Origin of the sequence: Janthinobacterium sp. MP5059B, from assembly GCF_001758645.1 — a bacterium.
GTDB classification, from domain to species: Bacteria; Pseudomonadota; Gammaproteobacteria; order Burkholderiales; family Burkholderiaceae_D; genus Janthinobacterium; species Janthinobacterium lividum.
In genome coordinates this window covers 169941-225329 of sequence record NZ_LRHX01000005.1, presented here as the reverse complement: position 1 = coordinate 225329, position 55389 = coordinate 169941, and the positions used below count along the sequence as shown (strand labels likewise).

General features: G+C 63.2%; 59 protein-coding genes (2 of these 59 running past the window's edge). 9 read left to right on the top strand and 50 right to left on the bottom strand.

The features are described from left to right. The 7 genes from JAB1_RS04710 to JAB1_RS04680 all read right to left on the bottom strand — a co-directional run. Positions 1-157, bottom strand: the 5' portion of a protein-coding gene (locus tag JAB1_RS04710; RefSeq protein WP_034784363.1) for a family 2A encapsulin nanocompartment shell protein. It extends 773 nt beyond the left edge of the window; 157 of the gene's 930 nt are visible here — the first part of the coding sequence; its start codon is at positions 155-157; its stop codon lies beyond the left edge, outside the window. Between the two features lie 117 nt (positions 158-274). Beyond that, complete coding sequence (locus JAB1_RS04705) at positions 275-499, bottom strand: helix-turn-helix transcriptional regulator (RefSeq protein ID WP_034784364.1); 225 nt, start codon at positions 497-499, stop codon at positions 275-277. A 7-nt stretch (positions 500-506) separates the two neighbouring features. Next, on the bottom strand, positions 507-1502 hold the full coding sequence (gene epsC, locus JAB1_RS04700; protein WP_052140296.1) for a serine O-acetyltransferase EpsC: 996 nt from the start codon (positions 1500-1502) through the stop codon (positions 507-509). Positions 1503-1521: 19 nt separating this feature from the next. Beyond that, positions 1522-2019, bottom strand: coding sequence for a rhodanese-like domain-containing protein (locus JAB1_RS04695; protein WP_081345721.1), 498 nt, complete (start codon positions 2017-2019; stop codon positions 1522-1524). 213 nt (positions 2020-2232) lie between these two features. Beyond that, positions 2233-3864: an FAD-dependent 5-carboxymethylaminomethyl-2-thiouridine(34) oxidoreductase MnmC gene (mnmC, locus tag JAB1_RS04690; RefSeq protein WP_070279000.1), complete on the bottom strand. Its 1632-nt coding sequence runs from the start codon at positions 3862-3864 to the stop codon at positions 2233-2235. Then, a complete protein-coding gene (locus tag JAB1_RS04685) occupies positions 3864-4427 on the bottom strand; it encodes a DNA-3-methyladenine glycosylase I (RefSeq protein WP_070279018.1) in 564 nt (187 codons plus the stop codon). The genes mnmC and JAB1_RS04685 overlap by 1 nt, the downstream gene beginning before the upstream one ends. A 38-nt stretch (positions 4428-4465) precedes the next feature. Next, positions 4466-5950 (bottom strand): PLP-dependent aminotransferase family protein, encoded by a 1485-nt coding sequence (locus tag JAB1_RS04680; protein WP_070278999.1) that lies wholly within the window; start codon positions 5948-5950, stop codon positions 4466-4468. A gap of 106 nt (positions 5951-6056) precedes the next feature. Here JAB1_RS04680 and JAB1_RS04675 point away from each other — a divergent pair, with 106 nt between their 5' ends. Next, positions 6057-6518, top strand: a complete 462-nt coding sequence (locus JAB1_RS04675; RefSeq protein WP_070278998.1) for an OsmC family protein — start codon at positions 6057-6059, stop codon at positions 6516-6518. After that, positions 6519-7172 carry an FMN-binding negative transcriptional regulator gene (locus JAB1_RS04670; protein WP_070278997.1) on the top strand — a complete coding sequence of 218 codons (654 nt, stop codon included), beginning with the start codon at positions 6519-6521 and terminating at the stop codon, positions 7170-7172. Here the strand turns inward: JAB1_RS04670 and JAB1_RS30495 are convergent. The 5 genes from JAB1_RS30495 to JAB1_RS04655 all read right to left on the bottom strand — a co-directional run bounded on the left by JAB1_RS30495 (position 7156) and on the right by JAB1_RS04655 (position 9668). Then, entirely contained in the window at positions 7156-7287 is a 132-nt protein-coding gene (locus JAB1_RS30495) for a hypothetical protein (protein WP_275527762.1), read from the bottom strand. The two genes, JAB1_RS04670 and JAB1_RS30495, sit on opposite strands and share 17 nt — an antisense overlap. 11 nt (positions 7288-7298) lie before the next feature. Continuing rightward, positions 7299-7439 carry a hypothetical protein gene (locus JAB1_RS29815; RefSeq protein WP_175445017.1) on the bottom strand — a complete coding sequence of 47 codons (141 nt, stop codon included), beginning with the start codon at positions 7437-7439 and terminating at the stop codon, positions 7299-7301. 2 nt (positions 7440-7441) lie between these two features. After that, entirely contained in the window at positions 7442-8395 is a 954-nt protein-coding gene (locus JAB1_RS04665; protein ID WP_070278996.1) for an AEC family transporter, read from the bottom strand. 99 nt (positions 8396-8494) lie between these two features. Then, a complete protein-coding gene (locus JAB1_RS04660) occupies positions 8495-8944 on the bottom strand; it encodes a CHRD domain-containing protein (RefSeq protein ID WP_070278995.1) in 450 nt (149 codons plus the stop codon). Between the two features lie 166 nt (positions 8945-9110). Continuing rightward, positions 9111-9668, bottom strand: coding sequence for a helix-turn-helix domain-containing protein (locus tag JAB1_RS04655; RefSeq protein WP_034753667.1), 558 nt, complete (start codon positions 9666-9668; stop codon positions 9111-9113). 254 nt (positions 9669-9922) lie between these two features. Between JAB1_RS04655 and JAB1_RS04650 the strand changes: the two genes are divergently transcribed. Next, positions 9923-10159 carry a hypothetical protein gene (locus tag JAB1_RS04650; RefSeq protein WP_070278994.1) on the top strand — a complete coding sequence of 79 codons (237 nt, stop codon included), beginning with the start codon at positions 9923-9925 and terminating at the stop codon, positions 10157-10159. On the opposite strand, the gene JAB1_RS04645 is transcribed toward JAB1_RS04650, so the two are convergent. From JAB1_RS04645 to JAB1_RS04630, 4 genes are read right to left on the bottom strand one after another with little or no spacing between them, the layout of a single operon-like run. Next, positions 10156-11163 (bottom strand): spore coat U domain-containing protein, encoded by a 1008-nt coding sequence (locus tag JAB1_RS04645; protein WP_070278993.1) that lies wholly within the window; start codon positions 11161-11163, stop codon positions 10156-10158. The two genes, JAB1_RS04650 and JAB1_RS04645, sit on opposite strands and share 4 nt — an antisense overlap. Continuing rightward, the gene (locus JAB1_RS04640; RefSeq protein ID WP_070279017.1) at positions 11163-13514 is read right to left on the bottom strand and encodes a fimbria/pilus outer membrane usher protein; all 2352 of its coding nucleotides are present in this window, start codon (positions 13512-13514) and stop codon (positions 11163-11165) included. Before JAB1_RS04640 ends, JAB1_RS04645 begins: the two co-directional genes overlap by 1 nt. A gap of 57 nt (positions 13515-13571) precedes the next feature. Further along, entirely contained in the window at positions 13572-14300 is a 729-nt protein-coding gene (locus JAB1_RS04635) for a fimbria/pilus periplasmic chaperone (RefSeq protein WP_225317167.1), read from the bottom strand. A 12-nt stretch (positions 14301-14312) separates the two neighbouring features. Then, entirely contained in the window at positions 14313-14843 is a 531-nt protein-coding gene (locus tag JAB1_RS04630; RefSeq protein ID WP_034778485.1) for a spore coat U domain-containing protein, read from the bottom strand. Positions 14844-15192: 349 nt separating this feature from the next. Here JAB1_RS04630 and JAB1_RS04625 point away from each other — a divergent pair, with 349 nt between their 5' ends. After that, positions 15193-15996: a response regulator gene (locus JAB1_RS04625; RefSeq protein WP_070278992.1), complete on the top strand. Its 804-nt coding sequence runs from the start codon at positions 15193-15195 to the stop codon at positions 15994-15996. On the opposite strand, the gene JAB1_RS04620 is transcribed toward JAB1_RS04625, so the two are convergent. After that, the gene (locus tag JAB1_RS04620) at positions 15993-18551 is read right to left on the bottom strand and encodes a TonB-dependent receptor (protein ID WP_070278991.1); all 2559 of its coding nucleotides are present in this window, start codon (positions 18549-18551) and stop codon (positions 15993-15995) included. The genes JAB1_RS04625 and JAB1_RS04620 overlap by 4 nt on opposite strands. 331 nt (positions 18552-18882) lie before the next feature. Further along, complete coding sequence (pnuC, locus tag JAB1_RS04615) at positions 18883-19473, bottom strand: nicotinamide riboside transporter PnuC (protein ID WP_070278990.1); 591 nt, start codon at positions 19471-19473, stop codon at positions 18883-18885. Positions 19474-19702: 229 nt separating this feature from the next. Between pnuC and JAB1_RS04610 the strand changes: the two genes are divergently transcribed. After that, positions 19703-20458: a transporter substrate-binding domain-containing protein gene (locus JAB1_RS04610; RefSeq protein ID WP_244965369.1), complete on the top strand. Its 756-nt coding sequence runs from the start codon at positions 19703-19705 to the stop codon at positions 20456-20458. 6 nt (positions 20459-20464) lie between these two features. Here the strand turns inward: JAB1_RS04610 and JAB1_RS04605 are convergent, their stop codons facing one another. Beyond that, a complete protein-coding gene (locus JAB1_RS04605; protein ID WP_217494263.1) occupies positions 20465-21166 on the bottom strand; it encodes an isochorismatase family protein in 702 nt (233 codons plus the stop codon). A 65-nt stretch (positions 21167-21231) separates the two neighbouring features. Then, positions 21232-22098, bottom strand: a complete 867-nt coding sequence (locus JAB1_RS04600) for a pirin family protein (protein WP_070278987.1) — start codon at positions 22096-22098, stop codon at positions 21232-21234. Positions 22099-22217: 119 nt separating this feature from the next. Between JAB1_RS04600 and JAB1_RS04595 the strand changes: the two genes are divergently transcribed. Both JAB1_RS04595 and JAB1_RS04590 read left to right on the top strand, forming a co-directional pair. After that, positions 22218-23123: a LysR family transcriptional regulator gene (locus JAB1_RS04595; RefSeq protein WP_034778462.1), complete on the top strand. Its 906-nt coding sequence runs from the start codon at positions 22218-22220 to the stop codon at positions 23121-23123. Positions 23124-23169: 46 nt separating this feature from the next. After that, positions 23170-23973 carry a metallophosphoesterase family protein gene (locus JAB1_RS04590; protein WP_070278986.1) on the top strand — a complete coding sequence of 268 codons (804 nt, stop codon included), beginning with the start codon at positions 23170-23172 and terminating at the stop codon, positions 23971-23973. Here JAB1_RS04590 and JAB1_RS29810 read toward each other — a convergent pair. Beyond that, positions 23970-24143, bottom strand: a complete 174-nt coding sequence (locus JAB1_RS29810) for a hypothetical protein (protein WP_162835747.1) — start codon at positions 24141-24143, stop codon at positions 23970-23972. The two genes, JAB1_RS04590 and JAB1_RS29810, sit on opposite strands and share 4 nt — an antisense overlap. A gap of 301 nt (positions 24144-24444) precedes the next feature. Further along, the gene (gene bla / locus JAB1_RS04585) at positions 24445-25401 is read right to left on the bottom strand and encodes a subclass B3 metallo-beta-lactamase (protein ID WP_070278985.1); all 957 of its coding nucleotides are present in this window, start codon (positions 25399-25401) and stop codon (positions 24445-24447) included. Positions 25402-25486: 85 nt separating this feature from the next. Here bla and JAB1_RS04580 point away from each other — a divergent pair, with 85 nt between their 5' ends. Then, positions 25487-26344, top strand: coding sequence for a metallophosphoesterase family protein (locus JAB1_RS04580; RefSeq protein ID WP_254671969.1), 858 nt, complete (start codon positions 25487-25489; stop codon positions 26342-26344). Here JAB1_RS04580 and JAB1_RS04575 read toward each other — a convergent pair. Beyond that, positions 26341-26868 carry a dihydrofolate reductase family protein gene (locus tag JAB1_RS04575; protein WP_070278983.1) on the bottom strand — a complete coding sequence of 176 codons (528 nt, stop codon included), beginning with the start codon at positions 26866-26868 and terminating at the stop codon, positions 26341-26343. The genes JAB1_RS04580 and JAB1_RS04575 overlap by 4 nt on opposite strands. A 41-nt stretch (positions 26869-26909) precedes the next feature. Here JAB1_RS04575 and JAB1_RS04570 point away from each other — a divergent pair, with 41 nt between their 5' ends. Then, positions 26910-27497 carry a TetR/AcrR family transcriptional regulator gene (locus tag JAB1_RS04570; protein ID WP_175445016.1) on the top strand — a complete coding sequence of 196 codons (588 nt, stop codon included), beginning with the start codon at positions 26910-26912 and terminating at the stop codon, positions 27495-27497. A 7-nt stretch (positions 27498-27504) separates the two neighbouring features. Here JAB1_RS04570 and JAB1_RS04565 read toward each other — a convergent pair whose 3' ends face one another. From JAB1_RS04565 to JAB1_RS04435, 27 genes are all read right to left on the bottom strand, one after another. Continuing rightward, entirely contained in the window at positions 27505-28182 is a 678-nt protein-coding gene (locus tag JAB1_RS04565) for a type 1 glutamine amidotransferase domain-containing protein (RefSeq protein ID WP_070278981.1), read from the bottom strand. A gap of 22 nt (positions 28183-28204) precedes the next feature. Then, complete coding sequence (locus tag JAB1_RS04560) at positions 28205-29362, bottom strand: iron-containing alcohol dehydrogenase (RefSeq protein ID WP_070279016.1); 1158 nt, start codon at positions 29360-29362, stop codon at positions 28205-28207. 89 nt (positions 29363-29451) lie between these two features. Then, a complete protein-coding gene (locus JAB1_RS04555; RefSeq protein ID WP_034778440.1) occupies positions 29452-30051 on the bottom strand; it encodes a TetR/AcrR family transcriptional regulator in 600 nt (199 codons plus the stop codon). A 150-nt stretch (positions 30052-30201) separates the two neighbouring features. Continuing rightward, a complete protein-coding gene (locus JAB1_RS04550) occupies positions 30202-30981 on the bottom strand; it encodes an enoyl-CoA hydratase (RefSeq protein ID WP_034778437.1) in 780 nt (259 codons plus the stop codon). Positions 30982-31053: 72 nt separating this feature from the next. Further along, positions 31054-32250: an acetyl-CoA C-acyltransferase gene (locus JAB1_RS04545; protein WP_046682137.1), complete on the bottom strand. Its 1197-nt coding sequence runs from the start codon at positions 32248-32250 to the stop codon at positions 31054-31056. Positions 32251-32310: 60 nt separating this feature from the next. Further along, the gene (locus tag JAB1_RS04540; protein WP_070279015.1) at positions 32311-32757 is read right to left on the bottom strand and encodes a YiiD C-terminal domain-containing protein; all 447 of its coding nucleotides are present in this window, start codon (positions 32755-32757) and stop codon (positions 32311-32313) included. 62 nt (positions 32758-32819) lie between these two features. Beyond that, positions 32820-35219: a 3-hydroxyacyl-CoA dehydrogenase/enoyl-CoA hydratase family protein gene (locus tag JAB1_RS04535; RefSeq protein WP_070257699.1), complete on the bottom strand. Its 2400-nt coding sequence runs from the start codon at positions 35217-35219 to the stop codon at positions 32820-32822. A gap of 14 nt (positions 35220-35233) precedes the next feature. Then, complete coding sequence (locus JAB1_RS04530; RefSeq protein WP_034753387.1) at positions 35234-37024, bottom strand: acyl-CoA dehydrogenase C-terminal domain-containing protein; 1791 nt, start codon at positions 37022-37024, stop codon at positions 35234-35236. 77 nt (positions 37025-37101) lie between these two features. Further along, positions 37102-37704 (bottom strand): TetR/AcrR family transcriptional regulator, encoded by a 603-nt coding sequence (locus JAB1_RS04525; protein WP_070278980.1) that lies wholly within the window; start codon positions 37702-37704, stop codon positions 37102-37104. Between the two features lie 258 nt (positions 37705-37962). Continuing rightward, a complete protein-coding gene (locus JAB1_RS04520; protein WP_034778428.1) occupies positions 37963-38352 on the bottom strand; it encodes an RNA-binding S4 domain-containing protein in 390 nt (129 codons plus the stop codon). Further along, entirely contained in the window at positions 38349-39512 is a 1164-nt protein-coding gene (clsB, locus tag JAB1_RS04515; protein ID WP_034778426.1) for a cardiolipin synthase ClsB, read from the bottom strand. The genes JAB1_RS04520 and clsB overlap by 4 nt, the downstream gene beginning before the upstream one ends. Before the next feature lie 9 nt (positions 39513-39521). Beyond that, complete coding sequence (locus tag JAB1_RS04510) at positions 39522-40343, bottom strand: endonuclease/exonuclease/phosphatase family protein (protein WP_034778424.1); 822 nt, start codon at positions 40341-40343, stop codon at positions 39522-39524. A 72-nt stretch (positions 40344-40415) separates the two neighbouring features. Continuing rightward, positions 40416-40709, bottom strand: coding sequence for a hypothetical protein (locus JAB1_RS04505; RefSeq protein ID WP_070257698.1), 294 nt, complete (start codon positions 40707-40709; stop codon positions 40416-40418). A 19-nt stretch (positions 40710-40728) separates the two neighbouring features. Continuing rightward, complete coding sequence (nudB, locus tag JAB1_RS04500) at positions 40729-41193, bottom strand: dihydroneopterin triphosphate diphosphatase (RefSeq protein ID WP_070257697.1); 465 nt, start codon at positions 41191-41193, stop codon at positions 40729-40731. 87 nt (positions 41194-41280) lie between these two features. Continuing rightward, a complete protein-coding gene (gene aspS / locus JAB1_RS04495) occupies positions 41281-43083 on the bottom strand; it encodes an aspartate--tRNA ligase (protein WP_071653294.1) in 1803 nt (600 codons plus the stop codon). Positions 43084-43146: 63 nt separating this feature from the next. Continuing rightward, positions 43147-43788: a DUF502 domain-containing protein gene (locus tag JAB1_RS04490; RefSeq protein WP_034778417.1), complete on the bottom strand. Its 642-nt coding sequence runs from the start codon at positions 43786-43788 to the stop codon at positions 43147-43149. A 40-nt stretch (positions 43789-43828) separates the two neighbouring features. Then, the gene (locus tag JAB1_RS04485) at positions 43829-44137 is read right to left on the bottom strand and encodes an FmdB family zinc ribbon protein (RefSeq protein ID WP_070278979.1); all 309 of its coding nucleotides are present in this window, start codon (positions 44135-44137) and stop codon (positions 43829-43831) included. 79 nt (positions 44138-44216) lie between these two features. After that, positions 44217-44819, bottom strand: coding sequence for a methyltransferase (locus tag JAB1_RS04480; RefSeq protein WP_070278978.1), 603 nt, complete (start codon positions 44817-44819; stop codon positions 44217-44219). A 19-nt stretch (positions 44820-44838) separates the two neighbouring features. Then, positions 44839-46410: a ubiquinone biosynthesis regulatory protein kinase UbiB gene (ubiB, locus tag JAB1_RS04475; protein ID WP_034778413.1), complete on the bottom strand. Its 1572-nt coding sequence runs from the start codon at positions 46408-46410 to the stop codon at positions 44839-44841. Further along, on the bottom strand, positions 46407-47045 hold the full coding sequence (locus tag JAB1_RS04470) for an SCP2 sterol-binding domain-containing protein (RefSeq protein ID WP_070278977.1): 639 nt from the start codon (positions 47043-47045) through the stop codon (positions 46407-46409). The genes ubiB and JAB1_RS04470 overlap by 4 nt, the downstream gene beginning before the upstream one ends. A gap of 152 nt (positions 47046-47197) precedes the next feature. Next, positions 47198-48145, bottom strand: a complete 948-nt coding sequence (locus tag JAB1_RS04465; protein WP_070278976.1) for a Tim44-like domain-containing protein — start codon at positions 48143-48145, stop codon at positions 47198-47200. A 42-nt stretch (positions 48146-48187) separates the two neighbouring features. Next, complete coding sequence (gene ubiE / locus JAB1_RS04460) at positions 48188-48922, bottom strand: bifunctional demethylmenaquinone methyltransferase/2-methoxy-6-polyprenyl-1,4-benzoquinol methylase UbiE (RefSeq protein WP_034778407.1); 735 nt, start codon at positions 48920-48922, stop codon at positions 48188-48190. Positions 48923-48951: 29 nt separating this feature from the next. Next, the gene (locus JAB1_RS04455) at positions 48952-50193 is read right to left on the bottom strand and encodes a sigma-70 family RNA polymerase sigma factor (protein ID WP_070278975.1); all 1242 of its coding nucleotides are present in this window, start codon (positions 50191-50193) and stop codon (positions 48952-48954) included. A 2-nt stretch (positions 50194-50195) separates the two neighbouring features. Continuing rightward, on the bottom strand, positions 50196-50540 hold the full coding sequence (locus tag JAB1_RS04450) for a YciI family protein (RefSeq protein WP_070278974.1): 345 nt from the start codon (positions 50538-50540) through the stop codon (positions 50196-50198). Positions 50541-50638: 98 nt separating this feature from the next. Next, entirely contained in the window at positions 50639-51091 is a 453-nt protein-coding gene (locus JAB1_RS04445) for a DUF971 domain-containing protein (RefSeq protein ID WP_070278973.1), read from the bottom strand. Positions 51092-51100: 9 nt separating this feature from the next. Beyond that, complete coding sequence (locus tag JAB1_RS04440) at positions 51101-51544, bottom strand: HIT family protein (RefSeq protein WP_070278972.1); 444 nt, start codon at positions 51542-51544, stop codon at positions 51101-51103. Beyond that, positions 51541-55389 carry the 3' portion of a DUF3683 domain-containing protein gene (locus JAB1_RS04435; protein ID WP_070278971.1) on the bottom strand. 192 nt of this gene lie beyond the right edge of the window, so 3849 of the gene's 4041 nt are visible here — the last part of the coding sequence; the start codon falls outside the window, past its right edge — the gene reads right to left on this strand; it ends in the stop codon at positions 51541-51543. The genes JAB1_RS04440 and JAB1_RS04435 overlap by 4 nt, the downstream gene beginning before the upstream one ends.

The window sequence follows — 55389 nt, the reverse complement described above, 5'->3', positions numbered from 1 at the left end:
GGCGGTAGATACCCGCTTCCACGGGCAGCCATTGCAGCAGGTGCACGAGCCAGCGCGGCGTGATCGTGGATAACTGGGGGACGCTCTTGCTTGCATTGGCCAGCTGGCGCGCGGCGTTATCGCCCAGCGCGAACTGGTTCTCTGTTGCTTCTGCCATGACTACTCCTGATGAGAAAAGTGAATATGCTTATCTGAAAAACGAATAAAGTATCGGACGTCTCCCCTCTTCTCTCAACATGCTATCGCCATCAACGCGGCGTTTAATCGACCCGCATCAATCCACCAATTCCGGCTCGCAGCGCGCCATCAATCCCGCCAGGCCGATGCCCAGCGCGCCGGCCAGCTTTTCCACCGTCAGCAGCGACGGCGTGGCGGCGCCCCGTTCGATCTCGCCGATGAACGAGCGGTTCAAGTCGGCCGCTTCGGCCAGGCGCTCCTGCGACCAGCCATGCCCTTCGCGCAACTGGCGCACGGCCAGTCCAAACTGTTTGATCAACATGCTGTCCTCATGGGTGGTGGGCAAAAGCGGGGTGGGATGGCGCCGGTAACTCCGGCAACTCCTGCGCCTCCTGCTGGTTATGCGCTTGCGTGACATGGCTGCCGGGCGCCACGCTGCGGGTCAGCCAGACATTGCCGCCGATGACGGAGCCCTGGCCGATGGTCACCCGTCCCAGGATCGTCGCGCCCGCATAAATGACCACGTCGTCCTGCACGATGGGATGGCGCGCCAGTCCTTTTTTCAGCACGCCGTCGGCGCCGGCGGGAAAGCGCTTGGCGCCCAGGGTCACGGCTTGATAAATGCGCACCCGTTCGCCGATGATGGCCGTCTCGCCGATCACCACGCCGGTGCCATGGTCGATGAAAAAACTGCTGCCGATGATGGCGCCCGGGTGGATGTCGATGCCCGTCTGCGAATGGGCCACTTCGGCGATGATGCGCGCCACCAGCGGCGCGCCCAGCGCATACAGGGTGTGCGCCAGGCGGTAGTGGATGATGGCCAGGATGCCCGGATAGCACAGCAGCACTTCATCGACGCTGTGCGCGGCCGGGTCGCCATGGAAGGCGGCCGCCACGTCCGTGTCGAGCTGGGCGCGGATGCGCGGCAGCGCGCGGGCGAAGCGCTGCACGATGGCCAGCGCCTGCTGTTCGATGGAGACCGTCTGCTGCAAGCCATGCTGGCGCGCGTGGTAACTGAGTTCGCGCCGCACCTGTTCGTGCAGCCCCGTCAAGGTCGTGTCGAGCGTATGGCCGACAAAGAAATCCTCGCTCTCCTGCTGCAGGTCGAGGGGGCCCAGGCGCATGGGAAACAGGGCTGCGCACAGGGCTTTGATGATGTCGTGCAAATGCTGGCGCGACGGGAATTCGCGCGCGCCGCACTCCTGATTGCTGGCCAGTCCTTCGCGCCACTGCTCGCGCACGGCGCGCAATTCATCGACGATCTGGCGCAGTTCCCATTGCGGCTGCGCGGCAAGGGAGACAGGGGGAATGGCTCGCTGGTTCATGGTGGTCCCGGGAAGAGAGTTAATCTTGCAGCCAAGGCAGCGCATGCCAGCGCCAGCCACCGCTGTGGCCACGCTGCTGCTGCTCGTCGAGGTCGCCCTCGAAGCCTTGCGCGATATTGAAGACATGCGTGAAACCTGCCTTGGCGGCCGCTTCGGCGGCTGCGGCCGAGCGCTTGCCGCTGCGGCACAGCAGCACCACGACGGCATTCTTGCCGCCCACCTTCGCTTCCAGTTCGCGCGTAAAGCGGGGATTGCGGTTCATGGACGTGCCGGTCGCCCACGCCACGTGCAGCGAGGCCGGCACGTAGCCGACGAAGGTGCGTTCCTCGTTGGTGCGCACGTCGACCAGCACGGCTTTGCCGGCCTGCACCAGCTGCCACGCATCCTGCGCGCTGACGATACCCGCATACGGCAAGCCCTGTGCCTGCGCCTGGGCGCGCGCGAGATTGAGTACTTCGTCAAAGGCCGCCTCGCCGTGCCCGGCGCGGGGATCGAAAATCAGTTCTGCAGCAGCCATCTTTCCACCTCTTTATTCCATCGTCAAAAACCAGCACGAGTCCACTGTAGCGAACTTATGTTGTTCGGAAAACAAATTAAAAAGAGTTTGGAAAGCTGAAAAACGTATATGGGGTCGGTGTATGGGGTCAGACCCTCACACGCGTTGGCGCCAGGCTTGGCGTCAGCGGTGTTGGGGGTCTGACCCCAGCCCTCGCCTGCTCTGCGCCTACGCTCAAGCAGCGCGGCGGCGTTCGCGAAGTAAAAAACGGGCAGGATCGAGCGCCTCTGCCAACTGACGTTCCAGCGGCAGCGGCTCGCCCTCCAGCTGGCATGCCAGCAGCTCGGCCGCCAGCGGCGCCCAGATCAGGCCGCGCGAGGCGTAACCGAGCAAACCAAACAGGCCAGGCCAGCGCGGTACGTCGCGCAGGCGCTCGCAGCGGCCTGGGATGCCGGGGTCGGGCAAGGCGCCCGCCAGCGGCAGGCGGTCCGGCGCCATGCAGCGAAAGCCCGTGCGGCCCGCCAGCGGCGCATCGAACGGGGCGACGCCCAGGATGTCGGCGATCTTCCCGATATTGTCTTCCTGGCTCGATGGGCGCAAGTCGGTGTCCGCATCGGCATCGTAGCTGGCGCCCACGCAGACGACACCCTGGTGCGCCGGCGTCATGTAGGCTTCGCGGCAGACGACGAACGGCAACGAGGGCAAGCTGCCTTCGGCCAGGTGCGTGACCTGGCCGCGCACGGCGTCCAGCGGCAGGCCCGCCGCCTGCTCGAAATCGACTGCCCCCGTGCCGGCCGCCAGGATGACGGTGGGCGCGGCCGCGATCAAGGTGCCTTGCGCATCGCGCACCAGCCATTCCTCATCGCCACGCTCCAGGCGCAAGGCGCTGCTGGAAAAGCGCCGCGTGAGCAAGGCGCCGCAGGCGTCCAGCATGGCCGCGCAGACGGAAGACGGGCGCGCCCAGCCGCCCTGTTCGAACCACCAGGCGCCATCGGGCGCCGGTGCGCCCAGCATGGCGCTCGCCTCGGGCGCTTCCAGCCAGCGGGCGAATTCACGCGGATACAGGCCACTGGCGGCGATCTGCCGCTGCACCTGCGCATGCGCGCCGTCGCGCGCCAGGTGCAGCACCCCGCTTTGCACACCCACGATGGCGGCGCCGATGCCGCCCAGGTCTTTCCAGCGGCTCAGCGAGTACAGGTAGGCGGTGCGCACCAGGCGCGTGGCGATATTGTCGTCCTTCGACATCAGCGGCATGAAGATGCCGGCCAGGTTGCCCGACGCCTCGCTGGCCGGCTGCGCGTGGCGTTCGATCAAGGTCACCTTCCAGCCGCGCGCGGCCAGCCGTTCGCAGGCGGCCGCGCCGGCCACGCCCGCGCCGATGACGATGGCGCGCCGCTCGGGCACGGTGACGGCCGCGTACTCTTCGCGCCGCGCATAAAACACGGCGCGCAGGCGGCTCTCGTCGAAGACAAACCCATTCTTTTGCAGGGCGGCGCGCTGCGCCTCGTCCAGGTGCACGGCCTGCAGGCGGGCGCCGTCCATCATCAGGCGCGCCAGCACCGGCGTGGCTGCGGGCACCCAGGCCAGGTGTACTTCGTCGACGCGCGCCGACAATTGCGCCAGGCAGGCATCGGGCTCGCCGATCAGCACATCGAGCGTGACAAGGCCATCGTGCGACACCATGCGGTGCAGGCCCGGCACGCAGGGCGGCCACTGTGCACGCCACTGCTCGGGCAAGTGGCGCGCATCGACGGGACGCGGCGCCAGCGCGATGTAATGGAGGCGGCGGCCGCCATGCGCCGCACAGGCGGCGCGCAAGCGGGCGCCGTCAAAATCCGTGTCGAGCAGGACGAGAGCGCGGCGCATCAACGCCCCGCCCGGCAAAAGCAGGTGGGCGCATGGTCATTGACCATGCCGATGCCCTGCATGTAGGCGTAGATGATGGTCGAGCCGACGAACTTGAAACCCCGCTTGAGCAAGTCTTTCGAGAGTTTGTCGGACAAGGTCGTCTTGGCGGGAAACTCGCCCGGCTGCCAGCTGTTGACGATAGGCTGGCCATCGACATACGCCCACAGGAAGCTGTCCAGGGTCTGCCCTTCCGCGCGCAGGCGCAGGTAGGCTTGCGCATTCGTGATGGCGGCCGCCACCTTCAGGCGGTTGCGCACGATGCCGGGATCGAGCAGCAGCTGCGCCACCTTGTCCGGGCCATACGCGGCGATTTTTTCAGCATCCCAGCCGTCGAAGGCGGCGCGGTAGGTGTCACGCTTGTTGAGGATGGTTTCCCAGCTCAGGCCCGCCTGCGCGCCTTCCAGGTTCAGCATCTCGAACAGCCGGCGCTCGTCGTGGCAGGGCACGCCCCACTCTGTATCGTGGTAGTCGAGATAACGGGGACTGGCCGGGTTGGCCCAGGAGCAGCGGGTAATATTCATGGTCGTGTTCTTCATGTGCAGGCAAGTCCCAGTATAGTTTATCGGCCGCGCAGGATGCGGCCCAGTTCCTGCAAGCCGTGCGCCATCTCGGCCGGGGGAATCGCCGCAAAGCCCAGCAGCAGCCCGCGTGGCGTGGCACACTCCGGGCCTGCCGCCGGATCCGCATAGTGGCCCAGCGGACGCAATTCGATGCCATGCTCCAGCCCTGCGCGCGCGACGGTTTCCTCATCGTGGCCGGCGCGAAAATACGCGCACAGTTCCAGGCCGCTGTCGGCCGGGCCGCACGCGAGCTGGTCGCCCAGTTCGCGCGCGATACCGCGCACCAGCAGGTCGCGCCGTTCGGCATTGCTGTCGCGCGTGCGGCGGATATGCCGGCCAAAGTGTCCTTCGGCGATGAAGTCGGCCAGCGCCATCTGCGGCACGATGGCCGTGTGCCGGTCCATCACGGCCTTGGCTTGCACCAGCGCGTCGGCCAGCGCGGGCGGCGCCACCATATAGCCCAGGCGCAGCCCCGGGAACAGCACCTTCGACAAAGTACCCACGTACACCACGCAGCCGGCACGGTCCAGGCTTTGCAGCGAGGCCAGCGGCGCGCCCGTGTAGCGGTATTCGCTGTCGTAATCGTCTTCCACCAGCCAGGCTTTATTGTGCGCGGCCCAGGCCAGCAGGGCCAGGCGGCGGGGCAAGCTCATGCTCACGCCCAGCGGCATCTGGTGCGATGGCGTCACGTACGCCAGCTTCGCCTGCGGACAGTGCGCCACGCCATACGCCACGTCCAGCCCCTGCGCATCGACGGGAACCGGGAAGACGCGCGCGCCGGCCGCGCGCAGCGGGCCGCTGGCGCCCCGGTAGCCGGGCGACTCCATCCAGGCCGCGTCGCCCGGCGCCAGCAGGATGGTCGACAGCAGGAACAGCGCCTGCTGCGAACCGGAAGTGATGACGATCTGCTGCGGCGTGCAGTGCACGCCGCGCGAGGCTTTCAAGTACACGCACAGCAGTTCGCGCAGCGGCAGGTAGCCGGCCGGGTCGCTGTAGCCGAAATGGTGGTCGGGCCGGCGCCAGCGCCGCGCTTCCAGGCGGTTCCACACGTCGAACGGGAAGTGGTCGATGCGCGGCATGCCGACACGGAAAGCGCGCAGCGGCCCCCGGTGGAACGCCACCTGGCGCATGGCCGCCACCACGCCCTGCCCGCGCGCCGACAGAGGCCGCAGCAGGCCGGGAGCGTCCGCCCTGACGGGCGGCGCAGCCAGGGGGACGTCGATGCTGACAAAGGTGCCGCGCCCCACGGCGCCGTCGAGATAGCCTTCGGCCGTCAGAAGCGCATATGCATTGAGCACCGTCTGGCGCGACACGGCCAGCAGGCGGCAAAACTCGCGCGTGGGCGGCAACTGCATGCCGGGACTCATGCGGCCATCGAGGATGGCCGCCTTGATGGCCGCATACAGCTGGCGAAACAGCGGCTCGCTGGCGCCGCGCTGCAGCGGCAAGGCGGCGATGATCTGGTGCAGGTGGGAAGCTGGCATGGCGGCGCTCTTGAATTGGTAGCTTAAAGATAGCACTTATTGGCTGTTTTAAATAGCCAAGACTGGCGCTAAGATGGCGCATCCCCTCTACTCTTGCGGAGCACCCATGCATCAGTTTTTCGCCACCGTCGCCTGGCAGCGCGACGGCCAGGATTTCGCCAGCCAGCGCTACAGCCGTGGCCATGCATGGCAGTTCGACGGCGGCCTGACGGTACCCGCCTCGTCGTCGCCCCTGTCCGTGCCGCTACCCATGTCGGTGGCGGCAAATATCGATCCGGAAGAAGCGCTGGTGGCCGCCACGTCGAGCTGCCACATGCTGTTCTTCCTGTCGCTGGCGGCGCAGCGCGGCTACGTCATCGACGACTACCGCGACGATGCCGTCGGCGAACTGGGCAAGAATGCACAAGGCCGCCTGGCCATGACGCGCATCGTGCTGCGTCCGTGCATCGCCTTCGCGGGAACGCCACCCTCGCCCGACGCGCTGGCGGCCCTGCACCACGACGCGCACGAGCGCTGCTACATCGCCAATTCGCTGACGGCCGACGTGGTCGTGGAAGGAGCGCACTAGATGTACACGCCCGCCAGCTTTCGCGAAGAGCGCCTCGACGTGCTGCATGGCCTGATAGCCGCGCATCCGCTGGGCGCGCTGGTGCGCCATGACGACTATGGCTTGTGCGCCGACCATCTGCCGTTCGAGATCGCCGCACCCACGCCAGAGGCCCCGTTCGGCATCCTGCGCGCCCACGTGGCGCGCGCCAACCCGCTGTGGCGCGGCGCCGGCGGGAACGATGAATGCATGGTGATTTTCCAGGGGCCGCATGCCTACATCACGCCCGCCTGGTACGCGGAAAAGCAGCGCAGCGGCAAGGAAGTCCCTACCTTCAATTACGCCGTGGTGCATGCCCACGGCCCCTTGCGCGCCATCGACGATGCGGCATGGCTGCTGGGATTGGTGGAGCGGCTAACGGCACGCCATGAAGCGGGGCTAGCCACGCCGTGGCAGGTGGCCGATGCACCGGCCGGCTATATCGAGAAACTCTTGAAAGCCATCATCGGCATCGAAATCCCCCTCACGCGCATCACGGGAAAATGGAAGCTGGGGCAGAACCGCAGCATGCAGGACCAGGCCAGCATGGCGCATGGCCTGGCGCTGGACAACCAGCCCGGTGCGGCGCAGGCCCTGGGCGCGCTGATCGCCGCCAACGTCACGCCAGCCAGCTGACGGCCGCCGAAAACGTCAGAAACGACAGCGCCGTCGAGACCAGAATGATGCGGGCGATGCGCGCTGTCGCTGTGCTCACGACGATGCGCAAGGCGCGCGGCGTGGCCCGGGCCAACGAGTCCCCCCTCACGCCAGCCAGCTGACGGCCGCTGAAAACGTCAGAAACGACAGTGCCGTCGAGACCAGAATGATGCGGGCGATGCGCGCTGTCGCAGTGCTCACGATGATGCGCAAGGCGCGCGGCGTGGCCCGGGCCAACGAGTCCACCCTCACGCCAGCCAGCTGACGGCCGCTGAAAACGTCAGAAACGACAGCGCCGTCGAGACCAGAATGATGCGGGCGATGCGCGCCGTATTCGCGCCGAAGCGCTCCGACAGCAGCGAGACGTTGCTGGCGCTGGGCAGGCAAGCCACCAGCACCATGCAGGTCAGCGCGAACGGATCGAGCGGCGCGCCCAGCGCGATGGCCGCGTGGCCGATGCCCCACACCAGCAGCGGATGCAGCAGCAGTTTTTTCAGCGCCACGGGCACATATTCTCCCAGCGGCGCGGGGTCGCTCGTGCTCATTTGCGAACGGGCCAGCACGGCGCCGATGGTAAACAAGGCGACAGGCGAGGCGGCGTCGGCCAGCAGGCCCACCGTCTGCATCAACGGCTTGGGCAAGGCCAGTTCCAGCCACGACGACAAGGCACCGAGCACGATCGCCCACGGCATCGGATTGCCGGCCATGCCTTTCATGGCATTGACGACGGCGGCGCGGCTGCCGTGCGCGCCGCCGCTGCCGATGCGCGACAGGGCGATGCACAGCGAGCTGGTAATCAACATGTCGACGACGATGGTGACGATGACGGGACCAGACGAACGGGGGCCGAGCAAGGTCAATAGCAGGGGCACGCCCATGAAGCCCGTATTCGGGAAGGCCGCCACCAGCGCACCGAAGGCGGCGTTGTTCCAGTCGATGCGGTGGCTCAGGGTCATGGCCATGGTGACGCCCACCATGATCAGCGCGCACAGCAGGTAGACGCCGAACACGCTGGCGTCGAGCAGCTGCGCGATGGGCGTGGCGGCGCCGAAGCGGTACAGCATGCAGGGTAGCGCGAAGTACAGGACAAAACTGTTCAAACCGCCGATGGCGGCCAGCGGCAGCAGCTTGCGCAGCACGGCCAGGTAGCCGCACAGCACCAGGGCGAAGAAGGGAAAGGTGATGGCGAGGATGGTCAGCATGGAGCGCCATTGTAGCGCGCACCGTGCACCGGCCGCCTGGCGCAAAAAAAGGCCGCTCGCGCGGCCCAAGGAGGTTTCGGGGATAACGCCGCTGGCCGGCTAGGGCTTGAGCTGGGCGCGGATCTCGCCTGCCGGATAGGCGGCGCTGTGCACGTTCACGTACAGGTTGCCGGCCTGGTAGCTCGCATACTGGGGCGGCGTGAGCATGGCGCCGGCCGGCACGGCGAACATGCCTTCGGCGGTTTTCACCAGCGGCACGATGACGGGACCATTGGCGCCGGCGGGCGCTTCATGGATATGCGCGACGGTCGCCAGCATGCCCGTGTAGCGCACGCCGCCGCTGACGCTGCGGTCGCGGGCGACACGAAGATTGCTGCTGCCGCTGGCCGTGCTGGTATTGGCCGGCACTTCCTGCGCCCCCGTCAAGGTGACGTCATGGCCGCCCGGCTGATGCGGGCCATGGGAACAGGCGCCCAGCAGGGCGGCCAGCAGGGCGGCCAGCGCCAGCACGCTGGCGGCGCGGCAAGCGTGTTGTTGCAGTGTGCTCATCGCAGTACTCCTTTCACGGACATCGGCTCACGGCTGGCGCCCTGCCCCGCCCACACAGCCGGGCCGGGCTTGCGCCGCACTTGAGTTGCATAGTGCGACAGTAACGCCATGCCGCCGTGTCCGCTTTGCTGTACGCCAAACTTGCTGCTCGCCTGCCAGCGCGTCCTCAGGCCAGGTGGCCTTCCGCCACCCAGCCGCGGTTGGCGGCCGGCGCCTTCGGCTTGGGTGCGATGCCGCTGCTTTTTTCCGCGTCGAGGATGATGCTGCGCATGCTGTCGCTGGCGGCAGGTCCGGGCGCGAATGCGTAGTACTCGTCATTGATGGGCAAGCCCGTCGTGGCGTCGACCAGTACCGGATCGGCTGCCAGGCCCGTGTCGCGGCTGGCGATGACGAGGCTGGCGCCTTCCGGCGCGAAGTTTTCATTACCCCAAGCAATAAACGCCAGCAAGACGGGCTTGAAGGCGCGCCCGGACTTGGTCAGCACATAGTCGTAGCGGGGCGGCTTGGCGCAATACAGGCGGCGCGTCATCAGGCCCCCTTCCACCAGGTCGGCCAGGCGGCGCGTCAGGATGGTGGGCGCGATCTTGAGGCTTTTTTCAAATTCGTCGAAGCGCGTCTTGCCATAAAACGCTTCGCGCAGGATGAGGATGCTCCACCATTCACCCACCTTGCCCAGGCTGCGAGCAATCGGGCAAGGCAAATTATTAAAGTTGGTATGTTTCATGGCCATCTCCTCACGTTGATTCAACACAACAATCGAAAAAGTATTTCAGTTGCAATACGGAAACTTAGTTACTATCATCTTGAAAGCTACGCTCACCCCATGATGGCGGCCTGAAAATACGCACAAACTCACACTTTTCTTGTTCCAGTACAATCATGGCTCGTTCTGTCCCCCTCAACCCGGTACGAAAAACGGTGTCAGCCTTGCCATGCGGCGTCGCTGACCACGCCCGTTTTTCGCCAGATGCATCCAAGATGACTCCTTTGAAGCTTGCCGTACTGCCAGCCCTGTTTGCCCTTGCCGTTTGCCAGACCACCACCGCCGGTACCGTCTCTTCCGCATCGTTCCAGGCCACCTTCGTCGTCCACGATGCGTGCACCATCGTCTCGCAGCGCGGCGGCGCCCAGGTACGCTGCCAGCACAACACGCCCTATCTGCTGCTCCAGCAGGCAACGCCATCGGGCGCCGACCTCGTCACCGTCACGTTCTAAAAATAAATCGTTGCCGTCACCGTGTCCTTGTAATCGCCGGGGCGCGGCGACACCTGCGCCGGCACGCGGCCGTAGATCGTCAGCGGCACGCTGGCGCCCGTGCCCGTGCCTGTCACCATGCTGGTGCCAGCCGTGCCATCGCCCCATGGCGCACCATCGAGGGTGGCTGACAGCAGGTAACTGACCTTGTCCGTGGTGACGGTGTTCTTCATTTGCCGGTTGGCCACATTGAGCGCCACGCTGCCGCCGTTGAGGGCAATCTGGTAGGCATTGTTGTTCACACAACGCACGGACAAGGTGCTGGTGCTGCGCAGGTTGCCCGTCAGGATGGAAGCATTCGCAAACGCCATCGGCGTGGCCGTGATGGTGCAATCGTTGATGGCCGTGGCATTCACCGTGAAACCGAAGCTGCCGCTGCTGGCCGTGCACCCCTGCAGGTTGATGAGGCCATACGTGGTGTAGGTATAGGTGCCCACGCCGGCAAAGCTCGACGTATAGGCGGTATTGGCATTGGCGACCGTGGGCACGGCGGCCAGGGCCGTGCCGGCAGGAATCTTTGCGTACACGGTAAAGGTGGTGGAATACGTGCCGGGCGGCGCCAGCAAGCCGGCCGACAGGATCATGCCGAAGGTCGACGGCGCGCCCGTCACGCCGGCGCCGCCCCAGATCTTCGCCGTCGCATACGAATTGTCCACGTACACGTTGTACTCCATGCGATTGCTGCCATTGCCCAGCTTGCGCGGCAGGGCCGAGGTGGAATTCGTGCCCAGCCCCAGCGAGATGCACACTTGCGCATTGGGCGTGAGCAACTGCCCCAGGTTCAGCGACGAAAACAGGCAGCTGAAGGTGCCCGTTGCCTGCGCCACGTAGTCGGTGCCGGAAATCGGGCTGACGGAGCCGAAATCGATATTCGTCATGCTGACCGTGCAGGTGTCTGCCGCCTGCGCCACGCTGCCCCAGGCGCAGCCCAGCAGCAGAGTCAGCGATAACAGCAGGCGGCGCATCAGCGGCCTGCCCCGGCGCCGGCAGCAGCGCTAACGCAGTGCAGCGGCCCGATCACGGGCAAGCCGCCCGCCGCCGGACGCGCATAGGCAAAACGCACCGTGCAGGCGCTGTCGCCCTCGCCAACTTGCAGCTGATTCTGCTCAAGCAGATCATCGACGAAAACGATGCCGTCAAATCCCACCACCGTCTGCTTGCCGCTTTGCACGTGCAACACGGGCAAGCCCGTGGCCAGCGGCCTGCCCTGCGCATCCTGGACGATGACGGTGGCCGCGCTGTAACGCTCGATGGGAAAGGCCGCCAGCACGCCCGCCAGATGTTGCGGCACGACATTGATATTGCTCACGGGTACCCGCGCGTCAACATCGAGTTCATCCGTGGCGATGCTGATCTGGTTATTGCCATAAGGATTCAAATTCGGCACCAGCAGATAGCCGCTCCTGCCCGTCACGCCGATCTGGCGGTTTTCATGCAGCACCGGAATATTGCCCACGCCGCCCGTGGAAACCAGCGCAAAACCGTTGCCCACCTGGCGCGCCGTCTCGATATGGCCATCCATCAGCACCAGCGCTCCTGCCGCGCCCAGCGAAGAGGCATTGCCCATGCTGCTGCTTTGCGTGCGCGCGCTCACGCGGCCGTCATTGCCCAGGTATTCCACCTGCGCCTGGCGATAGGCATTGCTGCCCGCCGTACCGGCCTGCAAGTTCCAACCGAAGCCGCCGCCAAAGTCCGCCGCGCGCTGTGCGCTGATGCTGCGGCCGCTCTCGCCGTTCTGCCGGCTGCTGTTCACGCTGATGGCCAGATTGTTGTCGAAGGCCATGCTCAGGCCAAAGTAGAAGCCCCGTTTCTCGCGTTGCCGCAAGTCCTGGAACAGGCTGGCGTTGAAGAACAGGCCGTGAAACAGGGTGGCCGAATAGCCAAAGGTGGCCAGCTTCGATGGCGGCGCGCCAGGCGTGCGGTAGCTGATGTAGCTGCTGCTGATGCTGCTTCCTGCAGGTAATGGCAGGCTGACGGTGAGGCGGTCCGCCGCGCGCACCACGGGGCTGCCGTCGCGCGAAGCCAGGTCGCCAAACCCGGCGCTGGCGCGCACGCTTTGCGCATCCACGCTGAAGCGCGGCCCCATGTACTGGTAGCCGGCGCCCAGCTGCACGCCACGGCTGCGGCCGGCGCTGGCCGACAGCGAACCGTTGAGCACGCCCGCCTGGCCCAGCCGCACCAGTGCGCCCGCCCCCGCCTGATACAGGCCGGCGGCCAATTCCGCATGGCCTTCAATCGTCAAATTGTCGCTGACGCCGTAGCGGCCGGAAGCGCTGGCGACCAGTTGCCGTTCATAGCCAAACAGGCGGCGGCCATAGTCGCGCCGCACGGCGCCCGCCTCGACCGAGTAATCGCTCAAGCCGCCGGCCAGCATGCGCGTATCGACATACAGGGGCAGCACGGTCGTCACGCTGCGCCCCAGCGCATCGCGCGTGATGATGGTGGCTTGCCCGGCGCCATTGATGCCGGCCACCTGGTTCAGTACAAATGGACCGCTGGGTACGCTGGCAGCATATTGCTGCACGCCGTTGACATACAGGCTCAGCGACGAAGGCACGAGCGCCGTGCCATCGACGGAGGCGACAGGAAAGGTCAGCAGGTCAGGGCGCAGCTGGAAATTCTTGCGCCACTGCACGCCGCCGACGCGCACGGCGCGGCTCCAGCTGAGCGACGAGGAAATCAGGTCACCCACCTGCCACGTTTGCAAGGTCTCGGGGTCCGCGTGGCTCCAGAAGGTGTCAAAGCGCATGTATTTGCGCTGGTCCGACCCCAGGTTCAAGGTGCCGGTATTGCTGAAGACGCCGCTGCCATTGAAATAACGCAAATCGTTGAAGATGGCGGCGCGCCGCGTCTGGCCCAGCTCCGCATACGCTTCGTAATTGAGCACGGCGCCGGGCGTGACGCGCGATGGTGGCGTCTGCGCCGCCGTGCGCGCGCTGATGCGGTAAGGCGAGCGCAAGTCGTCCGCCACCTGCAGCGACACGCTCTGGCGCGCCGCATCATAGTCATAGCGAAGTCCGGGAATCGCATCGAGCGCGACCTCGGCCTGACCGGATGCGCCCAGGCGCGCCGGGTCCAGCCCCAGCTGCTGCAGGTTCGCCACACTGCTGCGCAAGCCTTTGCCCACCTGGGTAAAGCGCAAGATCAGCCCGGTTGATTCAGCATTCACAGTGACCTCCAGATACAGTTCATTCGGCGCCGCCGGATCGCTGGGCAAGCTGGCGGGACCCGGATCGGCGCCCGTCACGGCCGCCGCATCGGCCCTGGCCAGCGGTACCATGGCCAGCAGCAGCAAGGATGCCAGGACGCATTTCATGGTTTCGCCGCTTTCGCCCAAGGCGCGCAGCAAGCCGGCCCGTCATGGCAGCCATGTTCAAGGTGTCGAATTCTTGGCAATGAGTGCCTTGGCATTCACATTTACCGCAATACTCAACGGCCCATCCAGTTCAGCCTCCCTGGCAACGGGCAGGCGCCATACGCGCATGCGTGCCGCCAGGACATAACCAAACAGCCCCTTGCTGATGACAAACTCCTTGCCCGCCTGATTCGTCAATGTCATCGCACCGATCTGCGCATGGAAATTGCCGCTGTTCTTGACACGCAACATCCACTCGCCCTGTTCGCGGAACACTTGCCAGTCGAGCACTTCCTTGCCCGGCGCACCGGCCGGCAGCACGAACACGGGCACCGAGTAGCGCAGGCGGATATCGACGCCGCTGCGGCCCGCCTCATCTTCGCGGCTGACTTCATCGATGAGCACGCGATACGTCTTTTCCTGCGCGACAGGGCCAGCCTGGGCACGCACCAGGCGGATCGTCTGCCGGCTGTTGGCGGCGATTTCGACGATCGGCGGACTGGCCACCAGTTCCTGCGTCGGCGCCAGCGTTTCCTCGCCATCGCGCTGATCCCAGACGAACACGCGCACCTGCCCGTAGATGGGCTGGTCGCCGAGGTTTTGCAGGCTGATGCCGGCCGCACTCTGTGCGGCGCGCAAATTGAGCGTCACCGGCGAAATCTGCAGGCTGGCGCCGTGCGCGCCCGCAGCGCAGCAAGCCAGCAATGCCAGCACGCCTTTCATCAGGGAAGCAGCACAGGCCTTCACGCAGCGCCTGGCTTAAAAGTAAACGGTAGCCGTGATCGTCGACTTGTAGGTATCGGGGGCCGGTGTCGCTTGCGGCGGAATATTGCCGTACACCGTGATCGGCTGCGATGAGCCGTTGCCGGTGCCGCCGACGGTATTCGTGCCCTGGGTATCGCCCCACAAGGTGCTGCCGGCCGTCTGGTACAGATTGAATTGCACCGTCCCCAGGTTGCCGCCCGTGCCGCTCATATAGCGCGTCGTGCCGGTCGAGCCGGTACCCGAGCCGGCCGTCAAGCCCACGTTATACAGCGTGGTATTGGTGCAGGTGACATTCACGGTCGTATTGACGTTCACGGCAGTAGCCAGTACGCCCTGACTTTGGCCAAAGTCGAGATTGGCCGCCGCGATGGTGCAATTGGCGATGATTTTCAGGGTGACGTCAAAGGTGGTGCTGGCGCTGCCATTCAGATACACGGCTGCGTCGGCGCCACGAGGCAGGAGCGCCGTGGCGGCAATGGCCACGCTGGCAGCAACGATAAGGCGGGGAAAAATAACTCGCAACATGATACCTCCTGATGATGAAACATCATTAATGAGCCCGCCAATATGGAGGGCGTCGAGGATAGTCACGGTATTGCCGGCGTTTTCTTGGGCACGCAAACCAGGACGACAAAATACTTGCGCCGGGAGTCAGGAATCAAGGGACTCCGGCATTGTTTGCAGCATTGGCAAAACAGATTTTTTGGCAATCGACATTGCTTAAAATCAATGCATGAATGAATTATTGGCGATCTGGGAAATCCGCGCTTCTTCTCGCGGAGAAACATCTTTTGAAATACGAGAAAAGCAGAAAAAAAAGAAAAAGCGAGGCATAATAAGCCACAACTTGCTTTTTGGTTAAGTCATCCATGCCATGCCATTGACCAGCGAAACCATCAAAAAAAACATCTTGATCGTGGATGATTCCGCGTTCGAGCAGCGCATGCTGATGGAGCTGCTCAGCGAGCAGCCCTACCGTTTCAGCATTGCCTTCAACGGCTACCAGGGCTACCAGCTGGCATTGGCCACGCATCCCGACCTGATCCTGCTCGATGTGCGCATGCCCGAGATGGATGGCTACACGGCATGCCGTTTGCTCAAGGCCAATCCCGAAACGGAAGAGATTCCCGTGATCTTTCTCAGCGGCGCCGATGCCGCCAAGGAACGCATCATGGGCTTGCAGGTGGGGGGCGTCGACTACATTTCGAAGCCGTTCACGCCGGAGGAACTGGCCGCGCGCATCCATATCCACCTGGGTTTGATGCGTAAAAGCAACAGTACCTTGCCAGCAACGGTGCCGATCAGCGACAAGCTGCAGCATCCCGACCTGGTGTTCGTCAATGCGGTCAAACAGCTGATCCTCGACAACCTGGGCAGCCTGCCGAACCTGTCCGAAATCGCCCGCAGCGTGGGCACCTACCGCGAAAAGCTGACGCTGATGTTCCGCGAGCAAACGGGCATGACGGTCTTCGCCTTCATCCGCGAAGCGCGCATTGCCCGCGGCGTGGAATTGCTGCAGCAGACGGACATCGACGTGCAGGATATCGCCCTGCTGATCGGCTTTCACAACGCGGGCAACTTCGCCACCGCCTTTCGCGAACGCATGGGCGTTCCCCCCAGCGCCTACCGCCAGCGCCTGCAGGAGCAGACGGGGCAGCGGCAGGCGGCGAGTGGTTAGAACTTGTAGTTCAGCTTGAGCGCCGCAACGCGTCCACGCGGATCGGCCTGGGTAAAGTCAAAGCCGGTGGAAGCATAGTCCCAGGGCGCACGCTTGTTGGCCAGGTTTTGCACGATGAAGGTGACGTTTGCCGCCGGCGTGACTTGCCAGCTGCTGGTCACGTCGAACGTGCTGAAGGCAGCCACCGATTCATCGAGGTGCTGCTGCTGCGCATAGCTGCCCACGTAGTTCCATGTGAGCGTGGACGACCACTTGCCCTGCTCCCAGGTGGCCGAGCTGACGCCGCGCCATTTCGGGATGGAGCCGAAGTAGTTGGTGCCGGCGCCATCGGTCAGCGGTGCGCCATCGGACAGCGGTTCGGCAAAGCGCAGCACGCGGCTCAGCTGGCCGGTCAGGGTCAGCTTGCCCCAGTCCTTGTCGACGAAGCGCTGACGCAGGTCCAGGTCTATGCCCGACACTTCGCGCTGGCCCTGGTTGCGGAACTGGCGGTACAGGGTCGTGATGCGTCCATCGGCACCGCGCGTGATCTGTTGCGGCGCCGTGCTTTCATTCTCGAGGATGGTGGTGGCGCTGGCCGTGCCGATCACGCCATCCTGCTTGATACGGTAGTAATCGAGGCCGATGCTCGAACTGCTGGTGGGCGACACCACCACGCCCAGGTTCAGGTTTTTCGACCGCTCGGGGCGCAGGTTCGGATTGGCGATGGTCATGACCGTCACGCCGCGCGACTGCGTCGGCGTCAGGGGATCGCGGGCATCGATCACGCCGGTATAGCTGACGGCCGTGCTGTCGGTGATTTCCGGCAGCGATGGCGCGCGGAAGGCGCGTGAAACGGTGCCACGCAGCAACAACCATGGCGCCGCCTGGTAGCGCGCGCTGGCCTTGGGCGAAAACGCATTGCCGAAGTCGCTGTAATGGTCGGCGCGTCCCGCCACGTTGACGGACAGGTCTTTTACGACGGGCACATTGAATTCGGCAAACAGGGCCGACACATTGCGCGAGCCGTTGATGATATTGAGTGCGGGGCGCAGTTCCGTGCCCGACAGCACGGCCGTCGAGGTTTGCGAATCCATCTTTTCGCGGCGCCACTGGGCGCCGGCGGCAAATCCCAGCGGGCCCGCTGGCAAGTCCCAGATATCCTTGGCCGCCGAGAAGTCGAGCGTGTCGAGCGTCGATTCGGCCGGGCGCAGGGTCGACAGGCGCAGGCGGTTGCGCACGGCTTCGCTGTTTTGCGACTGGTCAAAGAAATTGTAGCTGCCGTCGGCCAGCACTTTCTGGAATTCGTAGCGGTTGACGAAGTTCTGCACCGTTTCCTCCAGCTTGCTGCTGGAATGGGCCACGGCCGTATCCCAGTCCCAACCCGCCCAGGTACCCTTGGCGCCGGCCAGCGCGCGGTAGAAGGTGACGCGGTCCTGCTTCAGGCGCGGTCCCAGGTCGAACAGCGTGGCAGTAAATGGCAAGGGCGTCGTGCCCGGATTGTTCGGATGGCCCACGGGCAGCACCACGGGGATGGTATCGAGCAGCTTGGTGCTGTTGTTCCACACGCGCGTGGCGTTGTTCACCGTCAGCGGCGCGCTGAAGGTCTGGTCGGCGCGCGAATAACTGTGCAGCAAGTCGACATAGGCTTCCGTGTCCGCGTTCAGCTTGAGGGTGCCGCGCAGCGACGAGTGGATGCGCTGGATGCCCGGGATCAGCGTTTTATACGGCGCCGGATTGTAGGCCAGCACCTGGCCGCTGCCAGTGGGATTGATGTCCTTGTACGGCACCAGCTGCAGCGGGCCGCGCACGCCGCCGAGGGTCTTCGTGGGGTCGTTGCCGGCGTAATTCGTGGCGGTCCAGCCGAGGCTGCCGCGCTGTTGCTGGCGGTAGTCGGCATCGCGCAGCCATGCCACGTCGCTTTGCTGCAGCTTGTCGCGCTGCTGGGCATCGACCGAGAAGACCACGCTGTAGCCATCTTCCTCGAGCTTGCCGAAACCCGTTTGCAGCGCCGCGCTCTTTTCGTGCTGGCCCGTGCCTTGCGTCGAGCCGCCCCATTGCGCCGTGATGTCCGTGCCCGTGAATTCCTTGTACAGGATGATGTTGACCACGCCGGCCACGGCGTCGGAGCCATACACGGATGAGGCGCCATCCTTGAGCACCTCGATGCGCTGCACGGCCGCCATCGGCAGGCTGTTCAGGTCAACGAAGGTCTGCTGCAAATCCTGCGCCGTGGCATAGCTGGCCACGCGGCGGCCATTCACGAGGATCAGGGTATTTTGCTGGCCGATGCCGCGCAGCGACAGGCCCGAGGTGCCGGCCGAGAAACTGCCCGTATATTGTTCGTTGTAGCTGTTGCCGCTATTGGCGGAGATGGCGCGCAGCACGTCCGACACGCTGGTCTTGCCGCCGGCTTTCAATTCCTTGGCCGTGATGACCTGCACGGCGCTGGCGCCCTCCTTTTCGCTGACGCGGATATTCGATCCGGTGACGTTAACACGCAGCATGTCGTCCTCGGCATGGGCGAAGGCAGGAAAGGCGGCGGCGATGGCAAGACTGATGGCGAGTGGTTTGAACATGGTTTCCTCTTATTGGGATTGCAGCCTTTTTCCGATAAAAAAGGCCGAGCAGGGGCACGCGGACCGGGTGGGCCAGCGGGCAAACGACAACGAAATGGATGGAATGACTTAGGGGATGCGTGGACGGGCACGCACCGGCATCCACTGCGCCATGCATTGCATGGTCAGCTGGTGCGGGGCGGCGGAAAAACAGGCAAAAATGGCAAAACGCAACATAAAAAACACCGGTAAGCGGGGAAAGGCCACTATATCCCGGTGTCTTTAGCGCGTGAACGAATTAAAAATTGATTGTATATATGATTTGAATCTAAGGACTTGGTATATGGCAATATCAAGCGTCGGCAATCACCGCAGGCGCCTGCGCCGCGCGGCGTGCCTGCACGCCCCACCAGTACCAGGAAATCACGGCATTGATCCAGTAGGCCGCATACAGCACGGCCGTCAGGTGCAGGCCGCGGCTGTAGTAGAGCGGCACGGCCACGGTATTGACCAGCAGCCAGAAAGCCCAGGTTTCGATGCGTCGGCTCATCAGCAGGAATTGCGCGATGATGCTAAATACCAACACTGCCGAATCGATGAAGGGCGCGTAGGCATTCGTAAAGCGGTGCAGCAGCATGCCGTAGATCGCCACGGAGGCGATGCCGGCCGGTACCACCCAGGCCAGGCTGCGCCAGCCCGTACGCGTGATTGGCAAGGGCTTGCCGTTGGCGCCGCGCCGCCATTGCAGCCAGCCGATGACGCAGGTGACGATGAAAAACAGCTGCAGCATCACGTCGGCGTACAGGTTGACCTGGAAAAACAGCACGGCAAACAGCACGCAGCCAACCATGCCGATCCACCAGGAATGAATATTATTGCGTCCAGCCAGGATGATGGAGGCAGTCATCAGCACATTGGCGGCGATCTCGAGCGGGGCAGTCAAGCAGTCTTCCTTTGCGGGGCAGTGGTGGCACCGCGCCACTATAGCCGATTACACTGCACGGTGTTCGCCGCGCCGGAGGCGGCACCCATGGGGAAAAGCGGCAAAAAACGCGCAAACATCGAGGAAATGCGAACCAGGCCGGCCTTCAGCGGCCGCAGCCCTTGACTTCCCTGGCCATTCTGGCAAATTGACTATCAAGTTGAAACTCCAGGGAAGCTCCCATATGCGCATGCGCCATCTCCTGTTTGCGGCAGTGCTCGGCGTATCTGCCCTGCCCGCCGTGGCTTGCCGCATGACGATGGCGCTGGAGCAGTGGCCGCCCTATGTCTACCGCGATGCCCAGGACCGCTATACGGGCCTGGACCTGGATTTGCTGAAAGCCATTTTCAAGCAAGCCCGCTGCACCCTGGTCACCTTGCCGGAACTGCCCACGGCGCGGCGCCAGCTGCTGTTCCAGAAAGGGGGACTGGACCTGATGCTGGCCGCGTCGGAGACGCCGGAACGCCAGTCCTATGCGCGCTTTTCCATCCCGTATCGCGACGAAGCCGTGGGACTCTTCAGCAAATCCGGCGCGCCCGGCAGCCAGCGCCAGATCGCCAGCTTCGCGCAGCTCGCGCGCGGCAACTCGACCTTGCTGGCGCCCAAAGTGGGCTGGTATGGCGCGCAGTACGCGGCGGCCCGGCCGGTGCTGGAAAAGGCTGGTCGCCTGAATGCGTTCGGCAGCTTCCAGCAAGGCGTGCGCATGCTCGATGCGGGCCGCGCCGACCTGCTGCTGGGCGACGTGCTGGCCGTGCGCCACGAAGCGCGCCTGCAGGGCGTCGCCTTGAACGCCCTGCCCTTCCTGGCCCTGCGCGCTCCCGTGCACCTGATGCTCAATGCGCGCACGACCAGCGCCGCCGACCTGGCGCGCCTGAACGCCGCCATCACGCACCTGGAGCAGCGCGGCGTGCTGGCGGCGATACGCAACAGCTACGAAGCACCGTAGCGGAGGTCAGCTCTTCGACGCCGCCTCGAGGATTTCCAGCTTCGTTTCACGGCCATTCTTTTGCACGCCCTGCGCCTTGTCGTAGCTTTCGATCAGCGCGCGGTACGGCGGCACGATATGGTCGGTCATGATGGCGGCGAATTCCATCGCGTCGGCGCGGTTCCAGGTGCTCATCACTTCCGCCAGCACGGCATACGTGTCGATCGGCACGGCGCCCGCCTGCGTCACGCGCGCCATGGTGATATCGGTGGCCATCTTCGACCAGTTGCCCGAGGCGTCGATGATGGCAAACACCTTGTAGCCGGCCGCCAGCGCGCTGATGGTGGGAAAAGCCATGCACACGCTGGTGAGCGTGCCGGCGATCAGCAGGGTCTTGCGGCCCGTCTTTTCGATGGCGTCGACCCAGGCAGGATTGTCCCAGGCGTTGATCTGGCCCGTGCGCGGGATGTAGACGGCGTCCGGGTTGAAATGGTGGATTTCCGGGATCAATGGGCCGTTCGGGCCGTCCGGCACGGAAGCGGTGGTAAACGTCGGCATGTTGGCCAGGCGCGACAGCTTGGCCAGCGCCGTGACGTGGCCGCGCAGCACGTGCTGCTCGATGTCGCGCACCAGCTGGAACAAGCCGCTCTGGTGGTCGATCAGCAGCATGACGGCGTCGTCGGGATCGATCATCGGTGGCAAACCTTGGAAGTTGGCGGGGGTGCTCATGGTGGTCTCCTCAAAAACCATGCCGCGGGATGCGGCATGGGTACTGCACAAATTAATGACGCACATTACGGCGCGATATGGGCGAAGCGGCCGCTGTTGAAATCCTCGAATGCCTGCACGATTTCCGCCTCGCTGTTCATGACGAACGGACCGTGGCCGACGATGGGTTCGTCGATCGGCTCGCCGCTCAGCAGCAGAACCACGGCGTCGTTGTTCGCTTCGATGGTGATGCTGTCGCCATCGCGCTCGAACAGCGCCATCTGCGCTTCGCGCACCACGCTCTCGCCATTGACCAGCACCGTGCCGTGCAGGACGATCAGCGCCGTGCTCCAACCTCTCGTCACGGGCAGCTCCGTCAGCTTGCCCTGAGCCAGGCGCATGTCCCACACCTGCATCGGCGAAAACGTGCGGGCCGGGCCATGCTGGCCGTCGAAGTCGCCGGCGATCACGCGCAACGAACCGGCATCGTCCGGCAGCGCCACCGTGGGAATCGTGTCGCTGCTGATGGCCTGGTAGCCGGGCGCCGTCATCTTGTTTTGGGCCGGCAGGTTCACCCACAGCTGCACCATTTCCAGGGTGCCGCCCGACTGCGTGAAGGCAGGCGAGTGAAACTCTTCATGCAGGATGCCGGCGCCGGCCGTCATCCATTGCACGTCGCCGGGGCCGATCACGCCGCCCTGGCCCGTCGAATCGCGGTGCGCCACTTCGCCCTTGTAGACGATGGTCACCGTTTCAAAGCCGCGGTGCGGGTGCGAACCGACGCCGGGCGGACGGGTGCCGGGCGCAAATTCGGCAGGGCCGGCATAGTCGAGCAGCAGGAATGGGCTCAGCTGCTTGCCATGGCCGTTATACGAAAACATCGAGCGCACGGGAAAACCGTCGCCGACCCAGTGCTGGCGGGGTGCGCTGTAGATACCTGTGACTGTGTTCATCTCGATCTCCTGTTGGGGTTTGCATTACGATGAAGACAGAATATGCTTGCAACGATGAAGCCGGTAGACGGTAAAATCTGCCATCAGCGTTCCAAAAATAGAACGATCAAGGAGATGGCATGCAGGACTTGAATGACTTGTATTACTTTGTGCAGGTGGTCGACCATGGCGGTTTCGCGCCGGCAGGGCGCGCGCTGGGCATGCCGAAATCAAAACTGAGCCGGCGCATCGCCCTGCTGGAAGAGCGCCTCGGCGCGCGCCTGCTGCAACGCACGACGCGGCACTTTTCCGTCACCGACGTGGGCCAGACGTTTTACGAGCATTGCAAGGCCATGCTGGTGGAAGCGGAGGCGGCGCAGGAAGCGATCGAACTGACGCGGGCCGCGCCACGGGGCACGGTGCGCCTGTCCTGTCCCATCGCCCTGCTGCACTCCCTGGTCGCGCCCATGCTGGCCGGCTTCATGCGCGAGCATCCGCAAGTGACCTTGCTGCTGGAAGCGAGCAACCGCCGCGTCGACCTGGTAGCCGAAGGCATCGACGTGGCCATCCGCGTGCGCCCGCCGCCGCTGCCCGACAGCGACCTGGTGCTGCGCGTGCTGGCCGAACGCAGCCAGTGCATGGTGGGCAGCCCGCTGCTGTTCGCCGGCGCGCCCGTGCCGAAGGCGCCGGCCGACCTGGCCGACTGGCCCAGCCTGGCCCTGGGCACGCCGCAACAGCACTACCAGTGGGATTTGTACGGCCCCGATGGCGCGCGCGCCCAGTTGCGCCACGTGCCGCGCTTCGTCACGGGCGACATGCTGACCCTGCGCGACGCGGCCGTGGCCGGCGTGGGCGTGGTGCAGCTGCCGACCATGATGATCACCGAACAGGTGGCCGATGGCAGCCTGCTGCCGCTGATGGAGCAGTGGCGGCCACAGCGCGAAATCATCCACGCCGTTTTCCCGTCGCGGCGCGGCCTGCTGCCGGCCGTGCGTACGCTGATCGACTACCTGGCGCACAGCTTCGCCGCGCTGGAGGAAGAGTGAGGGTTTTCAGGTACGATGGCATACCCTCCAATCGCCTGGATACCGCATGCGTTTATTGATTTTGTCGGACCTGCACCACGAATTATGGCGCGACGAAGCGCCGCAGGGCGACCTCGCGCTCAGCTGCCCCGACGCCGTGATCCTGGCCGGCGACATCGACACGGGCGCCCGCGCCGTCGCCTGGGCCGCCAGCACATTCGCGGGCCTGCCCGTGCTGTACGTGCATGGCAACCACGAAGGCTATGGCCACCACCTCGACAAGGTGCGCCAGGAGCTGCGCGCGCTCTGTGCGGCCACGGACAACGTGCATTTTCTCGACGCCGATACCCACGTCATCACCGACAAGGCTGGCAACGCCGTGCGCTTCCTGGGCGCCACCCTGTGGACGGATTTCCGCCTGCTGGGCGACGATACGCGCCAGTCGGCCATGCGCGATGCGGAAGCCGTCATGAACGACTACAAGCGCATCCGCCTGGCCAGCATGGGCTTTCGCAAGCTGCGCGCGGCCGACACGGCCATGTTCCACGCGCAGCAAAAAGCCTGGCTGGCGCGCGAACTGGCGCAGCCATTCCATGGCGCTACCGTCGTCATCAGCCACATGGCGCCGTCGCTGCTTTCGGTCGATGATGCCTACGGCAGCGAAGGGTGTTCGCCCGCCTATGCCTCTCGTCTGGACGAGCTGGCCGCGCAGGCGGACCTGTGGGTGCATGGCCACATCCACGCCTCGCGCGACTACCGCATCGGCCAGTGCCGCGTCGTATCCAATCCCTGCGGCTACAAGACGCGCAGCGGCACGCCGCAAAATCCCCAGTTCAACCCGAACTTCATCGTCGAACTGGGCACGCCCTAGTCGTCGGCCTTCAGGCGCCCCGCCAGCAATTGCTGCAGGCGGTGCTTGCCGGCCCGGCGTGCCGCGCGCGGCGACGCTACCGACTGGTGCGCGCCGGCGCCGCCGCGCAGCCTGGCGGCTGCCACCAGCGGATTGCGCGGCTTGGGCGTGGCTTTCACTTTGATCTTCATGGTGCTTCCTTTCAATCCTTGATGCATGGGCATCACGGTATTTCCTGTCCTTATATGGGGTCGTGCAAAACAAAAAACCCCGGCGAGTTTCCTCACCGGGGTTTGAAGGACACCGGCTCGGGATCGGCAATGTGCCGATGGCCCCGAGCGTCATGCACGGGGCTAGTGGTAGTACTTGCTGCCAGCCTGCTCGAACATGGGTTTCCTTTCTTTTATCTGGTTAATCTGAACTGCGGACGACGATTCTGCACCTTATGCTGCAGTGCGTCAACCGCTTTTCATGGCGAAGACGCCAACGTTGTTATTTTGTCGCAGTCTCGCCAGCCATAGCTTTTTCTTTCGCGATGCGGGCATCGAGCTTGGCTTCATTTTTGGCAGCGTAATTGCTGCATGCCTGCGCATCGATGAAGGGATTCGGCGTGACGCCTTCCAGCAATTGCGTCAGCTTGCGGTCGCCGCCGGAGTGGTCGGGGTGGGCCGAGATCAGGATATCGCACGGCAGCCTGGCAAAGTCCTGCATGACGCGGCGGAAGGCCGGCGTCAGGTCCGCATGGCGTTCATCGCCCAGGTAGTGAAAATCGTCGGCCGCCACCGGCGTGAGGCTCGCGCCGAACACCACGCTCAGGCATTCCTTGCGCTCCGCATCCTCGCACGACACCCAGGTCCAGCTGGTGCTGCCCGGCGTATGGCCGGGCGTGTAGCGCGCCGTGATGGTCACGTCGCCCAGCTGCAGGGTTTCGCCATCGGCGATCTCGCGCACATTCTCAACGGCCGGCATGGGATCGATTTCGCCCGCTTGCGGGTCCATGGCGAGCACCGATCCCGCGCGCAGCGCCTGCGCGCCGAGCGGGCTGGCGATCACTTGCGCGCCGCTGTCGCGGGCCAGGGCGGCGATGCCGCCCGAATGGTCGAAATGCGCTTCCGTATTCAGGATGAACTTGATGTCTTCCAGGCGAAAGCCCAGCTCGAGGATATGTTCCTTGATGGCGGCCACCGATTGCGGCAACGCGCCATCGATCAGGATCAAGCCTTCGCGCGTGTCGATCAGCACCACGCTCAAGCCGCCCACGCCCACGTAATACGTGTCGCCATGGATGCGCGCCGGTTGCTGCGGACGGTTCCACTGCGCCGCATACGGCGAGGCGATCGGCTGCGTCAAGGGATCGACGGCGGGCGTGGCGGCATGCGCGGAAAACGGCAGCGCCATGGCGGCCAGCGCGATACTGAGCAAGGTCTTGGGAAAGAAGAAAGGCGGCATGCGGCTCCAGTAATGAGTGTGCGGTATTCGATGCCACAGGGTAACGTCGCTACCCTCGCGCGGTCAAGCAGACGGACGCAGCGACATGCGCTACGATAGAGGTCCATTGACTGCCGTGCGCCTCGCCGCGCCTCCTGCCATGCGTTTGCTGATCCTGTCCGACCTGCACCTGGAAGTCTGGGGCGAAGACACGCCCGCCATCGATCTTGCCGCCTGCCGACCCGACGTGGTGATCCTGGCCGGCGATATCGATACGGGCAGCAATGCCATCGCCTGGGCCGCACGCACCTTCGGCTCCCTGCCCGTGCTGTACGTGCACGGCAATCACGAGGGCTATGGGCATCAGCTGGAACACATGCAGGATGCCGTGCGCGACGCCAGCGCCAGCGCCAATGCGCAGGGCGCCAGCATCCGCCTGCTCGACGGCGATGCGGTGGTACTCAACGGCGTGCGCTTCCTCGGCGTCACGCTGTGGACGGATTTTCTGCTGTTCGGCGCGGAGCGCCGGGACGAAGCCTTGAACGCGGCGCAAAGCTACATGCCCGACTACAAGCGCATCAGCACGGGCGGCGACACGCCGCGTCTCTTGTGCGCGGCCGACACGGCGCAGCTGCACGCGCAGCACCGCGCCTGGCTGGAGCAGCAACTGGCGCAACCCTTCGATGGCAAGACCGTCGTCATCACGCACATGGCGCCCTCGATGCTGTCGGTGGAAGAGCAGTACGCGACGAACCTGGGCTCGCCCGCCTTCGCCTCGCAGCTGGACGCGCTGGTGGCGCAGGCGGATCTGTGGGTGCATGGCCACATGCACGCTTCGCTCGACTACCGCGTCCAGGACTGCCGCGTGGTCTGCAACCCCTGCGGCTACAAGCGGCCCGATGGCACGCCAGAGAATGAACGCTACGATTCCGGCTTCATCATCGACCTCTCCAGCGCGGTTTAATTTTTCCGATAACGCAACTGCACCACGCCGCTGGGCAGCTGGCGCGTGAAGTCCAGGCGCCAGTCGCTGCGCGGCAAACCATCCTCGAACAGGCGCACGCCCTTGCCCAGCACCACGGGCAGCACGGACAAGGTCAGGCTGTCGATGGCGCCTTCGCGCAAGCCGGCACGGATGACGGCGCCGCCATCGAGATACACGTGGCGGCAGCCCTCCTCTGCCAGCCCCTCCAGCACTGCCCGCACGCTGCCTTCGCGGCGCTGCTCGCCATGGCGCGGCGCGAAGTCGCGGTGGCTGAGTACCACCACGCGCTTGCCCGCATATGGCCACGGTTCGAAGCCCAGCACAGCGTCATACGTGGTGCGGCCGATCAGCAGGGTATCGACTTGATCCATCAATGCCGTGTAGCCGGTGGCGTCGGGCGAGTCGGGGGCCAGTTCGGCCAGCCAGGACAAGTCTCCATTTTCTCCGGCGATGCAGCCGTCGATGCTGATGCCGAGAAAAACGCTGACAGAAGTTTTTTTCATGGGTGTGCTTTCATTTAATTCTACGGTGTAGAATTATGCCCATGAAAACCCCAAAACTTCAAGTCATCGAATCTGCCGTGCGCCGCGCCGGGCGGCCGCGCCGCGCCCTCCCCGCACTGGACAACGCCAGCATCCTGCAAGCGGCCCTGGCCCTGCTGGAAGAAAAGGGCGAAGCGTTTTCCATGCGCGCGCTGGCGCAAAGCCTGGGCGTCGACGCCATGGCCCTGTATCACTACTACGCGGGAAAAGAGGAATTATTGCAAGCGTTGATGGCGCAGCGTTTTGCCGCGCTCGATCCGTGCCAGCCGCCGTTTACGCGGCGCCAGGCGGCGCCACGGCGTGTGCTCGCGCTGTGCGCGCTATACCTGGAGCTGGTCAGCGCCACGCCGTATTTCGTGCGCCTGATGGCGCGCGGACTAGTGGCGCAAACCGACGTGGCCGAGCGGTTTGCGGCACTGTTCGAGCTGGCTGTGGAGAGCCTCGGCCTGGACAAGAAAACCCGTCTGCACGGGCGCGATGCGCTTGTCGATTTCCTGCACGGCTATGCGCTGGCGGGCAGGCCCGCCAGCGACACAGCCTGGCATGCTTCGGTCGGCCTGATCCTGGCGGGCATGGCCGCCCGGAACTAGCCGGGCATCAGGCCAGCAGCTTGAGCAGCGCCTGCGCGGCCGCTTCCGACGACGCGGGATTCTGGCCCGTGACCAGCAAGCCATCGGTGACGGCATACGGCTGCCAGTCGCCCAGCTTCGAGTAGACGCCGCCGTTTTCCTTCAGCATGTCCTCGACCAGGAAAGGCACGATCGCGCTCAAGCCGACGGCGTCTTCCTCGGTATTCGTAAAGCCCGTTACCTGCTTGCCGCGCACCAGCGGCGTACCGTCGGTTGCCTTCACGTGACGCAGCACGCCGGGCGCGTGGCAGACGGCGGCGACCGGCTTGCCGGCGGCGATCATCTGTTCGATCAGCGCGATCGAGTGCGGATCTTCGGCCAGGTCCCACAGCGGGCCATGGCCGCCCGGATAGAACACGGCGTCAAAGTCAGCTGCCTTCACGTCGGCCAGCTTGCCCGTGTTGGCCAGCACGGCTTGCGCATCGGCGTCCTGCTTGAAGCGGCGCGTGGCATCCGTTTGCGAATCCGGCTCGTCGCTTTTCGGGTCCAGCGGCGGCTGGCCGCCCAGCGGCGAAACGACCGTCAGCTTCGCGCCCGCTTCCTGCAGCGCATAGTAGGGCGCGGCGAATTCTTCCAGCCAGAAACCGGTTTTCTTGCCGGTGTTACCGAGTTTGTCGTGCGAGGTGAGTACCATCAGGATATTCATGTTGCTTCCTTTTATGTCAGGGTTACAGTGCTGCTTCGAGGATACGGCGGCTGCGCGCGAGGTCGATATCGCGGTGTTCGCCGAGGGAGGTCATGCCATGTGCTTCCAATTGTCTCAGTACCGCTTCCACCGCTTCCTGGCCCAACTGATAGGCCGACAAACGGGTCGGGATGCCCAGCCCTTCAAAGAAGGCGCGGGTGCGGGCGATGGCCGCGGCTATGCGCTCGTCGTCGCTGCCCTGCGTGATGTTCCAGACACGCTCGCCATACTGTAGCAATTTGCCGCGTTTCTGCTCGCGCTGCACGTCCAGCAGCGCGGGCAGCACCAGGGCCAGGGTGCGCGCATGGTCGATGTCGTACAGGGCCGTCAGTTCGTGGCCAATCATGTGGGTGGCCCAGTCCTGCGGCACGCCGGCGCCGATCAGGCCATTCAGCGCCAGGGTGGCGGTCCACATCAGGTTGGCGCGAGTGGCGTAATCGTCGGGCGATGCGACGGCCTGCGGCGCGATCTCGACCAGGGTCTGCAGCAAGCCTTCGGCAAAGCGGTCCTGCACCTTCGCCTGCACCGGATAGGTCAGATACTGCTCCGTGGTGTGCACGAAGGCGTCGACCAGGCCGTTGGCCACCTGCGTGGCCGGCAAGGTAAACGTTTTGCTGGGGTCGAGTACGGAAAATTGCGGATACAGCAGCGGGTTGCGAAAACTCAGCTTGTCATGCGTGGCTTTTTTCGTCACCACGCCGCCGCTGTTCATTTCCGACCCCGTGGCCGGCAAGGTCAGTACCGTGCCAAACGGCAGGGCGCGCTGCACATTGGCGCCGCCGCGCTCGGCGATTTCCCACGGCTCGCCGTCGTACAGGGCGGCGGCGGCGACGAACTTGGTGCCATCGATCACCGAGCCGCCACCGACGGCCAGCAGGAAGTCCAGCTTTTCGTTGCGCACCTGGGCCACGGCGCGCATCAGGGTTTCATAGCTGGGATTGGGTTCGATGCCGCCAAACTCCTGCACGCTGCGCTGGCCCAGCGCGGCGCGTACCTCGGCCAGAGTGCCGGTCTTTTCCGCGCTGGCGCCGCCGTACAAAATCAGCACGCGCGCATCGTGCGGCACCAGGGTGGACAATTTGGCGACGGTATCAAGACCGAAGACGATACGGGTCGGGTTATGGAATTCAAAATTTTTCATCATGTCGCTCCTTATTATTAGACTGGTCGTCTAGAATGCAGCTCAAAAAAATGCGGACGAATCTCATCCGCGTACCTGGCGCCCGCTCATTAGTCTGGCGGCAGCTGCAACATCGCCAGGGTCGCCCGCCAGGCAGTTTGCAGGGCGCTGGCGTCGCGCCGCAGCTTGGTCAGCATCGCCGCGCCCAGCCACAGCTGGTACAAGGTGGCAGCCATCTGCGCCGGATCAGCCACCGATGGCAGCGAGTCGTCCACCCTGCCCCGCGCGATGGCCAGCGCCAGCCTGGCGATGATGCGGTGGGTGCCATCGAGCAGCGCCACGCGCATCGGTTCCGACATGTCCGCCACTTCGCTGCTGAGCTTGACCACCAGGCAGCGGCAGTCGCAACCGCTGCCATCGAGGCTTTCGCTCGTCCAGCTGGCCCAATACGCCATCAGCGACTGCGCCGCGTTCTGGCCGGGCTGGCCCAGCACGAGCTCCATTTCATCCAGGTAGCCGGTGACGTAATCTTCCAGCATCGCTTCGCCAAACAATTCCTTCGACTTGAAGTAATGGTAGAACGAGCCCTTGGGCACGTCGGCGGCCGACAAGATCTCGTTCAGCCCCACGCCGGCAAAGCCCTTGCGCGTGATGATGGCCTTGCCCTGGTCGATAATGTGCTGGCGCACGTCGGTGTATTCAGCTTTCATGCGAGGCATTGTAGCACAATTAGACCAGTCGTCTAGAATAAATTAAACCCAGAAAAAATTCTGGGGTCAGACCCTCAAGACCGCTAACGCAGAGGCTTGCGCCAGAGGGCGCGGGGGTCTGACCCCGGCAGCCGCAGTCGGCCAGCCAGCTTAGGCAAACTTCTTGAAATCCGGCTTCCTCTTTTCAAAGAAGGCCGTAAACGCTTCCTTCGCTTCGGCGCCGCCCAGCATGGCGCTGAACAGTTTGTTTTCGTCGGCGATGGCCGCCTTCATCGGCTCCATGCGGCTTTGCTTCATCAGGCGCTTGGTGGCGCGGATCGAGGCGGCCGGCAGGGCCACCAGCTTGGCCGCCTGGCCTTGCGCGAAGGTCATCAAGTCATACAGGGGCACGACCTTCGACACCAGGCCCATTTCCAGCGCTTCGCTGGCCGGGAACGCTTCGCCCAGCATCAGCTTTTCCGCCGCGCGCGGGTAGCCGGCCAATTGGGTGAGCAGCAGGCTGGAGCCGAATTCCGGGCACAGGCCCAGCTGCGTGAACGGCATCGAGAAGCTGGCATTGTCTGCCGCGTAGACCAGGTCGCAGTGCATCAGCAAGGTGGTGCCGATGCCGATGGCCGGGCCGGACACGGCCGCCACCACGGGCTTGCTGCTGCCGTACAGGGCGCGCATGAACTGGAACACGGGACGGTCGTGGTCGAGCGAACCATCCTTCGGGCGCGCCGTCTTCATGAAGTCATCAAGGTCGTTACCGGCCGTGAAAATCTCGCGCTTGCCGCAGATCAGGATGGCGCGTACTTCATCATCCGTCTCGGCCGCCACCAGCGCATCGGCCAGGGTCTGGTACATGGCGCCCGTGATCGCATTCTTGCGTTCCAGGCGGTTGAATTCCAGGGTCAGGATGCCCTCGCTCTTGCTGCACAAAATATCCATGTCGTCTCCAAAAGATAAAGGGCGCCGGAGTCATCCCACAGCGCCCTGTTTTATTGCTTTAGCCCGTCGAACTTAGACGCGCTCGAAGATGCCTGCTGCACCCATGCCGGCGCCCACGCACATCGTGACCATGCCGTACTTCTGCTTGGTGCGCTGCAGCGCGTGGATCACGGTGGCGGCGCGGATGGCGCCGGTGGCGCCCAGCGGGTGACCCAGGGCGATCGCGCCGCCCATCGGGTTCACTTTTGCCGGGTCCAGGCCCAGGTCGCCGATGACGGCCAGTGCCTGTGCCGCAAACGCCTCGTTCAGTTCGATCCAGTCCAGCTGGTCTTGCGTGATGCCGGCAGCGGCGCACGCTGCTGGAATGGCAAATTTTGGACCGATGCCCATGATTTCAGGCGGCACGCCGCGCACGGCGAACGAGGAAAATTTCGCCAGCGGAGTCAGGTTATGCTCGCGCAGGATTTTTTCGCTGACGATCAGCAGCGCGCCGGCGCCGTCGGACATCTGCGAGCTGTTGGCGGCGGTAACGCTGCCCTTGGCGGCGAAGACGGGCTTCAGCTTGGCCAGCGACTCCATCGACGAATCGGCGCGCGCGCCTTCGTCCGTGTCGACGGTGCGGCGCGTGACATCGACCTGGCCGGTAGCCAGGTTCGGCGTGCGCGTGATGATTTCCACGGGCGTCGTTTCCGCCTTGAAGAAACCGGCTTGCTGCGCGGCGATGGCGCGGCGGTGCGATTCAACGGAGAACGCGTCCTGCTGTTCGCGCGACACTTTCCATTGCTGCGCCACTTTCTCGGCCGTCAGGCCCATGCCGTAGGCCATGCCGATGTTTTCGTCGCTGAACATGTCCAGGTTCATCGATGGGTGGTGGCCCATCATCGGCACCATCGACATCGATTCGATGCCGCCGGCGATCATCACGTCGGCTTCGCCCACGCGGATGCGGTCGGCCGCCATGGCAATGGCCGTAATGCCCGATGCGCAGTAACGGTTGACGGTGACGCCGCCGACGGTTTTCGGCAAGCCGGCCAGCAGCACCGAGTTACGCGCGATATTGAAGCCCTGCTCCGCTTCCGGGAACGAGCAGCCGATGATGGCGTCGGTGATCAGCGCAGGGTCGAGGCCAGGCGCTTGCGCCAGGGCCGATTGCAGCACGCGCACCAGCAGGTCGTCCGGGCGGGTGTTCTTGAACATGCCGCGCGGCGCCTTGCCGATCGGGGTGCGGGTTGCAGAGACGATGTAGGCGTCTTGAAGTTGTTTGCTCATTTTATGCTTTCAAAGATGTTGAACGAGGTTCGTGTTCTGTCGAATGTCCGGGGTAGAGGCTTATCGCTTCTGCGATAAATACCAGTCCACCGTCACCTGTGCAGCCAGCGTGCCCTCAAAGTCGAAGATATCGACTTCCACGGGAAACGCCACCTTGCCGTCCTGCGCCAGCTGCGCCTTCAAGGCAACCAGGTCGCCCGGTACCCGGCCTTCGGCGCGCGTCGCGCCCCGGGCCACCTTCTGGTACTGGATGCGCGACTCCTTGGCCACCGGGCGCAAGCCCAGTATCAGCTCGGCGAAGCCGCCAGCCATGGCCGCGCCGGAAGCCGTTTCGGCCAGGGTAAACAAGGCACCCGCATGCTGCGTGCCCAGGTGATTATTCAGTTTTGGATCTTCCGGCATCGACACCTTAGAGGTGCCGGCGCCGATGTCGTCGATGCTGATCCCCAGCAGCCGCACGAAGGGCAAGGTGTCCATCATCTGTTGTTTGATACGGTCATACACCATGCTTGGCCTCACGCGCAGTAATACTTTAAATACCAACGGCAGGATCTTCATCGACGCCAGGCTTAGTTGCGTACCGGCTTACCGGTCTGCATCATGCCCATGATCCGTTCCTGGGTTTTCGGATGGTTCAACAGCTCCAGGAATGCCTTGCGTTCCATATCCAGCAGCCACTGTTCGCTGACGAAACTGCCCTGGTCCACGTCGCCGCCCGATACGATCTCGGCGATCATCTCGCCCAGCTTGAAATCGTGCGCCGAAATGAAGCCGCCGTCGCGCATGTTGACCAGCTGCGCCTTGATGGTGCCCCAGCCGTAACGGCCCGTCACCTGGATCAGCGATGGCAACGCTGGACGGAAGCCGGCGTCGAACATGGCGCGCGCTTCGACCTTGGCCACGTGCAGCAGCTCGTAGGCGTTGAACACGATCACGTCGTCTTCCTTCAGGTAGCCCATCTTCTTCGCTTCCAGCGCCGATTTCGACACGTTGGCGGTGGCCGCATTGGTGAAGCCCGTTTTCAGGAATTGCAGGATGTCGTTGCCCTTGGCTTCCTTGTAGGCGCGCTGCGCCGCTTCCTTCAAGCCGCCGCCGGCTGGAATCAGGCCCACGCCCACTTCCACCAGGCCGATGTACGATTCGATCGAGGCCACGCGCTTCGACGCATGCAGCGCCAGCTCGCAACCGCCGCCCAGTGCCAGGCCAGCGACCGCGGCGATCACCGGCACGTTCGCGTATTTCAGCGACATGAAGGTGTTCTGCAGTTCGGCGATGATCGGATCGACGGCTTTCACGCCGCCTTGCATGAATGCCGGCAGGGCCGATTGCAGGTCGGCGCCGGCCGAGAAGGCACCGCCTTCGGCTGCGTCGGCGTGCCAGATCACCAGGCCCTTGAAGTTCTTTTCCGCCTCGGCCAATGCCAGTTTCAGGCCATTGATCACGCCTTCGCCGATCACGTGCATCTTCGTCTTGAACGAGATGATCAGCACATCGTCGCCCGTATGCCAGACGCGCACGGATTCGTCTTCAAAGACGGTGGTGCCGGCGGTCTTGCCGTCGATGGCGCCGCTGCCCAGGACGGGCGCGCGGAATGGCTGGCGGTCATACACGGACAGGGTCGAACGCGGCACGAAGCTGTTCGACACGGCGGAGTACGAACCTTCCGGCGTGTGCACGCCGCCTTTTTCAGCGACCGGACCTTCGAAGACCCAGGCTGGCAGCGGCGCATTGCACAGCGCGTGGCCGGCGTCGATATCTTCCTTGACCCAGTTGGCCACCTGCAGCCAGTTCGATGCCTGCCACGTTTCAAACGGGCCGACGTTCCAGCCGAAGCCCCAACGCATGGCGAAGTCGATGTCGCGCGCATTGTCGGCCACGGTGTCCAGGTGGATGGCGATGTAGTGGAAAGCGTCGCGGAAGATCGCCCACAGGAACTGGCCTTGCGGATTCGTCGATTCGCGCAGCGCCTTCATCTTCTTGACCGGATCCTTTTCCTTCAGGATGCGGGCGATGATGTCGGCCGCCTTGGCGCCGCCGGCCACGTATTCACCGGTGGCGAAGTCCAGACGCTGGATCTCCTTGCCGACTTTCTTGTAGAAGCCCGCGCCGCTCTTCTGGCCCAGCGCGCCTTTTTCCACCAGCTGCGCCAGCACGGCCGGCGTCTTGTAGACGGCAGCGAACGGATCGTTCGGCAGGTAGTCCTGCATGGTCTTGATCACATGGCCCATGGTGTCCAGGCCAACCACGTCCGCCGTGCGGAAGGTGCCCGACTTGGCGCGGCCCAGCTTGGCGCCCGTCAAGTCATCGACAACGTCCACGGACAGGCCGAATTTTTCGGCTTCGTGCACGATGGCCAGGATGCCGAACACGCCAACGCGGTTGGCGATGAAGTTCGGCGTATCCTTGGCGCGGACCACGCCCTTGCCCAGGGTGGTAGTCAGGAAGCCTTCCAGCTGATCGCTGATCTCGGGCTTGGTGAACTCGGTCGGGATGATCTCGACCAGGTGCATATAGCGCGGCGGGTTGAAGAAGTGCACGCCGCAGTAGCGCGATTTCAGATCGGCGTCGAAGCCTTCGGCCAGCTTGGTGATCGACAGGCCCGAGGTATTCGAGGCGAAGATCGCATTCGGGCCGATGTGCGGTGCGACCTTTTGATACAGGTCGTGTTTCCAATCCATGCGCTCGGCGATGGCTTCGATGATCAGGTCGCAACCAGCCAGCAAGTCCAGGTTGTCTTCGTAGTTGGCCACCTGGATCAGCGCGGCGTCATCCTTGTTGCCCAGCGGAGCAGGCGACAGTTTTTTCAGGTTCTCGATGGCGCGCAGCACGATGCCATTCTTCGGACCTTCCTTGGCAGGCAGGTCGAACAGCACGACCGGCACTTTCGCGTTGATGCAGTGGGCGGCGATCTGCGCGCCCATCACGCCGGCGCCGAGGACGGCTACTTTTTTAACGATGAAATTGGTCATATTTTCCTCAAGTCTTAGAACAGGTCTGCGTCGAGTGCCATCAGGTTGGCCGAACCGGAACGCGCCTGACGGATCAGGGTTGCCGTTTCAGGCTGCAAGCGGGCGAAGTAGAAACGTGCGGTAGCCAGTTTGGCGGTGTAGAACTTGTCGCCGCTGGATTCTTTTTCGAGGGCGATCTTGGCCATCTGCGCGAACAGGTAGCTGTAGATCATGTGGCCGACGACGCGCAGGTAAGGCACGCATGCCGCGCCCACTTCGTCCGGATTCTGGAAGGCCTTCATGCCGATTTCCATGGTCAGCTTGGTGACTTTGTCGCCCAGGTCGCCCAGTGGCGTGACAAATTCGCTCATCGCTTCATCGGTGCCGTTGTCTTCGACGAAAGCCTTGATCTTTTCGCCGAACTTGCGCAGCTTGGCGCCGTTATCACCGAGGATCTTGCGGCCCAACAGGTCCAGCGACTGGATCGTGTTCGTGCCTTCATAGATCATGTTGATGCGCGCGTCGCGCACATACTGCTCCATGCCCCATTCCGAGATGTAGCCGTGGCCGCCGAACACTTGCATCGCGTCCGAAGTGGCGATCCAGGCGTTATCGGTGATAAAGGCCTTGATGACGGGCGTCAGCAGCGCTACTTCGTCGGCCGCTTCCTTGCGCACGTCGGCGTCAGGGTGGTGCAGTTCGCGGTCGATCTGCAGCGCCACGTAGGAAGTGAAAGCGCGCGCGCCTTCGGCGTAGGCTTTGCCCGTCAACAGCATGCGGCGCACGTCAGGGTGCACGATGATGCGGTCGGCCGGCAGTTCCGGGTTCTTGATGCCGGACAGCGAACGCATTTGCGTGCGGTCCTTGGCGTAGATCAGCGCGTTCTGGTAAGCGATTTCCGTCAGGCCCAGCGACTGCATGCCCACGCCCAGGCGGGCCGCGTTCATGAAGACGAACATGGCGTTGAGACCCTTGTTCGGCTGGCCGATGATCCAGCCTTTCGCGCCGTCCAGGTTCATTTGGCAGGTCGAATTGCCGTGGATGCCCATTTTTTCTTCGATGGCGCCGCAGGTGATCGGGTTGCGCTCACCGACCGTGCCGTCCGCGTTCGGCAGGAATTTCGGCACCAGGAACAGCGAGATGCCTTTCGAGCCTTCCGGCGCGTCCGGCACGCGGGCCAGCACCAGGTGCAGGATGTTTTCCGCCATGTCGTGCTCGCCGGCCGAGATGAAGATCTTGTTGCCGGTGATGGTCCAGGAACCGTCCGCCTCAGGCAGCGCTTTCGAGCGCAGCAGGCCCAGGTCGGTGCCGCAGTGCGGTTCGGTCAGGCACATGGTGCCCGTCCATTCGCCCGACACCAGCTTCGGCAGATACACTTCCTTCTGGTGGTCGGTGCCGTGTTCCTTCAGGCACTCGTAGGCGCCGTGCGACAGGCCAGGGTACATGGACCAGGCCTGGTTCGACGAGTTCAGCATTTCATAGAACGAGTTGTTCAGCACGACAGGCAAGCCCTGGCCGCCGTATTCCGGATCGCACGCCAAGGCCGCCCAGCCGCCTTCAACGTACTGCTTGTAGGCTTCCTTGAAACCTTTCGGCGTGGTCACGCTTTTCGTGACGGGGTCGTGGTGGCAGCCCTCGCGGTCGCCGGAGTGGTTCAGCGGGAACAATACTTCGGAGGTGAATTTGCCGCCCTCTTCCAGCACCTGGTTGATGATGTCGGCGTCGACGTCGGCGTACGACGGCATTTGCTTCAGTTCTTCTTCCACTTGCAGGAACTCATGCAGGACGAATTGCATATCCCGGATTGGCGCGACGTATTGACCCATAATTTTCTCCTGAAGGCGTTTAGCTAAAGTGTTGTACTTGTAGTGCGTGTGCGTTGTTGCGGATACTGCCTGACGGCTTATTTGCTTGTGACGGAATTCTGGTACGACGCCAGCAGGCGGACAAAGCCCGCTTGCGCCCGTTCGATGCTGCCTGGCACGCGCAGGAAACGCGCGTCGTGATGCAGGGCCAGGATCAGGCCATACATCTCGTACACCAGCTGCTGGGCATCCGTGTCCGCTTTCAGGTCGCCCGTGGCGATCGATTGCTCGACACAGCGCAGCAGCGCACCCTGCCAGGCCCGCACCATGGCCACGAGAGCTTCGCGGATGGGGCCCGGACGGTCGTCATACTCGACGGCGCCGCTGATATAGATGCAGCCGGAAGCGATTTCCACGCTGACCCGCTTGACCCAGCGCGCAAACATCGATTGCAGGCGCTGGATGCCGCGTGGTTCTTTCATGCTGGGGAAAAAGACTTCTTGCTCGAAACGATAGTGATAGAGCTTCAGCACTTCCATCTGCAAGTCTTCGCGCGAGCCAAAGTGGGCAAACACGCCCGACTTGCTCATGTTCATTTTGTCCGCAAGCAGCCCGATGGTCAGGCCTTCCAGGCCGTCGCGGCTGGACAAGTCCAGCGCCACGTCGAGGATGGCTGCACGGGTCAGTTCGCCCTTGCGCATGAATTTGACTGAAGTATTCAAGAGTACCGTTCTAAAAGTGATGTTGCCGATTTGGCGGACTGAAGCGAGAGTAAAAAAAAGCACGCTCCGAAAAAATCCGAACGCTCGTACTATTATCCACTACCACGTAAAAGTCAAACGGGAACTTTAGAGCCGGTGTTCTATTGGTGCAGCGCAGCATTTTTAAGCCGCGTGTTTCTAGTGATTTCAGGCAGGCAAAAGCGTCGCGCGCCCGTGCCTGCCCACAACAGACGAACCTCAGGAAAGGTCGCCTGCCTTGCTCAGTTGACGACGGTCGCGCTTGGTCGGCCGCCCCTTGATGGTGGTGCCCGGCTCGCGGAACAGCTTGCGCTCCTCGGCCAGTTGCTCGCGGCGGGCGATGCTGGCCGGCGTTTCGCCATACAGCAAGCGTGCCACGGGGGCCGCGCCGCGCTTGTCGGACAGGCCCAGCACGGCCACTTCCCACGTCTCCGCGCCATTATCGATGGCCAGCTCGTCGCCCACGCGCACGCTGCGCGCCGGTTTGACGCGCTCGCCGCCCACTTTGACCTTGCCCGTGTCGACGGCTTCGCTGGCCAGCGAGCGCGTCTTGAAGAAGCGCGCCGCCCACAGCCATTTGTCCAGCCTTACCGTTGTCATCTCGTTCATGCGTACTTGCCTACTGAAAAAATGCGCATCACCAGCCGGTACACGAGAAATGCGGCTTCATAGCCGATGCGCTGGAAACGCCCGATGTGCTTGAAATCATCCTGGTGAATGACGATGCCGTCGGCCACGCCCTGCTCGATGTGCTGGCGCAGGCTTTGCGCGAACGCCACGTCCTTGATCACCACGTTCGCTTCCTGGTTCAGGAACAGGCTCAGCGCGTCAATATTGCTGGAGCCCACCGTCGCCCAGTCATCGTCGACGACGGCCACCTTGGCGTGCAGCTGCGTCTTGCGGTATTCGACGATCTTGACGCCGGCGGCCAGCAGTTTCGGGTAGAACGAGTGCGCCACGGCATCTTGCATGCGGAATTCGCCCACGCCGATCAACAGGACCACGTCCACGCCCCGCAGGGCCGCCTGGGCCAGGGCGTGGCGCAGCTTGTGCCCGGGCGCGAAATACGGGTTGGCCAGCATCACGCTCTTGCGCGCCTGGCCCAGCGCCTGCAAATAGGCGCGCTGGATGGTGCGGCGGTTGCGCAGGTTGTCGCGCACGACAAAACCGGCCACGACGGGGTTCTTCGCCAGCTCCTTGCTGACGACGCGCATCTTGCGGTACAGCTTGATACGCCGCACCAGATTCATCTTGCCCAATCTTGCCCACTGCGCCTGCACCTCCTCGTGGATGGCGTCGACCAGCGGGCCCTTCACCTGGACGGCAAAATCCCAGCGCGGCGCTGCCAGGCTGATGTTGTGGTCGTAGTCGCAAAACATGTCGTCGTTGATATTGATGCCGCCCACCAGGGCGATCTCGCCATCGGCCACGCAAATCTTGCGGTGCGTGCGCGTGATGCCGCGCCGGAACCACGGATTGAAGATGCGGTGGTGCACGCCAGCCGCTTCCAGCTGCGCATGCATGGCCTTGACCCGGCGGTTGCCCGTGCCGAACCAGTCCGTGATCATGCACACCAGCACGCCGCGCGCGGCGGCACGTTTGAGCGCATCGAGCACCAGGGTGCCCGTGGCGTCGTCGGCAAAGATATACGTTTCGAAATAGACTTCCGAGCGCGCGCCGTCGATGGCGGCAATCAAGGCAGGGAAGTAATCGGTGCCGCAATACAGCAGCTTGATGTCATTGTGGGCGATGAAATTGACTGTGCGCATGCTGGCAGTCTACGCGAGTTTCAAAGCGGCAACGATCGGCGCGTGGTCCGACAGTTTTGCCCACAGGGTGCCATGCATCACTTGCGCGCCTTCCACGTGGAAACCGCGCACATAGATGCGGTCCAGGCGGAACCACGGCAAGGCGGCGGGAAAGGTACGCGCCGGCACGGGGATCGGTGTCTTCGTCTGGCGCCGCGCCAGGGTACGCACCAGGTCGCCCAGGGCCGAATTCGACGCGCGCTGGTCGAATACTTCCACCACGCCGAGCGCATTGCGCAGCTTGTCGCTGAGCGTGTTGCGCCAGTCGTTGAAATCGCCGGCAATGATGACGGGTTCGCCATTCGGCGCCGACTCCATGACGGCATCGATCAGCGCCTGCGTCTGGCGGCCCCTTCCCGATTCGAACAGGCCCAGATGGACCACGTAGCAGTGCACGTCCGCCTGCGGCGTCTTGAGCACGCAATGCAGGATGCCGCGCTGTTCATAGGCGTGGTCGGACACGTCGTGATTGGTTTGCGAGGCGATGGGAAACTTGCTCAGCAAGGCGTTGCCATGGTGGCCATGGTCGTACACGGCATTCATGCCGTAGGCGGAATGGTGCTCGGCGCCGGCAAAGAACTCATGCTGCGACGCTTCCGGCCAATGCTTGTGGCCGTTTTTCTCGGCGCCAAAGCGGGCCGCATTGCGGTCATGCTTGCCTTGCACTTCCTGCAAAAAGACGACATCGGCATGGAACAGGGCAATCGCCTGCTTCAAGGCATGCACGCGGGGCAAGCCCCGCACGGAGGAGACGCCCTTGTGTATATTATAAGTTGCTACGCGGATTTTCATGCCTTGATTCTACTCCCTGACAGGCCCCGCGCGGCGCCGGCGTAGGTGCGCGTGCGCACCTACCACGCACAATCAGGCCAGCATGCGTCCCACGCCCGCCGTCACGCTGACGATCAGCGCGGTAATGCCGGCCGCCCAGACAATCTTGACCAGCAAGGGCGCGCCGCGCCAGGCCACGGTGCGCTTGCCCTTGGCAAACGCACCCGGGTGCAGCAGCCAGCCGATCGCCATCAGCGGCATGCCGATCGGTGGCGTGCGGCCGGGCACGGTGGAGCCAAACAGCAGAAAGATAAAGCACAGGCAAAAAACGATGCCCAGGGTGCCCAGCAGTTTTTGCTGCGTCGTCAAATGTAACCAGTTCAACATGGAATGCTTTCTAGGAAAATCAGGTGGGGCGCGCCAGGCCCGTCATGGCCGGCAATTGCAAAATCGCTTCCGCGTTGGACGACGAGAAACAGCGGTCGGCCGCCGCCAGGTAGGGCAGCCACGCGTACTGCAAGTGTTCGCGGGGACTCAAGGTGATGGCGATGTCGCGCGGCACTTGCACGCTGAACACGTGTTCCGTGTTGCGCGTCACGCCAGGCGCATAGCGGTGGCGCCAGATCGGATAGATCTCGTACACATTCGACAAGTTCCAGTCGCGCAGCACGATGTCGCGCCCATCGGCAACGATGCCGGTTTCCTCGCACAATTCGCGCGCGGCCGTCTGCAGCAGCGGCTCGTCGACGGCATCGACGGAACCCGTCACCGATTGCCAGAAACCGGGTTGGCCCGCGCGCTCGATCAGCAAGACATCAAGGTCAGCCGTATGGATGACGACCAGCACGGAAACGGGAATTTTATGGCTCATATCAAGAATGAAAAAGGCGCCTCGCAGCGCCTTTTTTGCCTCAGCAAGTAAAAATGGTAGCGGCCGCATGAACGGCCGCCTTGGCCATTACGCTACTTTTGGCTCGGTGCTGCGCAAGCGGATGTGCAATTCGCGCAATTGCTTCTCGTCCACTTCCGACGGCGCATGGGTCAGCAAGTCTTGCGCGCGTTGGGTTTTCGGGAAGGCGATCACGTCGCGGATCGATTCGGAACCCGTCATCATGGTCACGATACGGTCCAGGCCGAATGCCAGGCCGCCATGCGGTGGCGCGCCGTATTGCAGGGCGTCGAGCAGGAAGCCGAATTTCAGCTGTGCTTCTTCGGCATCGATCTTCAGTGCACGGAAGACCTTGCTTTGCACTTCTTCGCGGTGGATACGGATCGAACCGCCACCCAGTTCCCAGCCGTTCAAGACCATGTCGTAAGCCTTGGCGATGCAGGCGCCCGGATCGCTTTCCAGCATGTCTTCATGGCCGTCTTTCGGCGCCGTGAATGGATGGTGGGTCGCCGTCCAGCGATCCGCTTCTTCGTCATGCTCGAACATCGGGAAGTCGACCACCCACAATGGCTTCCACACGTCTTCGAACAGGCCGGCTTTCTTGCCGAACTCGCTGTGGCCGATCTTCACGCGCAGCGCGCCGATGGCGTCGTTGACGACCTTGGCCTTGTCCGCGCCGAAGAAGATCAGGTCGCCATCTTGCGCACCCGTCTGCTCGAGGATCGTGGCCAGCACATCGGCAGGCAGGAACTTGACGATCGGCGACTGCAAGCCTTCAGGACCCTTGGCTTTCTCGTTGACCTTGATGTAAGCGAGGCCCTTGGCGCCGTAGATGGCGACGAACTGGGTGTAGGCGTCGATTTCCGAACGGGGCATGCTGCCGCCTTGCGGTACGCGCAGGGCCACCACGCGGCCGCCCTTCATGTTGGCGGCGCCGTTGAAGACCTTGAATTCGACCGACTTCATGACTTCGGTCAAGTCCGTGAAGGCCAGCTTGACGCGCATGTCCGGCTTGTCGGAACCATACAGGCCCATCGCTTCGGCGAAATCCATCACCGGGAACGGGTTCGGCAAGTCGATGTCCAGGGTGTTCTTGAAGACGACGCGGATCATGTCTTCGAACAGGTCGCGGATTTCCTGTTCCGTCAGGAACGAGGTTTCGCAGTCGATCTGGGTGAATTCAGGCTGGCGGTCAGCGCGCAAGTCTTCGTCGCGGAAGCACTTGGTGATCTGGTAGTAACGGTCGAAGTTGGCGACCATCAACAGTTGCTTGAACAACTGTGGCGATTGCGGCAAGGCAAAGAAGCTGCCCGCGTTGACACGCGACGGCACCAGGTAATCGCGCGCGCCTTCTGGCGTCGACTTGGTCAGCATCGGCGTTTCGATGTCGATGAAGCCCAGCGCGTCGAGGTACTTGCGCACTTCCATCGTCACCTTGTAGCGCAGGCGCAGGTTGTTTTGCATTTGCGGGCGGCGCAGGTCCAGCACACGGTGCGTCAGACGCGTCGTTTCCGACAGGTTGTCGTCGTCCAGCTGGAACGGCACGGGCACGGAAGGGTTCAGCACTTCCAGTTCCGAGCAGACCACTTCGATCTTGCCGGATTTCAGGTTGTTGTTGATGGTGCCTTCGATACGGTTGGTCACGACGCCCGTCACGCGCAGGCAGAATTCGTTGCGCACGGCTTCGGCGACCTTGAACATCTCCGCTTGTTCCGGGTTGCAGACGATTTGCACCAGGCCTTCACGGTCGCGCAAGTCGATGAAAATCAGGCTGCCGTGGTCGCGGCGGCGATGTACCCAGCCGCACAGGCTGACGGTTTGTCCCAGCATGGCTTCGGTAACGAGGCCGCAGTATTCAGTACGCATAGACATAAAATTCTCAGTTCAGGTTAGTGAGTGTTCAATCCGGCCACGTCCCGCATGGGACGCCTGCCTTTATTCTTTGGCTGCCGGGGCCGGTACAGCAACAACTTCCGCAGGCGCCACCACGCCCATCGAGACAATATATTTGAGCGCCGCATCGACGCTCATGTCGAGTTCGACGACATCGCTGCGCTTCATCATCAGGAAAAAGCCCGATGTCGGATTGGGCGTCGTCGGCACATACACGCTGACAAAGTCGCCCACCAGGTGGTTCGCCGCATCGCCGCCCGGCACGCCGGTCAGGAAAGCGATGGTCCAGGAGTTCTGGTGCGGATACGGCACCAGCACGGCCTTGCGGAAGGCATTGCCCGACGGGGAAAACAGGGTATCCGACACTTGCTTGACGCTCGAATACAGGGAATTGACGATGGGTATGCGTTGCAGCAATTTTTCCCACAGTTTCACCACGTAATTGCCGACCAGGTTATTCGTCAGCAAACCCGTGAAGAACACGATCAGTACCGTCAATACCGTGCCCAGGCCGGGAATGGTGCTCAGCGCGGGAATCTTGTGGCCGAACCATACGCTGGGCTGCGTACTGCCGGGCACCAGCAACAGCGACTGGTCCATCGTGCTGATCACCAGATTCAGGACCCAGGCGGTAATGGCCAGGGGAACCAAAATCAGCAATCCGGTAATAAAGTATTTACGCATCAGTTTCTCGGTAATGGATCGTATCGGCGCGGCGCGCTTTTCAGTCCGCTTTCGGCGCAGTGGCAACCGGAGCAGGCGCAGGGGCAGCAGCAGGCGCGCTCTCGGCAGCCGGGGCGGGCTTGGCGCCATCGGCCGGGCCCGTTGGAATGGCCGTGGTGGGCGCCGTGCCGCCGCGGAAATCGGTCGCGTACCAGCCAGTGCCCTTCAATTGGAAACCGGCGGCCGTCAATTGTTTCTTGAAACTGGGCTTGCCGCACGACAGGCACACCGTCAGTACTGGATCGGAGATCTTTTGCAAGACATCCTTGGCAAAACCACACTCGTCACAACGGTAAGCGTAAATCGGCATCTCTACTCCGAGAAAATCATCAAAAACCCTGAATTATAAAGCTTTTCCTTTGTCCCCAGCGGAAAATGCCCCGCCCGCCTCACTCCGCCCGGCGGCGCCAGCTCATCCAGCGCTCCTTGCCGGCGAAGACGGCAATGGAATCGTCCACGGCTTCGTCGGCCAGGCAGTCGAAATGCGGCGCCAGCAATTCCTGCAGTGCCTCACGCGACATACCAAATGGCGGTCCCTTGACATTGTCATCAAAGAAAAAGTAACCGGCCAGCATGGCGCCCGGCGCCAGCAGCTGCGCCCAGCGCGCCGCCACCTGCGGCCACATGGCGCGCGGCATGGCGCACAGGAAGGCCCGTTCATAGATCAGGTCCAGCGGCGCAACGGGTTCCCAGGCAAAGAAATCCGCTTCCACCACCTGCCCTGCCCGCGCACCGACGACAGCGCGCGCGGCGGCCACGGCGGCCGGCGAGAAGTCGATGGCCGTGGCATCCCAGCCGTGATCCAGCATGAAGACCAGTTCATAGGCCGAGCCGCAGCCAGGAATCAGGCAGCGCAGCGGCGCCGGGCTGCCTGCAACAAAGCTGCGCAGGCGCGACGGCACGCCGCCCTGGTCCCACGGCGTGAATTGCTTCTCGAAACGCTCGTTCCAGAAGGCGGGCGACAGCGGATCGCGGGTGGTGAAGTCAGCCATCACTTACGTCCTCAGACCGTTAAAACGGCAGTTGATGCCAGCGCATGAACACTTGCAAGCCCAGCGCGCCGAGGGCGAAGGCGCCCACGAAGTACACGATAAAGCTCAGCAATCGATTCGTCTGGCGTTGCTCAGCCAGCAAGGTTTTCATCAGTTCCACCTCGTTTTCGCGCGGTTCGCCATGCACCGTCAAGGCCTGGTGCAGCAAGCGCGGCAATTGCGGGAAGATATGCGCATAACGGGGCGCCTCGGCGCGCAGGCGCTCCATGAAGCCTTGCGGCCCCACCTGGTTGCTCATCCATCTTTCCAGATACGGCTTGGCCGTTTGCCACAGGTCCAGTTCCGGGTCCAGCTGGCGGCCCAGGCCTTCGATATTGAGCAGGGTCTTTTGCAGCAGCACCAGTTGCGGCTGCACTTCCACGTTGAAGCGGCGCGAAGTCTGGAACAGACGCAGCAAGACTTGCCCGAAAGAAATATCCTTCAGCGGACGGTCGAAGATCGGCTCGCAGCAGGCGCGCACGGCCGCTTCCAGCTCATCGACGCGCGTGTCTTTCGGCGCCCAGCCCGATTCGATATGCGCCTCGGCCACGCGCTTGTAATCGCGGCGGAAGAAGGCGAGGAAGTTTTGCGACAGATAATCCTTGTCGTAGTCGTTCAACGTTCCCACGATGCCGAAGTCGAGCGCGATATAGCGGCCGAACGATTCGGGCGCGATCGATACAAGAATATTCCCCGGGTGCATGTCCGCATGGAAAAAGCCGTCGCGGAACACTTGCGTGAAGAAAATTTCCACGCCATCGCTGGAGAGCTTGCGCAAATCCACGCCGGCCGCCACCAGGCGCTCGGTCTGCGACACGGGAATCCCATACATGCGCTCCATGACGATGACGCTGCTGGAACAGTAATCCCAGTGCATTTCCGGCACCAGCAGCAATTCCGAGTTGGCGAAGTTGCGGCGCAACTGGCTGGCGTTGGCCGCCTCGCGCATCAGGTCCAGCTCGTCGTGCAGGTATTTGTCGAACTCGCCCACCACTTCCTTGGGTTTCAGGCGCTTGCTGTCGGCCCACAGGCGGCTGGTCCAGTCGGCGGCGATGTGCATCAGGGCCACGTCTTCGTCGATCAGCTTTTTCATGCCTGGACGCAAAACCTTCACGGCCACTTCGCGGCCATCTTTCAAGGTGGCGAAGTGCACCTGGGCAATCGAGGCAGACGCCACCGGTTCGCGCTCGAAGCTGGCAAACAGCTGATCCGGGTGCGCGCCGAGGGACTTGGTGATCTGCGCGATGGCCAGGTCGGAATCAAACGGCGGCACCCGGTCTTGCAGGCGCGCCAGTTCTTCGGCGATGTCGAGCGGCATCAGGTCGCGCCGGGTCGACAGCACCTGGCCGAATTTGACGAAAATCGGACCCAGCTCTTCCAGCGCCAGGCGCAGGCGCAAGCCCCGTGGCGACGACAGGTCGCGCCAGAAAATCAGGGTGTCGATCAATTTGGCGGTGCGGGGAACTTGCAGACCAGAAATCGCTATCTCATCCAGACCGTACTTGATGGAAACACGGATGATTTTAAACAGGCGCAGGAATTTCAATATCATGTAGACAAATCCGGTGAGGAGGACTGCGGCTGGACGGCGGCGGCCGCCTTTTCCAGCCGGGCAAGGCGCTTGGCCAGGCGTTCGACGTCATCGCGCACGCGCGTCACGCCAGCGGAATACTCTTGCAAGGTAGAAGGACGGATCAGCATGGGCTGTTCGTCGAGAAAATATTCGGCCACGTTTTCCGCCAGTTTTTGCTGGCCCGTGCGCACAAAGGCGGCGGCATCCCTGGCACCGGCAACCAGGCGCGTGGCCAGCATGGGTCCCACGACCTTTTCCAGGTCGTGCTCCGCTTCCCAGCGCAGGCCCTTGCTCAATTGCGAAATCGCATTGGCAAACTCGGCATCGCCTTCGATCTTGACGTAGGAAAACGCCCGCTCGCGGTTTTGCAGGATCAGCGGCACATCGGACAATTTCACGCGGATGGTGACGTTGGCCGGCATGTCGGCCGGCGCCGCTTCCAGCATGCCGGCCCTGTCGACGCGCAGGCGCAAGGCCACGGCGCCCGTGTCGATACAGGCCAGCTTGCCAGCGTGCACGGCCAGCTGCTGGCGCGCCCACGGCTCTTGCGCCAGCAAATGGTTAATTGTCGCGATGACGGGCGTCATCAGGGAGAGATCGGGAAGTGGTGCCATCTATATACAGCGCGCCAGGCGCGCCCCTAAAAAGAAAAAACCGCCCGTAAAACAACGTGGGCGGTTTCGATCTTACCAGTTCAGCAGGAAATATCTGTTAAGCATCATGCATTCCGCATGGACTTAAGCCATTATTCAGCAAGTTTTTACAATTAATTCAATTGCTGGATGCCTGCCAAGACCCAGCCGCTATTGCCGCTGACGGGTTTCGACATATTCCATACTTCCGCGAACGGTTCCGCTGCCGCGCCAGGCGCCGAACGGATCAGGCCCGTAAACTTCACGCTGGCCAGGTAATCGTTGACGCTCGTCTCGATGCCCAGCAGTTCGGCATCGATGGTGACGACATCGGTAAAGTCCGGCTGCGCGCCCCGTTCCTGGATTTGCATGCGCAGTTCGGCATACACTTCCGGCGACGTGAATTCGCGGATATCGTTGACGTCGGCCTTGTCCCAGGCCGCTTGCAAGCGAATGAAATTGCTTTTCGCGTGGCGCAGGAAGGCATCCTTGTCGAAGTCGCCTGGCACGCCCCATGGCGCGGCCGGTGCCGGGACCGGCTTATCCAGGCCTACGCCGGACGAGACAGGCTGCAGCGGCGGCAGCGGTGGAATGCGCGAACCGATGTCAGGCACGTTGCCGGCTGGCGCAGGCTGGTTGCCGCCAAAACCGGCGAACGGCGCATTGCCGCCAGCATTGTTGTCGCGCTTGCCGCGCACCATGCGGTAGATGAAGAACGCCACGCCGGCCAGCAAGGCCACCATCAGCAGGGTGCTGATCATGCTGGCCAGGGCGCCGCCCAGGCCAAAATGCGACAGCAGCGCGCCCAGGCCCAGGCCCAGCAAGGCGCCGCCCAGCAAGCCTTTCCAGCGGCTCGGCGCCTTGGCGGCAGGCGCTGGCGCGGGGGCCGGCGCAGGTTGCGCCTGGCGTGGCGCGGCGGCCGGTGCCGGCGTTGGCGCCGGTGCGGGCGCCTGGCGCCCCACGTTTTGCGACTGGCGGCCAAACGAACGGCCACCGCCCATGGGACGGGCCAGCGCCTCGCCCAGCATGGATACCGTGGTCGCGGCCAGCATCATGCCGACCATAAATTTCTTCAATTTCATTCCATCTCCTAAAATCACCGGCTTGGTGAGTTACAGCTTGAATTACATCTTGATGCCGGTATGCAAAGCGGCAATGCCTGCCGTCAAATTGTAGTACTGCACGCGCTCCAGGCCCGCCGTTTCCATCATGGTCTTCAGCGTTTCCTGGTCCGGATGCATGCGGATCGATTCTGCCAGGTAGCGATAACTTTCCGCGTCGCCGGCGATTTTCTGTCCGAACCACGGCAAGACCGAGAACGAATACAGGTCGTACGGCTTTTGCAGGGGCGCTGCCACCTTGGAAAACTCCAGCACCAGCAGCTTGCCGCCCGGTTTCAGCACGCGGCGCATTTCCGCCAGCGCCACATCCTTGTGCGTCATGTTGCGCAAGCCAAAGGCCACGCTGACACGGTCAAAATAATTATCGGGGAATGGCAGCTTTTCCGCGTCACACAACATGGTGGGGGTGAGCAAGCCGCGATTCAAGAGGCGGTCGCGGCCCACGCGCAACATCGATTCATTGATATCGGTCAACCAGACTTCGCCGGTAGGGCCCGCCTGCTTGGCGAATGCCTTCGACAGGTCGCCCGTGCCGCCGGCGATGTCGAGCACCTTGAAACCGGGGCGCACGCCCGCATTGGCAATGGTAAACGTCTTCCACAGACGGTGCAGCCCGCCCGACATCAAGTCGTTCATCACGTCGTATTTGGCAGCGACGGAATGGAACACCTTGGCGACTTCGCGCACTTTGTCGTCTTCTGCAACTGTTTTGTATCCGAAATGGGTCGTATTGGTCATGGTAGGCAGTCTGTTTGAACTTGGGAGCATTATACAAGCGGCAGGCGCATTTCCCCGTGACGCCGGAGAAGGTATTGCCTTTCCACTGCATTCGAAGCCAGCATTGCCGCCCGGGCATACGCCGCCAGCGCCCCCGGCCGGTCGCCCTGGCGGCGCAGCAAGTCGGCCCGGGCCGCGTGCAAATAGTGCGAATTGGCAAGACTGGGCACGGTTTCCAGCCGCGCCAGCCAGGCCAGGCCGTGTGCGGCACCGTACGCCATGGCGCAGGCGATCACGGCATTGAGCAAGATCAACGGTTCCGGCTTGTGCCGCAGCAAGGCGCCGTACAGGGCGCTGATCTGGCGCCAGTCCGTCTGGCTGGCCGTGGGAGCTTTGGCGTGCAAAGCGGCAATGGCTGCCTGCAGCTGATATACCCCTGGCGCGCGCGCAAGCAAAGCCAATTCCAGCAGCGCCAGTCCCTCGGCAATCAGGGCGTCATCCCACAGGCGCCGGTCCTGCTCTTCCAGGGTCAGCAAATGCCCCTCGGGCGACAGGCGGGCCGGACCGCGCGACGCCTGCAGCAGCATCAGGGCCAATAGCCCCTGCACTTCCGGCTGGCCGGGCTGCAGGCTGTCAAGCAGCCGCCCCAGGCGCAGCGCCTCCGCGCACAGGTCGGCGCGCAGCAGGGTGTCGCCGCCGCTGGCGCAATAACCTTCGCTGAACACCAGGTAAATCACGTGCAGCACTTGCGCCAGCCGTTGCTGCAATTCTTGCTCAGGTGGCAACTCGAAAGGAATGCGCGCTTCGGCGATCTTGCGCCTGGCGCGCAATAAGCGCTGCGACAGGGCCGCTTCCGCCACGCCGAAGGCGCGCGCGATCTCGGCCGTGGACAAGCCACACAGGGTGCGCAGGGCCAGCGCCACCTGCGCCTCGGGCGCCAGCGCGGGATGGCAGCAGATGAACAGCAGGCGCAGGCGGTCGTCCCCGATGGCGTGCGCTTCTTCAATCACGGCCGCCGGCAGGCAGGACAGCACGGCTTCGGCCTCGCTGACGCTCTTGCCTGCCCGGCGCACGTGATCGAGGCCCGCATTGCGCGCCACGGCACTGAGCCAGGCGGCGGGATTATCGGGGATGCCCGCCCGCGGCCACAGTTCCAGCGCTTTGCTGCACGCTTCCTGCAACACATCTTCCGCCAGACCCAGGTCGCCGAAGCGCCGCATCAGGCCGGCCAGCACCCTGCCCTTTTCCTGGCGAAAGACGTGCTCGACGGCCGCAATGGCGTCGCCGGCCATGTTTATGCCGTGACAGGCCGTACTTCGATGGTGCCCAGGGAGGCGGCCGGACAGCGCCCGGCCCAGGCCAGCGCCTCGTCCAGGTGGGCGCAATCCAGCAGGTAATAGCCGCCCAGCTGCTCCTTGGTTTCCGCGAACGGCCCATCCGTGATGACAGCCTTGCCGTTTTGCACACGCACGCTGGTGGCGCTGCGTACGGGCGCCAGTTCCGCGCCCCCGCGCAGCACGCCAGCGGCCTCCAGGTCTTGCGTATAGCTGGCAAAGTCGGCCATCAGGCTGGCCATCTGGCCCTCCTCCATGGCTTCATAGCGCGCCTCGTCGGCGTAGATCAGGATCATGTATTCCATAGTCTCTTCTCCAAAAGAAAAATGCCCGCAAGCGCGGGCATTCATACGACGAATGGATATGCGGCAATCCGACAAGCTTAACGCATTATTTTTTCACCTTAGTGTTTGTGCCCGCAACTGGGCCCATGAACATGACCGCCGGAAGATTGCTTGACCGTCATGTCGGCCTTGGCGTCGCGGCCGCTGTCGCCCGGATAGCCGGCTGCCGTCAGGCGGTCCAGATAATCCTGCCACAGGGTCGCTTGCTCCGCGCCCAGCTTGTACAGATAAGCCCAGGTGTACAGGCCGGAATTGTGGCCATCGCTGAAGGTGGGCTGCACGGCGTAGTTGCCGACCGGTTCCAGGCCCGTGATGCCGACCAGGCGTTTTCCTAATTGCAAGGTTTCCTGGCCCTTGCCATGGCCTTGCACTTCGGCCGACGGCGAGTACACGCGCAGGTATTCGAACGGCAGCGCAAATTCGCTGCCATCATCGAAAGCCACGTCGAGCACGCGCGACTGGTTATGCACGGTCAAGCCGGTGGGTTGGGGCGTTGCTACTTTTTCAGTCATGACAATACTTTATGCGGATAAACGTTGAATGATGGCGTCGCGCAAGGCCGGCAACAGGGCGCGGCGCGCGGCCAGCACCTCGGGTGCCGTCTCGCGCTGGATCACCGCCCAGCTGGGATTCGGAAAATGCGCGTCGTCGCGGTAGCGGGGAATCACGTGCCAGTGCACGTGCGGCGTCATGTTGCCGAAACTGGCCACGTTGACCTTTTCCGGCTGCATCACTTCCCGCACGGCCAGTTCGACTTGCCACACGACTTCCATCACATAGTTGCGCTCACCGGGCGTGAGATCCGTCATTTCCTTGACGTGCTTGTTCCAGATCACGCGGCAAAAGCCGGGATAGGCGGCGTCATCAACCGCCACGACGGACAGGCGCTCGCTGCGCCACAGCAAGGCTTCACAGCCCTGCTTGTTGGCAAAGCCGTCGAGCAGTGTGCACAGATCGCAGGTCACACCAACACCCGCTCAATGCCGCCGTCATTGGCGCGTTTCACGTAATCCGGCATCCAGTTCTCTCCCAGCAAGTGTTTGGCGATCTCGACGACGATGTAGTCGGCCGTCGTGCCCGAATCGTCATTGTAGCGCGACAAGCCTTGCAGGCACGACGGGCAACTGGTGAGGATCTTCACATCGCCCGTGAAACCGTCGCCGCGCAGCTTGTCGGCGCCCTTGACCATTTCTTCTTCCTTGCGGAAACGCACTTGCGTGGAAATATCGGGGCGCGTGACGGCCAGCGAACCCGATTCGCCGCAGCAACGGTCATTCTTCTCGATCTTCACGTTATCCACCGTGCTGATCAGGGAATTGATGGTCTTGCCCGATTCCTGCAGCTTCATCGGATTGTGGCATGGCTCGTGGTACATATAACGGGTGCCGTTGACGCCTTCCAGCTTGACGTTTTTCTCCAGCAGATACTCATGGATATCCATGATGCGGCAGCCAGGGAAAATCTTTTCAAACTGATACGTGGCCAGCTGGTCGTAACAGGTGCCGCACGAGACGAGCACCGTCTTGATGTCCAGATAATTGAGCGTGTTGGCCATGCGGTGGAACAGGACGCGGTTATCCGTCATCATCTTCTCGGCCTTGTCGAACTCGCCCGCGCCCCGCTGCGGATAACCGCAGCACAGGTAGCCCGGCGGCAAGACCGTCTGCACGCCCACTTCCCACAGCATCGCTTGCGTGGCCAGGCCCACTTGCGAGAACAAACGTTCCGAACCGCAACCAGGGAAGTAGAACACGGCTTCCGTATCGGCCGTCGTCGTCTTCGGATTGCGGATGATCGGGATGACCTTGTCGTCTTCGATGTCGAGCAGCGCGCGCGCCGATTTCTTCGGCAGATTGCCCGGCATCTTTTTGTTGATGAAATGGATCACCTGCGCCTTGACGGGCGGCTTGCCCGTCGATGGCGGCGGCGCCTTGGTTTGCTTCTTGGCAAACTTCTTCAGCAAGTCATGGCCCAGGCGCTGCGCCTTGTAACCCCAGCCGATCATGACCTTGCGCGTGGCGTTGATGGTCACGGGATCGGTGGCGTTGAGGAACATCATCGTCGCCTTGGTGCCCGGATTAAAGCTCTTCTTGTCCATCTTGCGCAGCAAGTTGCGCATGTTCATCGACACGTCGCCGAAATCGATATTCACGGGGCAAGGCGTGACGCACTTATGGCAGACCGTGCAATGGTCGGCCACGTCTTCGAACTCTTCCCAATGCTTGATGGAAATACCGCGGCGCGTCTGCTCTTCGTACAGGAACGCTTCGATCAGGGACGAGGTCGCCAAGATCTTGTCGCGCGGCGAGTACAGCAAATTGGCGCGCGGCACGTGGGTCGAGCACACGGGCTTGCACTTGCCACAACGCAAGCAATCCTTGACGCTGTCGGCGATGGCGCCGATATCGCTTTGCTGCATGATCAAGGATTCGTGGCCCATCAGGCCGAACGATGGCGTGTAGGCATTGCGCAAGTCGGCGCCCATGCCCGGCAAGTTCAACAATTTTCCCTTGTTGAAACGGCCTTCCGGATCGATGCGCTGCTTGTAGCTGCGGAACTCGCCGATCTCTTCTTCCGTCAAGAATTCCAGCTTGGTAATGCCGATACCGTGTTCGCCGGAAATGACGCCATTCAGCGAGCGGGCCAAAATCATGATGCGGCCCACGGCTTCATGGGCGTCCTGCAGCATTTCGTAATTGTCCGAGTTGACGGGCAAGTTCGTGTGCACGTTGCCGTCGCCTGCGTGCATGTGCAGCGCGACAAAGACGCGCGAACGCAGGATGCGCGCGTGGATGGCGGTTGCCTCGTCGAGGATCAGCTTGAATGCGGCGCCGTTGAAGATCTGGCGCAACTGGGCGCGGATTTCCTGCTTCCAGGTGATGCGCACGGTGCGGTCCTGCACCACGTCGAACAGGGTGGCGTCAGGCTGCGTTTCCAGGCGCGCATCAAACACGGGCAGCAAGCGTTCCATGCCCAGTTCGGCCAATTCGCCCTTCACGTCCGCCAGCGGACGGTCCAGCTGGGCCAGCAGATAGGTCCAGCGTGCCGTGACTTGCGCCAGCAACTGCTGTGCCTGCTCGGCGCGGTCGCCCAGCATTTCCGCATCGTCGACCCGGTCATCCGATGCATCGTCGCTCTTGCCAACAGGCAAGTTGCCCTTGCCAAAGAATTCGCTCAAGGCATCCGCCAGTTGCAGCTTGTTCTTGATCGACAGCTCGATATTGATGCGCTCGATGCCATCCGTGTATTCGCCCATGCGGTTCAGGGGAATCACCACGTCTTCATTGATCTTGAACGCATTCGTGTGCTTGGCGATCGCCGCCGTGCGGGCTCTATCGAGCCAGAATTTCTTGCGCGCTTCCGGGCTGACGGCAACAAAACCTTCGCCCACGCGGGTGTTGGCGATGCGCACCACTTCCGACGCCGCTTGCGCCACGGCGTTTTCATCGTCGCCGACGATGTCGCCAAACAGGGCCATCTTCGGCAGCACGCCCCGCTTCGACTTGGTGGCGTAGCCGACGGCGCGCAGGTAGCGCTCGTCCAGGTGCTCCAGGCCCGCCAGGCGGATGGTCGTATATTGCTCGCCCTTGGCCGGCAAGCCATCGAGGTAATCCTTGATTTCCACGATCGACGGGATCGCGTCGCGCGCCTGGCCAAAGAACTCCAGGCAGACGGTACGGGCGAACTTCGGCATCTTGTGCAGAATCCAGCGCGCCGACGTGATCAGGCCGTCGCAGCCTTCTTTCTGGATGCCCGGCAAGCCGGCGAGGAATTTGTCCGTTACGTCCTTGCCCAGTCCCTCTTTACGGAACTTGCGGCCAGGAATTTCCAGGATTTCCGTCTTGAACGGTGCGTTCGGCTTCGTCGCGTCGCGCGTGCTCGGGTGGCGCCATTCCAGCTGGAAACGTGCCAGCGCGATATCGTGGATCTTGCCCAGGTTATGGTCGAGGCGCGTGACGTCGAGCCAGTCGCCGTTCGGGTCGACCATACGCCACGAAGCCAGGTTGTCCAGCGCCGTGCCCCACAGCACGGCCTTCTTGCCGCCCGCATTCATGGCGACGTTGCCGCCGATGCAAGAGGCGTGCGCCGAGGTCGGGTCGACGGCAAACACGAAACCGGCCTTCTCGGCCGCTTCCGACACTTTATTCGTGATCACGCCCGCGCCCGAATTGATCGTCGCGTATTCGTGCGTGAGGCCCGGCAAGACCGTCATTTCCACAGCGCCCAGGGTAATGAGTTTTTCCGTGTTGATGACGGCCGACATCGGCGTCAATGGAATCGCGCCGCCCGTGTAGCCGGTGCCGCCGCCGCGCGGGATGATGGTCAGTCCCAGCTCGATACAGCCTTTCACCAGGCCGGCCATTTCCTCTTCCGTGTCGGGCGTCAGGACGACGAACGGGTATTCCACACGCCAGTCGGTGGCGTCCGTCACGTGCGACACGCGCGTCATGCCGTCGAAGCGCACATTGTGTTTTTCCGTGTAGCGGCCCAGCACCTTGACCGTGCGCTTGCGCAAGTCGTAGGTCTTGCGGAATTCGTCGCCAAAGTCGGCCACGGCCTTGCTGGCCGCTTTCAGCAGCAACTCCACATTGGCGCTACGCGCCTTGGCAACTTCGGGCGATTCGCCACTGGCGGCCACGTCGCCGCCGGCCGCATCGATGGACAGGCGGCGCTTGTCGACTTCGGCCAGGCGGTGATGCAAGGCATCGATCAAGCCCTGGCGGCGCTTCGGGTTGTCGAGCAAGTCATCTTGCAGATACGGATTGCGGCGCACGACCCAGATATCGCCCAGCACCTCGTACAGCATGCG

Bases quoted from the DNA above. Each gene is read 5' to 3' on its own strand.
- JAB1_RS04525 (WP_070278980.1), bottom strand. From the start codon at position 37,704: ATGCGCAAGGGCGAACTGACCCGTGCAGCCATCCTCGACGTGGCGCTG.
- JAB1_RS04570 (WP_175445016.1), top strand. From the start codon at position 26,910: ATGAAAACCCCAAAACTTCAAGTCATCGAATCTGCCGTGCGCCGCGCC.
- JAB1_RS04620 (WP_070278991.1), bottom strand. From the start codon at position 18,551: ATGTTCAAACCACTCGCCATCAGTCTTGCCATCGCCGCCGCCTTTCCT.
- JAB1_RS04465 (WP_070278976.1), bottom strand. From the start codon at position 48,145: ATGAAATTGAAGAAATTTATGGTCGGCATGATGCTGGCCGCGACCACG.
- JAB1_RS04445 (WP_070278973.1), bottom strand. From the start codon at position 51,091: ATGACTGAAAAAGTAGCAACGCCCCAACCCACCGGCTTGACCGTGCAT.
- JAB1_RS04565 (WP_070278981.1), bottom strand. From the start codon at position 28,182: ATGAATATCCTGATGGTACTCACCTCGCACGACAAACTCGGTAACACC.
- JAB1_RS04550 (WP_034778437.1), bottom strand. From the start codon at position 30,981: ATGGATATTTTGTGCAGCAAGAGCGAGGGCATCCTGACCCTGGAATTC.
- JAB1_RS04685 (WP_070279018.1), bottom strand. From the start codon at position 4,427: ATGAATATTACCCGCTGCTCCTGGGCCAACCCGGCCAGTCCCCGTTAT.
- JAB1_RS04630 (WP_034778485.1), bottom strand. From the start codon at position 14,843: ATGTTGCGAGTTATTTTTCCCCGCCTTATCGTTGCTGCCAGCGTGGCC.
- aspS (WP_071653294.1), bottom strand. From the start codon at position 43,083: ATGTCTATGCGTACTGAATACTGCGGCCTCGTTACCGAAGCCATGCTG.
- JAB1_RS04535 (WP_070257699.1), bottom strand. From the start codon at position 35,219: ATGACCAATTTCATCGTTAAAAAAGTAGCCGTCCTCGGCGCCGGCGTG.
- JAB1_RS04520 (WP_034778428.1), bottom strand. From the start codon at position 38,352: ATGAACGAGATGACAACGGTAAGGCTGGACAAATGGCTGTGGGCGGCG.
- JAB1_RS04600 (WP_070278987.1), bottom strand. From the start codon at position 22,098: ATGAACACAGTCACAGGTATCTACAGCGCACCCCGCCAGCACTGGGTC.
- JAB1_RS04480 (WP_070278978.1), bottom strand. From the start codon at position 44,819: ATGGCTGACTTCACCACCCGCGATCCGCTGTCGCCCGCCTTCTGGAAC.
- JAB1_RS04540 (WP_070279015.1), bottom strand. From the start codon at position 32,757: ATGGTGTATGACCGTATCAAACAACAGATGATGGACACCTTGCCCTTC.
- JAB1_RS04505 (WP_070257698.1), bottom strand. From the start codon at position 40,709: ATGTTGAACTGGTTACATTTGACGACGCAGCAAAAACTGCTGGGCACC.
- JAB1_RS04610 (WP_244965369.1), top strand. From the start codon at position 19,703: ATGCGCCATCTCCTGTTTGCGGCAGTGCTCGGCGTATCTGCCCTGCCC.
- JAB1_RS29810 (WP_162835747.1), bottom strand. From the start codon at position 24,143: ATGAAGATCAAAGTGAAAGCCACGCCCAAGCCGCGCAATCCGCTGGTG.
- JAB1_RS04575 (WP_070278983.1), bottom strand. From the start codon at position 26,868: ATGAAAAAAACTTCTGTCAGCGTTTTTCTCGGCATCAGCATCGACGGC.
- JAB1_RS04625 (WP_070278992.1), top strand. From the start codon at position 15,193: ATGCCATTGACCAGCGAAACCATCAAAAAAAACATCTTGATCGTGGAT.
- JAB1_RS04605 (WP_217494263.1), bottom strand. From the start codon at position 21,166: ATGAGCACCCCCGCCAACTTCCAAGGTTTGCCACCGATGATCGATCCC.
- JAB1_RS04510 (WP_034778424.1), bottom strand. From the start codon at position 40,343: ATGAAAATCCGCGTAGCAACTTATAATATACACAAGGGCGTCTCCTCC.
- nudB (WP_070257697.1), bottom strand. From the start codon at position 41,193: ATGAGCCATAAAATTCCCGTTTCCGTGCTGGTCGTCATCCATACGGCT.
- JAB1_RS04705 (WP_034784364.1), bottom strand. From the start codon at position 499: ATGTTGATCAAACAGTTTGGACTGGCCGTGCGCCAGTTGCGCGAAGGG.
- JAB1_RS04580 (WP_254671969.1), top strand. From the start codon at position 25,487: ATGCGCTACGATAGAGGTCCATTGACTGCCGTGCGCCTCGCCGCGCCT.
- JAB1_RS04665 (WP_070278996.1), bottom strand. From the start codon at position 8,395: ATGCTGACCATCCTCGCCATCACCTTTCCCTTCTTCGCCCTGGTGCTG.
- clsB (WP_034778426.1), bottom strand. From the start codon at position 39,512: ATGCGCACAGTCAATTTCATCGCCCACAATGACATCAAGCTGCTGTAT.
- JAB1_RS04655 (WP_034753667.1), bottom strand. From the start codon at position 9,668: ATGAAACATACCAACTTTAATAATTTGCCTTGCCCGATTGCTCGCAGC.
- JAB1_RS04485 (WP_070278979.1), bottom strand. From the start codon at position 44,137: ATGCCGATTTACGCTTACCGTTGTGACGAGTGTGGTTTTGCCAAGGAT.
- JAB1_RS04470 (WP_070278977.1), bottom strand. From the start codon at position 47,045: ATGGCACCACTTCCCGATCTCTCCCTGATGACGCCCGTCATCGCGACA.
- JAB1_RS04680 (WP_070278999.1), bottom strand. From the start codon at position 5,950: ATGCCAGCTTCCCACCTGCACCAGATCATCGCCGCCTTGCCGCTGCAG.
- JAB1_RS04560 (WP_070279016.1), bottom strand. From the start codon at position 29,362: ATGAAAAATTTTGAATTCCATAACCCGACCCGTATCGTCTTCGGTCTT.
- JAB1_RS04455 (WP_070278975.1), bottom strand. From the start codon at position 50,193: ATGGCCGGCGACGCCATTGCGGCCGTCGAGCACGTCTTTCGCCAGGAA.
- JAB1_RS04695 (WP_081345721.1), bottom strand. From the start codon at position 2,019: ATGGCTGCTGCAGAACTGATTTTCGATCCCCGCGCCGGGCACGGCGAG.
- JAB1_RS04670 (WP_070278997.1), top strand. From the start codon at position 6,519: ATGTACACGCCCGCCAGCTTTCGCGAAGAGCGCCTCGACGTGCTGCAT.
- JAB1_RS04675 (WP_070278998.1), top strand. From the start codon at position 6,057: ATGCATCAGTTTTTCGCCACCGTCGCCTGGCAGCGCGACGGCCAGGAT.
- JAB1_RS04555 (WP_034778440.1), bottom strand. From the start codon at position 30,051: ATGAAAGCTGAATACACCGACGTGCGCCAGCACATTATCGACCAGGGC.
- mnmC (WP_070279000.1), bottom strand. From the start codon at position 3,864: ATGCGCCGCGCTCTCGTCCTGCTCGACACGGATTTTGACGGCGCCCGC.
- JAB1_RS04545 (WP_046682137.1), bottom strand. From the start codon at position 32,250: ATGAGCAAACAACTTCAAGACGCCTACATCGTCTCTGCAACCCGCACC.
- JAB1_RS04645 (WP_070278993.1), bottom strand. From the start codon at position 11,163: ATGCGCCGCCTGCTGTTATCGCTGACTCTGCTGCTGGGCTGCGCCTGG.
- ubiB (WP_034778413.1), bottom strand. From the start codon at position 46,410: ATGATATTGAAATTCCTGCGCCTGTTTAAAATCATCCGTGTTTCCATC.
- bla (WP_070278985.1), bottom strand. From the start codon at position 25,401: ATGCCGCCTTTCTTCTTTCCCAAGACCTTGCTCAGTATCGCGCTGGCC.
- ubiE (WP_034778407.1), bottom strand. From the start codon at position 48,922: ATGACCAATACGACCCATTTCGGATACAAAACAGTTGCAGAAGACGAC.
- JAB1_RS04490 (WP_034778417.1), bottom strand. From the start codon at position 43,788: ATGCGTAAATACTTTATTACCGGATTGCTGATTTTGGTTCCCCTGGCC.
- JAB1_RS04660 (WP_070278995.1), bottom strand. From the start codon at position 8,944: ATGAGCACACTGCAACAACACGCTTGCCGCGCCGCCAGCGTGCTGGCG.
- JAB1_RS04590 (WP_070278986.1), top strand. From the start codon at position 23,170: ATGCGTTTATTGATTTTGTCGGACCTGCACCACGAATTATGGCGCGAC.
- JAB1_RS04650 (WP_070278994.1), top strand. From the start codon at position 9,923: ATGACTCCTTTGAAGCTTGCCGTACTGCCAGCCCTGTTTGCCCTTGCC.
- JAB1_RS04530 (WP_034753387.1), bottom strand. From the start codon at position 37,024: ATGGGTCAATACGTCGCGCCAATCCGGGATATGCAATTCGTCCTGCAT.
- JAB1_RS04640 (WP_070279017.1), bottom strand. From the start codon at position 13,514: ATGAAATGCGTCCTGGCATCCTTGCTGCTGCTGGCCATGGTACCGCTG.
- epsC (WP_052140296.1), bottom strand. From the start codon at position 1,502: ATGAACCAGCGAGCCATTCCCCCTGTCTCCCTTGCCGCGCAGCCGCAA.
- JAB1_RS04450 (WP_070278974.1), bottom strand. From the start codon at position 50,540: ATGGAATACATGATCCTGATCTACGCCGACGAGGCGCGCTATGAAGCC.
- JAB1_RS04595 (WP_034778462.1), top strand. From the start codon at position 22,218: ATGCAGGACTTGAATGACTTGTATTACTTTGTGCAGGTGGTCGACCAT.